The sequence below is a fragment of the Butyrivibrio sp. genome, from assembly GCF_017940685.1.
GTDB lineage: Bacteria > Bacillota > Clostridia > Lachnospirales > Lachnospiraceae > Butyrivibrio.
Genome location: NZ_JAGAYD010000244.1, coordinates 1 through 55191 on the forward strand (window position 1 = coordinate 1; position 55191 = coordinate 55191).

73 protein-coding genes and 1 tRNA gene (1 of these 74 only partly in view) are annotated in these 55191 nt (G+C 40.6%); 6 read left to right on the top strand and 68 right to left on the bottom strand.

Features of this window, described 5'->3' with window-relative positions; genetic code table 11:
* From J6I68_RS14225 to J6I68_RS14470, 50 genes are all read right to left on the bottom strand, one after another.
* On the bottom strand, positions 1–852 hold an 852-nt coding region (locus J6I68_RS14225), incomplete at its 3' end, for a hypothetical protein (protein WP_292221282.1).
* Positions 853–1345: 493 nt separating this feature from the next.
* A complete protein-coding gene (locus J6I68_RS14230) occupies positions 1346–2224 on the bottom strand; it encodes a hypothetical protein (protein WP_292221284.1) in 879 nt (292 codons plus the stop codon).
* 79 nt (positions 2225–2303) lie between these two features.
* Positions 2304–3803 (bottom strand): NERD domain-containing protein, encoded by a 1500-nt coding sequence (locus J6I68_RS14235; RefSeq protein ID WP_292221285.1) that lies wholly within the window; start codon positions 3801–3803, stop codon positions 2304–2306.
* Between the two features lie 332 nt (positions 3804–4135).
* Positions 4136–4312: a hypothetical protein gene (locus J6I68_RS14240; RefSeq protein WP_292221286.1), complete on the bottom strand. Its 177-nt coding sequence runs from the start codon at positions 4310–4312 to the stop codon at positions 4136–4138.
* Entirely contained in the window at positions 4312–4752 is a 441-nt protein-coding gene (locus J6I68_RS14245) for a hypothetical protein (protein WP_292221288.1), read from the bottom strand. Before J6I68_RS14245 ends, J6I68_RS14240 begins: the two co-directional genes overlap by 1 nt.
* Before the next feature lie 82 nt (positions 4753–4834).
* On the bottom strand, positions 4835–5332 hold the full coding sequence (locus J6I68_RS14250; RefSeq protein WP_292221290.1) for a hypothetical protein: 498 nt from the start codon (positions 5330–5332) through the stop codon (positions 4835–4837).
* A 294-nt stretch (positions 5333–5626) separates the two neighbouring features.
* The gene (locus tag J6I68_RS14255; RefSeq protein WP_292221291.1) at positions 5627–7501 is read right to left on the bottom strand and encodes a hypothetical protein; all 1875 of its coding nucleotides are present in this window, start codon (positions 7499–7501) and stop codon (positions 5627–5629) included.
* Complete coding sequence (locus tag J6I68_RS14260) at positions 7473–7997, bottom strand: DUF3850 domain-containing protein (RefSeq protein WP_292221292.1); 525 nt, start codon at positions 7995–7997, stop codon at positions 7473–7475. Before J6I68_RS14260 ends, J6I68_RS14255 begins: the two co-directional genes overlap by 29 nt.
* The gene (locus J6I68_RS14265; protein WP_292221294.1) at positions 7994–8272 is read right to left on the bottom strand and encodes a hypothetical protein; all 279 of its coding nucleotides are present in this window, start codon (positions 8270–8272) and stop codon (positions 7994–7996) included. The genes J6I68_RS14260 and J6I68_RS14265 overlap by 4 nt, the downstream gene beginning before the upstream one ends.
* Complete coding sequence (locus tag J6I68_RS14270; RefSeq protein WP_292221295.1) at positions 8248–8421, bottom strand: hypothetical protein; 174 nt, start codon at positions 8419–8421, stop codon at positions 8248–8250. Before J6I68_RS14270 ends, J6I68_RS14265 begins: the two co-directional genes overlap by 25 nt.
* Entirely contained in the window at positions 8418–8678 is a 261-nt protein-coding gene (locus J6I68_RS14275) for a hypothetical protein (RefSeq protein ID WP_292221296.1), read from the bottom strand. The genes J6I68_RS14270 and J6I68_RS14275 overlap by 4 nt, the downstream gene beginning before the upstream one ends.
* Before the next feature lie 11 nt (positions 8679–8689).
* Complete coding sequence (locus J6I68_RS14280; RefSeq protein ID WP_292221297.1) at positions 8690–9025, bottom strand: hypothetical protein; 336 nt, start codon at positions 9023–9025, stop codon at positions 8690–8692.
* Positions 9012–9254, bottom strand: a complete 243-nt coding sequence (locus tag J6I68_RS14285) for a hypothetical protein (RefSeq protein WP_292221299.1) — start codon at positions 9252–9254, stop codon at positions 9012–9014. The genes J6I68_RS14280 and J6I68_RS14285 overlap by 14 nt, the downstream gene beginning before the upstream one ends.
* 161 nt (positions 9255–9415) lie before the next feature.
* Positions 9416–9595: a hypothetical protein gene (locus tag J6I68_RS14290; protein ID WP_292221301.1), complete on the bottom strand. Its 180-nt coding sequence runs from the start codon at positions 9593–9595 to the stop codon at positions 9416–9418.
* A 265-nt stretch (positions 9596–9860) separates the two neighbouring features.
* A complete protein-coding gene (locus J6I68_RS14295) occupies positions 9861–10220 on the bottom strand; it encodes a hypothetical protein (protein WP_292221302.1) in 360 nt (119 codons plus the stop codon).
* Between the two features lie 121 nt (positions 10221–10341).
* Positions 10342–10758: a hypothetical protein gene (locus J6I68_RS14300; protein WP_292221303.1), complete on the bottom strand. Its 417-nt coding sequence runs from the start codon at positions 10756–10758 to the stop codon at positions 10342–10344.
* Positions 10759–11092: 334 nt separating this feature from the next.
* Positions 11093–11163: transfer RNA gene (locus J6I68_RS14305), tRNA-Ile, on the bottom strand.
* 95 nt (positions 11164–11258) lie between these two features.
* Complete coding sequence (locus J6I68_RS14310; protein ID WP_292221304.1) at positions 11259–11873, bottom strand: hypothetical protein; 615 nt, start codon at positions 11871–11873, stop codon at positions 11259–11261.
* Positions 11874–11880: 7 nt separating this feature from the next.
* On the bottom strand, positions 11881–12207 hold the full coding sequence (locus J6I68_RS14315) for a hypothetical protein (RefSeq protein ID WP_292221305.1): 327 nt from the start codon (positions 12205–12207) through the stop codon (positions 11881–11883).
* A 475-nt stretch (positions 12208–12682) separates the two neighbouring features.
* Positions 12683–12817 (bottom strand): hypothetical protein, encoded by a 135-nt coding sequence (locus tag J6I68_RS14320; RefSeq protein ID WP_292221306.1) that lies wholly within the window; start codon positions 12815–12817, stop codon positions 12683–12685.
* A gap of 12 nt (positions 12818–12829) precedes the next feature.
* Positions 12830–13186 carry a phosphoenolpyruvate carboxykinase gene (locus J6I68_RS14325; RefSeq protein ID WP_292221308.1) on the bottom strand — a complete coding sequence of 119 codons (357 nt, stop codon included), beginning with the start codon at positions 13184–13186 and terminating at the stop codon, positions 12830–12832.
* A 246-nt stretch (positions 13187–13432) separates the two neighbouring features.
* Positions 13433–14170 (bottom strand): hypothetical protein, encoded by a 738-nt coding sequence (locus J6I68_RS14330; protein ID WP_292221309.1) that lies wholly within the window; start codon positions 14168–14170, stop codon positions 13433–13435.
* A gap of 150 nt (positions 14171–14320) precedes the next feature.
* Entirely contained in the window at positions 14321–15685 is a 1365-nt protein-coding gene (locus J6I68_RS14335) for a transposase (RefSeq protein ID WP_292221311.1), read from the bottom strand.
* A 91-nt stretch (positions 15686–15776) separates the two neighbouring features.
* A complete protein-coding gene (locus tag J6I68_RS14340) occupies positions 15777–16154 on the bottom strand; it encodes a hypothetical protein (protein ID WP_292221312.1) in 378 nt (125 codons plus the stop codon).
* Entirely contained in the window at positions 16151–16579 is a 429-nt protein-coding gene (locus J6I68_RS14345) for a hypothetical protein (RefSeq protein WP_292221313.1), read from the bottom strand. Before J6I68_RS14345 ends, J6I68_RS14340 begins: the two co-directional genes overlap by 4 nt.
* Positions 16579–16962 (bottom strand): hypothetical protein, encoded by a 384-nt coding sequence (locus J6I68_RS14350; RefSeq protein ID WP_292221315.1) that lies wholly within the window; start codon positions 16960–16962, stop codon positions 16579–16581. Before J6I68_RS14350 ends, J6I68_RS14345 begins: the two co-directional genes overlap by 1 nt.
* Positions 16959–18167 carry a hypothetical protein gene (locus J6I68_RS14355; RefSeq protein WP_292221316.1) on the bottom strand — a complete coding sequence of 403 codons (1209 nt, stop codon included), beginning with the start codon at positions 18165–18167 and terminating at the stop codon, positions 16959–16961. The genes J6I68_RS14350 and J6I68_RS14355 overlap by 4 nt, the downstream gene beginning before the upstream one ends.
* Before the next feature lie 69 nt (positions 18168–18236).
* A complete protein-coding gene (locus J6I68_RS14360; RefSeq protein ID WP_292221318.1) occupies positions 18237–18584 on the bottom strand; it encodes a hypothetical protein in 348 nt (115 codons plus the stop codon).
* Between the two features lie 10 nt (positions 18585–18594).
* Positions 18595–18924: a hypothetical protein gene (locus J6I68_RS14365; protein ID WP_292221319.1), complete on the bottom strand. Its 330-nt coding sequence runs from the start codon at positions 18922–18924 to the stop codon at positions 18595–18597.
* A gap of 198 nt (positions 18925–19122) precedes the next feature.
* Complete coding sequence (locus J6I68_RS14370; RefSeq protein WP_292221320.1) at positions 19123–20727, bottom strand: DUF4942 domain-containing protein; 1605 nt, start codon at positions 20725–20727, stop codon at positions 19123–19125.
* 71 nt (positions 20728–20798) lie between these two features.
* A complete protein-coding gene (locus J6I68_RS14375) occupies positions 20799–21455 on the bottom strand; it encodes a hypothetical protein (protein WP_292221322.1) in 657 nt (218 codons plus the stop codon).
* 85 nt (positions 21456–21540) lie between these two features.
* A complete protein-coding gene (locus J6I68_RS14380) occupies positions 21541–21909 on the bottom strand; it encodes a hypothetical protein (RefSeq protein WP_292221323.1) in 369 nt (122 codons plus the stop codon).
* Between the two features lies 1 nt (position 21910).
* Entirely contained in the window at positions 21911–22222 is a 312-nt protein-coding gene (locus J6I68_RS14385) for a hypothetical protein (RefSeq protein WP_292221324.1), read from the bottom strand.
* An 11-nt stretch (positions 22223–22233) separates the two neighbouring features.
* Entirely contained in the window at positions 22234–22959 is a 726-nt protein-coding gene (locus J6I68_RS14390; RefSeq protein ID WP_292221325.1) for a hypothetical protein, read from the bottom strand.
* Positions 22960–23156: 197 nt separating this feature from the next.
* Positions 23157–23309 carry a hypothetical protein gene (locus J6I68_RS14395; RefSeq protein WP_292221326.1) on the bottom strand — a complete coding sequence of 51 codons (153 nt, stop codon included), beginning with the start codon at positions 23307–23309 and terminating at the stop codon, positions 23157–23159.
* 13 nt (positions 23310–23322) lie between these two features.
* Positions 23323–24078 carry a hypothetical protein gene (locus J6I68_RS14400; protein WP_292221327.1) on the bottom strand — a complete coding sequence of 252 codons (756 nt, stop codon included), beginning with the start codon at positions 24076–24078 and terminating at the stop codon, positions 23323–23325.
* A 58-nt stretch (positions 24079–24136) separates the two neighbouring features.
* Positions 24137–24493, bottom strand: coding sequence for a hypothetical protein (locus tag J6I68_RS14405; RefSeq protein ID WP_292221328.1), 357 nt, complete (start codon positions 24491–24493; stop codon positions 24137–24139).
* 1 nt (position 24494) lies between these two features.
* Entirely contained in the window at positions 24495–25265 is a 771-nt protein-coding gene (locus tag J6I68_RS14410) for a hypothetical protein (protein WP_292221329.1), read from the bottom strand.
* Positions 25266–25354: 89 nt separating this feature from the next.
* Positions 25355–25522, bottom strand: a complete 168-nt coding sequence (locus tag J6I68_RS14415) for a hypothetical protein (protein WP_292221330.1) — start codon at positions 25520–25522, stop codon at positions 25355–25357.
* A 13-nt stretch (positions 25523–25535) separates the two neighbouring features.
* Positions 25536–25964, bottom strand: a complete 429-nt coding sequence (locus J6I68_RS14420; RefSeq protein ID WP_292221331.1) for a hypothetical protein — start codon at positions 25962–25964, stop codon at positions 25536–25538.
* Between the two features lie 19 nt (positions 25965–25983).
* Positions 25984–26517 (bottom strand): hypothetical protein, encoded by a 534-nt coding sequence (locus J6I68_RS14425; RefSeq protein ID WP_292221333.1) that lies wholly within the window; start codon positions 26515–26517, stop codon positions 25984–25986.
* Between the two features lie 10 nt (positions 26518–26527).
* Entirely contained in the window at positions 26528–26713 is a 186-nt protein-coding gene (locus J6I68_RS14430) for a hypothetical protein (protein ID WP_292221335.1), read from the bottom strand.
* On the bottom strand, positions 26710–26976 hold the full coding sequence (locus tag J6I68_RS14435) for a hypothetical protein (protein WP_292221337.1): 267 nt from the start codon (positions 26974–26976) through the stop codon (positions 26710–26712). Before J6I68_RS14435 ends, J6I68_RS14430 begins: the two co-directional genes overlap by 4 nt.
* Positions 26977–27187: 211 nt before the next feature.
* Complete coding sequence (locus J6I68_RS14440; RefSeq protein WP_292221339.1) at positions 27188–27745, bottom strand: hypothetical protein; 558 nt, start codon at positions 27743–27745, stop codon at positions 27188–27190.
* Positions 27742–28572: a metal ABC transporter permease gene (locus J6I68_RS14445; protein WP_330622520.1), complete on the bottom strand. Its 831-nt coding sequence runs from the start codon at positions 28570–28572 to the stop codon at positions 27742–27744. Before J6I68_RS14445 ends, J6I68_RS14440 begins: the two co-directional genes overlap by 4 nt.
* Positions 28572–29264 carry a metal ABC transporter ATP-binding protein gene (locus tag J6I68_RS14450; RefSeq protein WP_292221340.1) on the bottom strand — a complete coding sequence of 231 codons (693 nt, stop codon included), beginning with the start codon at positions 29262–29264 and terminating at the stop codon, positions 28572–28574. Before J6I68_RS14450 ends, J6I68_RS14445 begins: the two co-directional genes overlap by 1 nt.
* Complete coding sequence (locus J6I68_RS14455) at positions 29261–30232, bottom strand: metal ABC transporter substrate-binding protein (protein WP_292221342.1); 972 nt, start codon at positions 30230–30232, stop codon at positions 29261–29263. The genes J6I68_RS14450 and J6I68_RS14455 overlap by 4 nt, the downstream gene beginning before the upstream one ends.
* 54 nt (positions 30233–30286) lie before the next feature.
* On the bottom strand, positions 30287–30610 hold the full coding sequence (locus tag J6I68_RS14460) for a hypothetical protein (RefSeq protein ID WP_292221344.1): 324 nt from the start codon (positions 30608–30610) through the stop codon (positions 30287–30289).
* 97 nt (positions 30611–30707) lie between these two features.
* Positions 30708–31625 (bottom strand): hypothetical protein, encoded by a 918-nt coding sequence (locus J6I68_RS14465; protein WP_292221345.1) that lies wholly within the window; start codon positions 31623–31625, stop codon positions 30708–30710.
* Positions 31626–32142: 517 nt separating this feature from the next.
* Positions 32143–33441, bottom strand: coding sequence for an IS30 family transposase (locus J6I68_RS14470; protein WP_292221347.1), 1299 nt, complete (start codon positions 33439–33441; stop codon positions 32143–32145).
* 328 nt (positions 33442–33769) lie between these two features.
* Between J6I68_RS14470 and J6I68_RS14475 the strand changes: the two genes are divergently transcribed.
* On the top strand, positions 33770–34402 hold the full coding sequence (locus J6I68_RS14475) for a helix-turn-helix domain-containing protein (protein WP_292221349.1): 633 nt from the start codon (positions 33770–33772) through the stop codon (positions 34400–34402).
* Between the two features lie 65 nt (positions 34403–34467).
* On the opposite strand, the gene J6I68_RS14480 is transcribed toward J6I68_RS14475, so the two are convergent.
* The 4 genes from J6I68_RS14480 to J6I68_RS14495 form a co-directional block, all read right to left on the bottom strand.
* Positions 34468–35280: a PD-(D/E)XK nuclease family transposase gene (locus J6I68_RS14480; protein ID WP_292221350.1), complete on the bottom strand. Its 813-nt coding sequence runs from the start codon at positions 35278–35280 to the stop codon at positions 34468–34470.
* Positions 35281–36241: 961 nt separating this feature from the next.
* Positions 36242–36529: a hypothetical protein gene (locus tag J6I68_RS14485; protein WP_292221352.1), complete on the bottom strand. Its 288-nt coding sequence runs from the start codon at positions 36527–36529 to the stop codon at positions 36242–36244.
* 17 nt (positions 36530–36546) lie between these two features.
* Positions 36547–36726 carry a hypothetical protein gene (locus J6I68_RS14490; RefSeq protein WP_292221354.1) on the bottom strand — a complete coding sequence of 60 codons (180 nt, stop codon included), beginning with the start codon at positions 36724–36726 and terminating at the stop codon, positions 36547–36549.
* A 127-nt stretch (positions 36727–36853) separates the two neighbouring features.
* Positions 36854–37912, bottom strand: a complete 1059-nt coding sequence (locus J6I68_RS14495; RefSeq protein ID WP_292221356.1) for a hypothetical protein — start codon at positions 37910–37912, stop codon at positions 36854–36856.
* Between the two features lie 216 nt (positions 37913–38128).
* Here J6I68_RS14495 and J6I68_RS14500 point away from each other — a divergent pair, with 216 nt between their 5' ends.
* A complete protein-coding gene (locus J6I68_RS14500; protein WP_292221357.1) occupies positions 38129–38455 on the top strand; it encodes a hypothetical protein in 327 nt (108 codons plus the stop codon).
* 17 nt (positions 38456–38472) lie between these two features.
* Positions 38473–38778 carry a hypothetical protein gene (locus J6I68_RS14505; RefSeq protein ID WP_292221358.1) on the top strand — a complete coding sequence of 102 codons (306 nt, stop codon included), beginning with the start codon at positions 38473–38475 and terminating at the stop codon, positions 38776–38778.
* Positions 38779–38827: 49 nt separating this feature from the next.
* Here the strand turns inward: J6I68_RS14505 and J6I68_RS14510 are convergent, their stop codons facing one another.
* Positions 38828–39283: an RNase A-like domain-containing protein gene (locus J6I68_RS14510; RefSeq protein WP_292221360.1), complete on the bottom strand. Its 456-nt coding sequence runs from the start codon at positions 39281–39283 to the stop codon at positions 38828–38830.
* A 535-nt stretch (positions 39284–39818) separates the two neighbouring features.
* Here J6I68_RS14510 and J6I68_RS14515 point away from each other — a divergent pair.
* Positions 39819–40430, top strand: a complete 612-nt coding sequence (locus J6I68_RS14515) for a hypothetical protein (RefSeq protein ID WP_292221361.1) — start codon at positions 39819–39821, stop codon at positions 40428–40430.
* A complete protein-coding gene (locus J6I68_RS17425) occupies positions 40403–40639 on the top strand; it encodes a zinc-ribbon domain-containing protein (protein WP_442861731.1) in 237 nt (78 codons plus the stop codon). The genes J6I68_RS14515 and J6I68_RS17425 overlap by 28 nt, the downstream gene beginning before the upstream one ends.
* A 163-nt stretch (positions 40640–40802) precedes the next feature.
* Here the strand turns inward: J6I68_RS17425 and J6I68_RS14520 are convergent, their stop codons facing one another.
* The 3 genes from J6I68_RS14520 to J6I68_RS14530 all read right to left on the bottom strand — a co-directional run bounded on the left by J6I68_RS14520 (position 40803) and on the right by J6I68_RS14530 (position 44224).
* Positions 40803–41087: an HU family DNA-binding protein gene (locus J6I68_RS14520; RefSeq protein WP_292221362.1), complete on the bottom strand. Its 285-nt coding sequence runs from the start codon at positions 41085–41087 to the stop codon at positions 40803–40805.
* A gap of 142 nt (positions 41088–41229) precedes the next feature.
* A complete protein-coding gene (locus J6I68_RS14525) occupies positions 41230–44028 on the bottom strand; it encodes a DNA methyltransferase (RefSeq protein WP_292221363.1) in 2799 nt (932 codons plus the stop codon).
* On the bottom strand, positions 44015–44224 hold the full coding sequence (locus J6I68_RS14530) for a plasmid mobilization protein (protein ID WP_292221364.1): 210 nt from the start codon (positions 44222–44224) through the stop codon (positions 44015–44017). Before J6I68_RS14530 ends, J6I68_RS14525 begins: the two co-directional genes overlap by 14 nt.
* A gap of 389 nt (positions 44225–44613) precedes the next feature.
* Here J6I68_RS14530 and J6I68_RS14535 point away from each other — a divergent pair, with 389 nt between their 5' ends.
* Positions 44614–44787 (top strand): hypothetical protein, encoded by a 174-nt coding sequence (locus tag J6I68_RS14535; protein ID WP_292221365.1) that lies wholly within the window; start codon positions 44614–44616, stop codon positions 44785–44787.
* A gap of 182 nt (positions 44788–44969) precedes the next feature.
* Here J6I68_RS14535 and J6I68_RS14540 read toward each other — a convergent pair whose 3' ends face one another.
* The 10 genes from J6I68_RS14540 to J6I68_RS14585 form a co-directional block, all read right to left on the bottom strand.
* Positions 44970–45206 (bottom strand): hypothetical protein, encoded by a 237-nt coding sequence (locus J6I68_RS14540; RefSeq protein WP_292221367.1) that lies wholly within the window; start codon positions 45204–45206, stop codon positions 44970–44972.
* A gap of 158 nt (positions 45207–45364) precedes the next feature.
* The gene (locus tag J6I68_RS14545; RefSeq protein WP_292221369.1) at positions 45365–45991 is read right to left on the bottom strand and encodes an HD-GYP domain-containing protein; all 627 of its coding nucleotides are present in this window, start codon (positions 45989–45991) and stop codon (positions 45365–45367) included.
* Between the two features lie 33 nt (positions 45992–46024).
* Positions 46025–47470 carry a hypothetical protein gene (locus J6I68_RS14550; RefSeq protein ID WP_292221370.1) on the bottom strand — a complete coding sequence of 482 codons (1446 nt, stop codon included), beginning with the start codon at positions 47468–47470 and terminating at the stop codon, positions 46025–46027.
* 206 nt (positions 47471–47676) lie between these two features.
* Positions 47677–49698 carry a methyl-accepting chemotaxis protein gene (locus J6I68_RS14555; protein WP_292221371.1) on the bottom strand — a complete coding sequence of 674 codons (2022 nt, stop codon included), beginning with the start codon at positions 49696–49698 and terminating at the stop codon, positions 47677–47679.
* Positions 49699–49725: 27 nt separating this feature from the next.
* Positions 49726–50760 (bottom strand): hypothetical protein, encoded by a 1035-nt coding sequence (locus J6I68_RS14560; RefSeq protein ID WP_292221372.1) that lies wholly within the window; start codon positions 50758–50760, stop codon positions 49726–49728.
* Entirely contained in the window at positions 50761–51309 is a 549-nt protein-coding gene (locus J6I68_RS14565; protein WP_292221373.1) for a hypothetical protein, read from the bottom strand.
* A 12-nt stretch (positions 51310–51321) separates the two neighbouring features.
* Positions 51322–51753: a hypothetical protein gene (locus J6I68_RS14570; RefSeq protein ID WP_292221374.1), complete on the bottom strand. Its 432-nt coding sequence runs from the start codon at positions 51751–51753 to the stop codon at positions 51322–51324.
* Between the two features lie 57 nt (positions 51754–51810).
* Positions 51811–52299 carry a hypothetical protein gene (locus tag J6I68_RS14575; RefSeq protein ID WP_292221375.1) on the bottom strand — a complete coding sequence of 163 codons (489 nt, stop codon included), beginning with the start codon at positions 52297–52299 and terminating at the stop codon, positions 51811–51813.
* Between the two features lie 47 nt (positions 52300–52346).
* A complete protein-coding gene (locus tag J6I68_RS14580) occupies positions 52347–54371 on the bottom strand; it encodes a hypothetical protein (RefSeq protein ID WP_292221376.1) in 2025 nt (674 codons plus the stop codon).
* Positions 54368–55191 carry the 3' portion of a hypothetical protein gene (locus tag J6I68_RS14585; RefSeq protein ID WP_292221377.1) on the bottom strand. It continues 148 nt past the right edge of the window, so the window shows 824 of its 972 coding nt (coding positions 149–972); the start codon falls outside the window, past its right edge; its stop codon occupies positions 54368–54370. Before J6I68_RS14585 ends, J6I68_RS14580 begins: the two co-directional genes overlap by 4 nt.

Below are 55191 nucleotides of genomic sequence, written 5' to 3' on the forward strand. Positions count from 1 at the left end.
AGATGTATTCCATGTATAGTAGTGAGGATCTGTCTTGCCGGTACGCTTGTAAAATCCATCATCAGGGTCTTCAGGGAACTCTGTTGGTTCAACATCCTCTTCTCCGCAAAACAGAATATATCTGTCAAAGTGAGTTCTGATAGACTTAGGAGATGCCCAGCCGTATGCATGAACAAGGTCATCAGGGGATTTTCCTATACCCACATTGTCATAGACGGCGGGTTTGTCATTAGTCGGATTTACAACTTCTACTAAAGAATGGCCGGGCCCATTAAAAGACATACCTGAATACCATCTTCTAACATCTTGAAAGTTGTAGTTTTTTGTGACCATTACGCAATCGACTTTTATATAACATAGTTCACCACTTTCAAGATCCGCAAGCCAGTCTCCGCTATATGCCCCTATCATAGCTTTAATTTCATCGAGGTTAAAGCCGAAATAGGAACGTGATGTACCATCGCCCTGTACAACATTTTGCATGGAATCAATTTTATAATCAAAAGCTATCCAATCCTCCTTTATTGGAGTTTTGGTTCCCAGAGCGCATCTTGTAACTGTTAAACCGATTGTTTCATATGCTATTTTTGAAGTAAGTATTTTATCGTGCGTGTCAAGATTGTCTTGCCCGGTTATATCTTCCGATACATCATCGACGGCCCAAATTTCTCCCGAACTTGATGATAATGTAAGTCCTGAACGTGTTCGAGATGTTACTCCTGTAGATAAACTATCATAGGCTGCTTCCGCCTTAATTGTTGCATCAGGAACAATACTACCTATAGGGGAAAGCAGCGAAGCTATTAGTGATGCTGTTATAGCTAATGAGGGTAATATTTTATGTTTTCTCAAAATTTGAAATCTCCCTTATGTAGATTAAAACAACCTATTACGCATTAAGTATATTACACCTATAGCGAATTTTCAAGACTAAAAAATCTCCCGTAGTCCAATCAAATGTCGCACGGGAGACTTATATGCCATTCTTTTAAAGGTTATTATTGCTTTGGATGTGTAAAAGACTATGTGTTGTAAGAATTATGGGTAAATGATAGTATAAATAATGCCGTGTACCTCCAGCAGAAAGGAGGTGGTAGCCGTATGGAATCATTGATTGCTTTTCTAATCTCTGTGTTAGCAAGTGTAGTCGCCTACTACATTTGCAAATGGCTAGACAGGGACTAACAACACGGTACTAGCCTAAGTCTAACTCGCTTTAAAGAGCAAGAAACCCTCGATGCGCCTACATCGGGGGTTTCGTTTTGCCATATAGAACTATTGATTGCTTTTAATGCGTTTCCGCATATTCATAATACAATATTGCCATATATGTTTCAAGTGTTTTTTAATGCCTACACTTATATACTACCACTCCGACAATTATTCCGATAAGTATTATTGCACCTACTCCTATAAGGATGTAGAGTAATGTGGTATTAGCAGGTATTTCTTCCTGCTGCAAGATCTCACCACATTCAGTACACTTAATTACTCTAAGACCAGGTTTTATAAGAGAGGCATTCTGAGATACTTCCCATTTTCCTTCAGTGTGAGGGAGTTTATCTACCATCATGGTTTCTACGGGCTCTCCACATACAGTACAATACCTTACATTTCTACCTTCTTCGGAGCAAGTGGCTTCTTTCTCTGTCACCCAGTCTCCGGCTTTATGTCCAAGAGCAGGAATGACTGACTCTATTGTATCGCCACAATCAGCACATTCCTTAGTTTCTGTTCCGGTTTCAGTACATGTAGGCTCTTTGGTGACGGTAGATTCGTAATTATGGGATTTCATGGCAATTACTTCTGTATAGCTATCACCGCAGGAGCAGGTGTATGTCATTTCTCCGGCTTCGGTGCATGTTGCGTCTTTTGTGACTGTAGCTGTGTAAGAATGGGTGTGAGTTTCTTTTTTCTGTGAAGCACCTGATGATGAAGTTTCTCCGGTAACATTGTTTACACCTATTTCTTCGGCGTAATCATTGTACTTTTGTTGTAATTCATTGGCGGCAGATTGCGGATCGTTAGGATCGTAATCCACGCCCCATATTTCTTGTAAATACCTTATCTTTTCGTCTTGAGTTACAAAACCGTTTCCGTCATAGTCCATATCTCCATATTGATATGACCAGGTTTTTTTGATTGTAAAAATGGGAATTAGCATGGTAATTACAATGGCTATAACAATAACGCTAAATATAATATTGTATCGTTTTGTTTTCATGATTTATCCTTTCAAAATAATGTTTTACTGATTTATTACGCCTTTAGTATACACCATAAGCGAAATAAATGCAATACATTTATTGTTTGAAATGACTCTTTATTTTGTTATATGTTTCCTTGTAGTTACCGCATCTTAATAGCTCTGTATAGGTACGTTTTGCAATCATTGTATCAGATGATTTTATCCAAAGATCCAATTCTTTGTCATATACTGCATAAAAGGCATCCTGAATTGAAAATTCTGAATCTACGCCGCATAATATTGACAATCCCGTTCTGTTTATTTTGCGGATGTGTTTGTCTATATCTCTGGTGAATATTCCTTTAACCGGGGCGTAGACATATACAAAGTAGTAATTACCTAAAGCCTTAATCAGCTTATTGTCGGCATTCTTTTCTCCGATCAATGTTAATGTTTCTACAAGATTATTCCATGCACCATCCCAAAACTCTTTTTCAGGAAAGATTGCGCTATAGTCCATGACTTCAAATTCTCTTTCACTGTCATTTTGGTTTATCGAAGATATGAAGTCTTTAAGTGCTTCTACTTGCTCTGAGGAAATAACATCATCCAGTGATGAAAGATAATCCTCTACTCCCGTTATGTTCATGACCGGATAGCCGTTACTATTTATCGCCGTCTCAGGGTTATTGATTATTACAGCCTCTTTGACTACTTTTATATCTGCAAGCTCTTGGAATTTTCCGCTCTGTTTCAGCAATTCTCTGATTATAAGTGCATGATACCGGGTCTGCCCTAATGGATCTTGCTCTACAATCTTCCCATCATGTGTTCTGTATTCGGCTCTGCCAGTATCCACTGCGATTGAAGCATAATTGTTGTTCTTTACTTCAAATGTGATAATGCCTTTCTTTGAGATATATACAAGGTCATTCTCGCTCATCCTGTCATCCTGAAATGGATCATCAAATATGACGTTACTATATAAGCCCTCTGAGCCAACAACACTTTCAAGATAGCTTCTAATATGAGATTCACCACGATAGCCTTTGAGCAGCCTTTTTGCATCTTCTTCCAATTTTGTCAACGCCTGGTCTATGTATTCCATGTATAGGACAAATTTACTGATGTTTTTAGCGAGATTAAGGCATGTTTCTTTTGCTTCCGGGTCATTTATTGTATTAAGCCCTGACAAGCTTGCAAGATAGGACCTGTAATCCTCACTATGAATGTTTCCCTCGTTCTTTTGCTCATACATGCACTGCGAAAACAGCGCTTCGCACATGAGAAGAATGTCACTAAGTTTTGCTTTGGAAATACCCTTATACTCTACTGTGCCATCCTTATTAAGGCATCCGCCATAGGCCTTTACGAAGTCACTATTGGAGGCGGTTGTCATGAAACCATCCCAGGGTGTAAGGGAAAGCTTTCTTATAGCCTGTTTATGTGATTCAAGCAACTCTTGTAGCGCAGAATATCGGGAACAGATTTTCTCAGAATACTCCTTGTTTAATTTTATGATCTGATTCTTTGGCATTTCTGATCCGCATTTACTGCAAAAGCTATTTGAGTATTCTATTGCTTCACCACAGTTACTACACTTAGTCTTAGACATAAGATTACCTCCAAAAACATATATCACAGGATAAATTTGAACTTTGGTACACAGATGTGTTTGTGTATATTTCATTATAATTATTATGCGTTGTAGAATGCAACGGATTGGAAGTAATTCTGATAATACTATTGCTTCTAGCTCTTGCACTTGATGTTTAAATACTTTAGGATTTACCAGGGCAGATATGTCAGGCAATTAGCCTATATACTTGATAATAGGAGCGTTATCGAGGAAAAAATCCGCAATAATGGTATCGCTGATGATGGTTTAGATGATTAACATATTAGAAAAGGGATGAGGCAAACTTACATTGCATCATCCCTTATGTTTTATGTAAAACTTTCGATATTCTGTTTCTTTGCCTCCAAGCTTCGAAGCATTGCTGCAAACATTTCCTGCGTGGCCCGATCAGTAGCAACAAGCTTATCCATGCGGTCTAGCTGTTCTCCGAGAGCCTGTGTCAGTGGCCCGTCACAGCCCTCATTCATAAGTCTGTTATAGAGCATTATACCTTCAATGTACGTGCTTTCTCCTTCTTTTCCAAAGGACTGTCTAAAACTATCGGCGGTTCTTGTAGTAACTCTCCTGTTTTCAAACATATCTCTTCATCCTTTCTATTAACGGCACCAGTCATTTTCTGAGCCGCCGGTAAAGTGATCGCATCAGTTACACTCTGATAGTCAGGGTTATCCTGCGGTACAGAATACTCTATATGCCATTCCCAGTTATAATTCTGATTATTCCAAAGGATAATATCGTTTCTTACATCTACAGCCATATCCTTCCTTGAAAAGCTTCCGAGGACAACGAAATCTGACTGTACAGAAGTACGGGCAATAATATTGTAATTACCCAGCAATGTTTTTGATGCGCACACTTCCAGTATGTAGATATGCCTTAGATTGACTGCTATGTTTCTATCCTGCGCAATTATTATGTTTTCCATTGAACCTTAAACCTCTTTTACTTTACTCTCCTAAAATTCTCAAACTTTGACACTTCCTTCTGATACTCTTAGGCATCGTTATTCATCTGTTCTGCCAGATACTTGCCAGTGCGGGTACTTTATATCTGTAAAAGCTGTCTGTTGCATTACTTAGAGAATCTATCCGCTCTCTTAAATATCCGAGACCGCCTAAAGTATCATTCCAGAACTTCATGGCTTTCTCATTCTTATCTATCGTAACAAGTCCGATATTGCCTTTATGCCCTGCTATGAAATCATGGATTACTGTCGTCATAAACCTCTGATCCCTGTACGCTGGCATGATGTACGCCTCTGAGATGAACCATCTGCATCCCGATTCCATCTGCTGCTCTTCATCAAGATCCTGCACCATTAGAAAGCCAATAAGTGCATTTGTGTGGGCATTGCGGATAGGTTTCACTTCCATATCCGGCATCGTCATCATATCTTCGAACCAGCCTTCAAGTTCGTTTTCAAAGTTTTGTCCTGTATATGTCCACAGCTCACGTTTGTAGCTCTGGTACATATGGAACAGTTCTGTTTTTGTCTGTGAGTCCATAGGCCACTCTCCTATAATAAATGTGCCAGATTTGTTTATCAGCTCGTCTACGTTCACTTCCAGTGTATCTGTTTAACAATTCTTAAGCTGACTTTTTCCGCTTCTTTTTATCATTCTTTGGCACAGGAATATCTTTTATCAACTCCTGCACATAATCCCATATTTCCTTTGGAGCTCCACGGTCTGCTTTCGATTGGATCTGAACAACCTTGTATCGGCCTTTCTCCGTTATGAATTCCAAGGTATACCCTTTGCCATTATGCGTTAGATGGTATATAGCGCATCTGTCTTTATTTACATATCTGCATAGCTGGCAACGCAATGCCTCATAAGCTTTCCTTCCAGGATAATGCGTTTTCTAGTCCTGATCTGTTCGAAATCTGGAGGAAGCTGTTGCGCGAGAGCATTAAATTTTGAGTTTTTCGGAATCATTATCTTCGCCGTCTTGCTATTTTGATTGGCAAGTACAGTGTCAATATTCTGCTGCGTCATCTTTGTTATCGAACGCCACCTGAGACTTAGTTTTTCTTTTTCATCCAGTGTGTTTATAACATAGTCTTTGGTCTCTGTATGAATGTCGTTTCGTCTATTGGGATATAAGCATTCTAATTTTTTCGTAAGGTATTCTGTGACCACGGCCTGTGCTACAGCATTTGCTTTTCTTGCGCTTTTACATGTGTATCCTGTTAGAACATGCTGCGTAAATGCGTTATATAAGATGCCTTGTGACAAATCATCAACATATGGCCTTGTCTTCATATAAGCATAGCCGCATGGAATCCCCATCTTATTAAAATCTATATCCTCGGCATTCTTGTACAGAGACTTCATGAGCTGGTTGCGGTTCTTATAACCCATGCATGAGTTCCACAGAATTGACGGGAAAGAGCTGTGAGCATTGATCGTTTCCATGCAGTCTTTCACAAGGTCTTTATAAACATAGCTATCTTTAATGGCGGGAATTTCCAGGATTTTGTCAAGAATCTCCATCCCGTGATATGCATGGAACATCATAACTATATCTCGTACTGTCGCCTGTTGGTATCTGCTATATTTCTTTATATAGATTGAACCGTTTTCATAGACGATGATTTTGCCTGCATTCTTATAACCCTTTGTTATGATGCGTTGACCTTCATTATTTACACATACCTTTAGTAAGTTTGTACATGCAAATTCTATAAATACTGGCTTGTCTTCATATAGCTCTCTAGGTACTGATACGGATATTTTAGTTGAGCGAATATTGAGACTGCCTGTGAGAAGCGTCTTGTCTCTCATGTATTCAACGTTTTTTCTTTCTTGTTCGTCCTGATATTCTGTATATTCTTGTTCTTCACATCCTTTAAACAGCTCATGAAAGTATTCCGTCTTTTCAGGATTAAAAGCGTCTTCTGCTGCTAATATATCCTCCATGACGGTTTTTGCGGCTGTTTCTGCGGAAATACCCTTATTTATATAATCCTGGACATATATTCTTCCATGACACTTTTCTTTAAGAAAATCAATATATTCACTCTCTGTAAGTTCCTGACTGTTAATCCTGTCGTATTGAGCTTGTCTTCTATCGAGTTCCCACTCTGTTCCATAGTCTTCTTCAAGTTTCTGCTTGGCTTTAATCAGAAGCAGTAATGAAAGGTCTGTTTTGTACTGACTCATAAACATAGCCAATAGTGATGAATAGAATTTTGCATAGTAAATCAGAGTGTTCTTATCGAGCTTGTAATCATCGCAATATCTGCGCCTACTAAAACGCTTGTCGCTGATGATGTCTGGAAGGTGGAAATAACTGATACTACAAGTGCCGAATTCATTCTGGAACCACCCGGCGGTTTTGCAAAACGATTCATCAAGATCCTGGAGGTGGCTTCTAAAGCCGCGGATGCTGTTCATGGCGTCGGAGCTATTTTTGAATACATCCGGCAAAGATAGATATTCCTTATATGTTAAGAGCGTTTTTTCTCCAGTCCACAAATTGTATGCTGATCTGCCGAGTCTTACATATTCATATGCCTTGTCGGCGGGAAAGTCATTAATACTTTCAAATACTCTCAGAATTTCAAGAAGTGTATTTAACGAAAGGTCTTCCCTGGAGAGCATTGTATGCTGATCTTTATTAAGTTTTATCTTTTTTGCTCTTTCAAGTAGTTGTATCTGACCTTTTCTCATCTTCACCTCGTTTTTCTGTAGCTACAATCTCACCGCATACCTCAATCCCGATAATGCAATAGCCGTCCATCAAACCATATTCAGGACAATTCCTAAGAACATACGTGACAAGACATCTTACCTTACGGCCTGTATAATCACCATCCCATTCACACAGATCCAGGATGTTTCCAACCTGGATATTATCCTCATCTTTGCGAAGTTCAAATGGTTTTACACCTGTTACTACATCCTCATAGTATTTTGGCAGGATCTTCTTTTTAATATGCTTTGTTGTGGACTGTTCATCGGATAACCGTCTTGCGTATTCAAATGGTATAAACAAAACATCACTTTTGAGAAGTTCATAAATAGTCTTTTTGTCCAGATGAAGTTCTTCCGCTGCGTCCTGTACAGTAATCTTCTCTTTCTTAAGTAGAGAAATTACTGTTTCCAATCTCTTCTCTTCTTGCAGGGTGGCTTTATATTTACTCTCATCAAATTCTGCAAGGTTCATTTTTCCGCCTTTCTGATCCTTTTAATCCCTTCAAGCCCCACCTGGTATATAGCAGCCATCTGCCGCCCTTCGGGTGTCTTAAGGTCACATTTTGCCTGCATGTTTTTATAAAATCCTTCTGCAAGGTCGATTGTGTTCTTTGTGATGATCTGACCATTACAGTAAAGTGTACCGGTATCAGGATCATAACGGGACTCTTCGTATTTTGTCTGTGCATAGTCTCCCGCACCCATTGATGCGGCGAGCTGATTTATAAGGTCTTCTCTTTGTGCCATTGTTTCTCCTTTATTTTTACTGTCGATTTCTGTCCGGTCTGCCTTGCCAGCTCCTGCTTGCTCTTTGAGAGACATTTAAGTCTGTCGTCGCATTCCTGACATACCAGGTAAACAACTTTTTTTCCTGTTTCTGGACATATTCTGCTCATATTTTGTTCTCCTGAAATGGGAATCCACATTCGATCAGTTCTTCCTTAAACTCTTTCAGCACATCATCAATGCACCCTGTATCTGTCTCGAAGTAGTGAGGTCTGTTAAAGTTATACTGCCAGACCCATTTATCATCTTCCTGATATATCATCAGTACGCTGACATGTGACTGCATGGCGTTTGGATTAGATGTTATGCCAAAATCTCTTGTGAAGTGGCATTGTTTACAACAGTCAAAAAACTCATCTCTTGTCATTGGGCCCCTCTCTAAGCACTTCGGAAATATCTTATTGTCGATATGATGGTGGCAATCAGTACAATCGTTACAACACAGAAGATGTAAAATCCGGGAGCCCTTAATTCAATCGCTCCGTGATATACCTTGGCAAAAGGAGCTTCGTCAATCACAAATGCCGCCGCTGATACCAGAAATAAAGTAAGAGGCGGGATAATCTTCATGGACTGCTTTTGCTGTATACGCGTCCTGATCGCTATTGCCAGCATAATGCCAGCAAATACGAAACATATTGCATAAAAAGGAGCTATGTGTATCGATGTCGAGTACAGGTCGATATCTGCGGGAATTGAATCAATCTCCTGCATACGTTACCTCCTCAACTCTGTAATCATAGTAGTCATGGATTCCATAGGTTATCTCGTCTTCATTCTCACAAAACCATCTGTCAGCATCTTCTTCTGAGCTGAATCTCATGCAATCCTCTTTTTCGCAGGCATTGTTTATTTCGCCTTTGTAATATCCCAGATAGCCTTCATAATATTCCCTGTCTTCATGGTCATACCATCTGTTCCAGATGATGTATTGCTTTTCCATATCACTCCTGTGCCTCCCATGGATATCTCATTGGCATACCGCAGTCAGGGCACTTGTCCTTTCCGTAAGATTGTGGCTAATGACGGTGCTAACTCCTCCCTTCTTCGTAGAGGAAGGGGATTGCGCACCTATTTATTGTTCAAACATAAATGATCCTTTTTTTAATCTATATATACAGTGAGCTTCTTATTACAGCACAAGCATTCAACAGTCTGTGCCTCGACAATACCAGTCGGGGTGAACGCGTATGTAAACTGCGCACCGTCGAAAGCCTTGGTTTTGCATTGTTGTGCATGTTCATTAACCCATTTATCAATCCTCTGATCTGTTACAAATTGCATACACGGCCCTCTCTTTCCCCGCGCTTTTTACCAGCTCCATTTATAATTTGGGCAGTTCTCAGGTGTTACATTTGTCGTCGGATCTCTATACTCACAAGGAAGCGTCCTACACGTTGCACAGCGGTAGCCTGTATGGTTTCCATACCTTTTCTTACATTCAAGGGAACAGAATGCCTGTCTGCCCTTTCTTGCTATAAACCGCCGACCGCAGTTTGTACAAAGCCTTGATACGTTAGTGCTCATATATGCTATATATGTAGCCGGTTTACTCTACTGCAACATGAAATTCGCCCTTGTCGCAGCTAGTCTTTACGACAATGCCTGTAAACTGAGGGAATAGAACTTTTATTTTGTCTACATCTGAGGCATGATGAGTGAAAAGCATTTTACGGCCATTTTCGAGTGTCATATTTACATAGTTCTGTGCAGCTTCTCCTGCAACTTCGTCAATAGCTGAATATGCTTCGAGAACGGTATCTGTTTCAGAGATTATTCTGAGCAGTTCCTTATATGTGGTTGTTTTTCCTGAAGCCATCATGCCTATAACGGCAATATTTTTCTGTGCCTTAACCGCTTCCTTGAGCTGCTGTTCCTGTTCGTTTGTAAAAATAGTTGTGTTTGCCATGGTTGTGTTTTCCTTTCTGATTATTCGTGTGATTATCATTCTTCATGCGTGACGAAGAGAAAAAATTATATAAATATACTGTCGCCCAAATGTCACGACAACAGATAATTATATCTATGTGTTATTTGTCTGATGTTACAATATTGAATGTGAGCATGTTGATTTTATCGTCGGAACTACGCATTACTGCGCATACATACATATCAGTAGGTTTGATATAGGTATCGGCAGCAAATTGATCTATTAACGCAGAGTTAAAAGCGTTGTACTCTTTTTTAGATACGCCATTATCTATTACAAAGGTGATTGCGTCATCAGCAGAGCTGTTCTGAAGCAGAGATATTATATTTGAACCACTAACAACACTACCATCCCATGCCGTGTACATTGCTTCTTCTGTCGATACATAACACTGAGTTTTGTTTGTTACCGGTGCTTTCAAATAAAACAGAAAGAATATCAAGATAATAACAAGCATTATAATGGTTATGATAAAATTCTTACGTTTAATTCTCATTTTAAAGCTCTTTCTTTCCATAGTATTGTCCTTAGTTCTCTGTGATGCTGTAACACGCCACAGAGATATCGGCCTCACCCGAGTTGAGTGTGCACCCTCTTCTCAGGAAAGATCCAGTGAATATCGCAGCTTATTTCGCAGAGACAGTTTAGATACTGTTTGCGGGCTGTCCTCTAAGATATTCCTGGCAGAAAATCGTATAGCCAAAGTCGGTTTTCTATGCAAGGTGTCCATCGGCACCTGTGACTCCTCATGCAACACGGCATGTGAGCTATTTTGGATCGTCCACTAAAGCAGGACCTCTCTAAAGGGATTCTGTCATTTCTCGGATGGTGAGAGGACTTTCTCTCCCTAATAGGACAGACAGGAGTTGAACCTGTATTACAACCATATAGCGGCGCGTTCTTCCACATGAACTACTGTCCTAAACACTTGTGCTTTCTCATTTGTCCCGAAGGAACAGCGAGCTTTCACGGGCACTCCGAAGAGCTCCGAGGCATGTTCTATTTCCTAACTCTTTTTTATAAATAACTTGCGAGAAAACCCCTTCCGACAAAATCGGATGTGGGATGAATCGCCTTTACACGAACAACTGTTCGTGGTAAAATAAGTATATCGGAACCTTGAAAACTGTATATATAGGGTTGTGCCATGAATCTAACAAACCAAGAACCTATGGCACGTAAAATATACAAGGTGTTAGTTCCCACGCGCCACAAGCGCATATATATAACACTTAAAGTATGCCGAAGGGTTTGCCCAACGGAGTAGTGGCACCGTGAACGTGCCTTACTATACTGCTTTGGTATTGTAGAAACCATTTCTGATGCTATCAGTGATGGTGGTTCATATGTCTCCATTGTGGTGACAATGGAGTTTTTCTCTCCATAGAAGTTAAGACCATTTCCGCTATATACATCTGCATAGCAGCTCTTTATTTCATAACAAACGAATATTCCTTTTTCTATGTCTGACGCATAGGTGACGCCTGACGGCTTAAACTCCATCACGTCAATCCTCTTTGGATGTGATGTGCCATAGTCTAAAGTCACTTCCTTGGCATAATACTTCCGGTCGGAAAGTCTTGTCTCTATGAGTGTTTTTGTCAGAAATTTGGTTGTCTGTTTTCTATCCATAGCTAATTCAGCCTCTTATTCTTGTAAAAACCTTATCGAGCTGCGTTTCTTTTTCAGTAAGCTTGGCACAAAAAATAGTCAGATCCTCTTCGCTTTCATGGATTGATGGTTGGATTTCATCTTCATCTATATACTCAATAGGGTCTTTATAGCCATCCTTGGCGATCATATGAACACCGGCATGCTCTACTCCTGACAAAAGAAACTGTTCTACAGCCTCTCTCCTTGATTTTGCCGGATAGAAGCCCCAGTCGAAGTGCCCATCGTCGCACTTAAATGTAATGTAAAATGGATATAATTCTGATGCTTCAGGGATTAACTTCTCATTTATCATCTTCTTCTCCTTTAGACCCTTACTCAACATGTAGTTCTATAATAAGTTGCTTTGAATCAATTATGTACTTGCCTGTTCTTGTCGAAATTTTCTTGGTGGTCGTCCAAAAGCTTTTTAATGCTTTTGGTATTAGGGTGGTGAGTCAGGACTGTCGGTGTGTATGTATTTAAGATACTGTCTATGGTAACTTTTACATCTTGTTTTTTGATTGAAGGATTTGTTGCCGAACTTTCCATAATATTATCTCCTTATTGTTGACTTGTTTTTAATATTAGTAATCTTACAGTGGGCAACAAAACGATTACGATATATATAGTTATTGAAATTAGCGCTAAAAATATAGCCATGCTTACAGACGCTGTGGTTTGGATGATTAGTAATTTGATGATTGCAGGAAGAATGTTTACAGTTGTCCACATGCCATAAGAAACAGTGCATACTGCGCTAAGAATTACTAATAGAGTTCTGGTTTTACTCATATTTTTGCTTTGTCTCCTTTGCTTTTTGCTACAACGATTTTGGCAGCATTATTCATGTCTGCAAAAAGTTTCTTAACATCCTTGTTTGATAGCTTGTGCTGAAATACAATTGGAAATGCAATACCAGACATAGGCGCTCCTTCCTACCACCATTTTGAAAAGATGGATATAAACTCTTCTTTAGTTCCATAATGCTCAAGCCAGTATTCCTGACAAAGCCTTTTTATTTTAAGATCAAGCTCTCTATTGAAGTGGATTCCATAATCCGCCATGTCGTGCCAGTCTGCACGGAGCGGGATCAGGAAGTGATACTTCTCAGAATTTGCTTTATTAGCTCCACCAAATACATGATGTACATGAATATCCGCATTATCCTTATTAGAACCGGTTATGTAGCAGGTCCTTAAGTCATCCGTGAAGATACTTGCATAAGGATACGAGGGTTTGTATGCTGCCTGTCTCGGCTTCTTTGCGCTACTATTTTTAGACTTGTTAGTCACAGAAGCGCTTGCTCTTAGCGGTTTATATGTATTTAGCCCTTTTTTTGCTCTTAGTGGAGTCTTGGCTTTTAGTGGTGTTTTTCGCTTTAATGTAGAGTACAATAATCGCCTCTCTTTCTTAATACGCTATCTGTATATTATATTAGCACGACTATACAATTAAAGCAATACAAATATTACACCATTTAAGGCAACAAAAAAGAGCCTTTCCGTGATGGAAAAGCTCTTGATTGACTATTTAAGGTATTAAATATATCCGTGTTCTTCCCAGTATTTCTTGACTGCTTCTGCGGCATCTTCACCACAAGCATCTTCTATCTGCCGTCCGGTAAATCCTGCATCATACAAAAGTGAATAGAAATAATCTTCATCAGGAAGATATTTCTCTAGCCAAGCTGACAGGGCTTTGAGCCTGTCAATCTGGGTTCTCTGAGGAGATATTCCCTGAACATCCTCAAATCCCTCTACAAGCTCACTGTAATCAGCGCCGTAGATTCTTGAAGAATTGTTTTTGGGGTCATCTCCTGCTGCAATCATCTCATCGTCGGACGATGGAATACGGATATCCCTCGTCTCTAAGAAATCCTCAACTACTTCGACCATGTTTGAAGAGGCTGCCATTCTCTGTGAGTTTATCTCCCAGCACGCTGATGTGATAAACTTTATGAACTCGCCACCTCCCTGATCTTCAAGCTTGAGATAGTACTCTACAGAATCAGCGATATCGGACACCTTAATGGTGATGTCTTCTTGGCTGCCATCGAGGTCCTTGAAAATTACAAGAAACTCTGTTACAAGTCTTCTCTCCGGCTCAATCATGGCGTAGATGTCAACATAACCATCGCCTTCTTCCTTACCAAAAACACTTCTTGCCATATCAATAAGAGCATCGCACTCTATCATGACATCACATACAGGCTTAGGCCATCTTTTAGCATCCATCATATATTCTGAAGCAGTGTCAAGTTTAATATCAAATAACATATTTCCTCTTTTCCGACACTGCCCCATAGGGAACAGTGTCTTAGTTGTTCCCATATAGGGGTGTGTATAGTGTGAAGCCTCACACGACTAAAGTCGCGTGCTTCCATACCCCGTTTTCTAGGGCATGAACTCATTGACTACAGGTACAGCTTATACAGCGATACCAAGTTCCGCAGAACCCAGTTCTCCATTTAAGCTAATTAATGTAGCCAACGTGCAGGTGCTTCTCTTCGCACAACCAGGGACTTTTGCCTCGATGCGCTGCCTCTCCCTTGCGGGTAAGGTCTTTAATATCTCCCTGACGAAATATCTTGCACCTATGTTGTAGGACGCTGATAAGTCGCAGTTATAAATTTTACCATTTTGAAATTCACACAAAGAATAATTGTTACTGGTCTTTGTGGATTTATTACCCCTGAGTACGGCCCCGCTTCCATCAAAAGCAAGTTTCGATGTGCCCCATGCATTTATATGACTTACATGCATGCCATTCACATGAGCCTTATGTGTCACCATGGACTGTACGTAACGGGCTTTCCATAATGCAAGACGCTGTTTCCTGAAACCACGTTTCTTTTTGCCGATATCAAGATGTTCGAACACTATACAGTCCACATCATAGAGGATTGCCATATCCATGATGAATTTTGCCGTCTTAACAGCAATACCATCATTGACGCCCTTTGCGTACGCCCAGAGGTTTGACACTTTACGTGAACCGTGACGCTGTGCGCGTTTTATATGGTCTATCTTATGATTCAGAGAGTCGTATTCTTTAGGAAGTTTTAAAAAATGTCTTCCTAAGACCGTGCCATCTGACTTTAAAACAGAACATGTTGCACTTGAATTTATACCAAGATCCACTGAAAGTATCAATTGTTCCATTATGGGTGTTTCCTTAAGTTTAGACTTCTCTTCAAATGGAAAATCCAGATACCACTGTCTGCCACGTTTCATGAGCGTGGGTGCACATTCCTTCATACGTCCGCAGTGATGGATTATGTAGTCTACATCTGACTTACGTAACTGAACTGTTATCCAGTCCCATGTATTGTTACGGAACACTTTTAACTGTGCCGCATAGTCATCCTCACGGATAAACATATTGTCACGGTAGAACGCCGGGTAACAATATCCTGCTTTTGGATATGAAGGTTTTTCTCCACGGGTACGTGGATCGGATTCTTCCCAATTTGTAAGGTTGCTCTTATAGGATGACACTTTACCTATAGCTTCAGCTATGGCTGCACGCCTTAAGTAACAGGGGAATTTGTAAAATCCATGATTTTCCATTCCGAACGGATATTGTACATCAGGATGTTCTTTTGTTGATACAGTTACTGACTCAACCAGTGTTTTTCTTTCTGTTAGTCTGTCCGGTACTGATATCAGCTCCCATTCCTTTAAGCAGACATCTATGAAGAAATCTACAGCGGAACGGTATATACGTATAGAATCTTTAAAGATGTGCCTATATTCTTTTATCTTCACTGAATACGCAGATAAGACTTTCATTCCGCTACTCCTTTCTTTATTGTTCTGCTTTTAGCGGCTAACTCACGACTAAAGTCACGAGCATGCGCCGCCCTTTTTGTCAAAAATAAGATTACTTATATGTCTTCCATTTGCCGTTTTCAAAGACATACACATAGTTGACATCGCACTGAAGCATATCATCTATAGTCTTGAAGAATGCATTGTCTCCCTCGCCGTCAATGACGCCTCCCTGGTATTTGTGAAGCAATAGATAACGACCGTTTGGAAGTGCTTCTGCTCTGTCGCCCTCTTTCATATAGTCGTTTATGCTTCTTGGGCCAAGGATTGTTGAGAAACTTTTTGTCTGGATCAGGCTCTTTACAGAGGCCTCATCTTTAAAATAAGTCCTGAGTTCTTTCCCAAGATGAGAAGGCCCGCCGTCATTCCAGTTCCAACAAGTCTCATACCCGCCTTTTACGGGAAGTGCGATAATAGCTCTTGTGCTCATATATTTTCCTCTCTTTCATTGTATTTTCCTTCTTTAAAAAGCTTTTCTATGGCATCTACAAGCTCTGCATAGGAGTGCTTGCTGGTCTTGTAATCAGCCTGTACTTTTCCGGGCTCATACCATTCAACAACTATGCCTTTTGCATCATATGATGCGCCGTGAAGGGCGTATGAGTTGTCAGGCGTAAACCTGTATCCGCAAAAGCCTCCAATGCCAAATTCATTTTTAAGCTTTTTGATCTTTTCCTGTTTGGAAGCGCCGTTTATGAAGAGTTCTAACACTCTTTCCTTGCTTCCAACATAGCTTCCTAAATGTCCTGCGGCGAATCTGAGAAGAGGATCAAACTCTTCTTCAATACTCTGCGCAAGACTTCCGAGATAGTCGAACAGATTTATCTGCCCGGCTATCTGAATGTCTTTTGTCATTAAACACCTCTTCCTTCGTAGAACTCTGAGAATTCTCTCTCAGAAAGTCCTACGATTTTTGCTGCGATATTGCGAAGGGTGACATAAAATTCTGTCTCCCACTCGCCTCCGGTACGTTCACAACCAAGGTCATCGTCCCACCAGGATGCACCGTAGTTATGTGCTGCCTGTTCGAAAAGCGCAACATAGGACTTTATCTCTTCCTTATCACCCTTTTCAAGAATATTCTCAAAAGAGATATAATCAGCGTATAACCGCTGACTACTGAGAACATCTTCCAATGTGGGTTCTTTGTACCACTTGCTCTTTTTATACTCTTCGCTATATCTGTCCTTTTCCTCCTGAATTAACCGATCTCGGTACTTATGAAGTTCCTGTATCATCCGATATACCTCCAGATGTTACAGTCATCCATTTCCTTGATAAGAGCTCTTGTGCCGTGGTCTTTAGCATACTGAAGACATGCTCTGATATTCTGAGTGATGTCGTCAGTTTCAAGACTGTCACACCTGAAAGCTATCTCATCAAGAAGTTCCTGAGGCACGTTATCGATCTCATCAGCACTGATGTTTTCCCCATCATAGAAGGTAAACTTCTTCCATTCATCAAAGATGATCGGCTTAAGCTCTTCCTTTGAGAGAACTCTCGGTCTTAAGGTAGCCTCGATGTCATCCCCAAGAAGTGTCTCTCTATGAGTAGAATCTTCTGTGGTGGCGTCGCCCCAATTTACAATATTGATATTTTTGCCATCGGACTCAGCCATCGTCACATCAATTTCAACATCGTGCCCCTTTGGCTGAAGCATCACGCAGATGCCGGGATGTTCAGGATCGGTAAGACGATATGCTCTTAAAGTTCCTACTTCAGTATGTACTTTAAGGTCGGCTACACATGAGAGCTGCTTGCCTGTGTATTTTGTGTACAAAGCTTTAAGCTTGTCAGCTTCTTCGTCTACCTGAGTCTCAAAGAGCCATTTCATGTATGCAGCATCCTGATACTCTGCATCGAGGAATTCTTCCTTATCTGCAAAAATCTGACTGCCACCGAAGCCTTCCTGATACAGAAAGATATCTCTTGCCTGCATAGCTGCTCTTTCAAGATCTGATGCATCGAACACATGCCCGTGGCCATACTCACCATCTCCAAAGTCTTCAGGATCAAACATATCCTGCTCGTACTTCAGCATTACCTTGTAAAGATCATCAAGACTATATCCATGTGACATCATCCACTCAAGCTGATAGAGCTTATAGCAGCGGTCTTCAAAGATTGCCTTTTCAGCTTCTTCTCTAACCTTAGCTGTCACATCGTCGTACATGCGCTCAACATCCTGTACCATTTTAGTTATATCGCATGAGATATTGCCGTAAACATAGTGTTTCTTACCTATGTTCCATGAGAATGAAAACCATGAACCGGCCTCGTCCTCATGTTTAAAAACAGATATATCTTCAGATTTTGTGAGATCGAGAGAAAGATTTATCTTTCCTTCCTGCCTTGGCTGAAGGTGAATAAGCTTTCTGAGCTCTGTGCAGATATAGTCTATAGTTCCTTTTCTTACGTCGATTTTCTGTACAATTATTTCCATTATGTTTTCCTCCAAATATAACTGCCCCTCGATATCGAGGAGCAGCCGTTTACTGTTATTATTGTGGGGTCAGTACGCCACCTTTCCTGTTTCCCATATACCTGTTGGAAATCCTTCTCTTGAAAGATCTTCAAATGAATTGATGTTCACATGGTATGACGGGTCAACATTTCCGTTTTTCCACCAGCCCACGGAAAGCTGAACAAGGACTCCATCTCTGGGGCTTCTATGAAGACACTTGAATTCTTCAGAATCCTTTAAAGTGATGTAGTCTATCTTGCCAGCGATAAGCTCTGAAAGAAGTCTTTTCATGATCAGGTCATTCCTGTCGCTAAACTTTTCATAGGGCTTGTACTTTCCAATGCATCTGATGTTGCGACATGCTGCATCATGCAAGTTTTTAAGACGTACTTCCATGGCAGCCTCCTTATGCGGCTAAAGAACAGAAGTCAAGCCTCTTAAACTTCTTCTTGCCCATTATTGCATCTATACAAGCAGCAACAACAATCTTGTCTTTAACATCGTTAAAGAGTGCTTTGGCAACATCCATGGATGAGCACACCTTTTCCTGATCAAGGTTGTATCCCTTTACGATAAGAGTATTCTTCTCATCGATAGCAACATAAACCTCGCCATTTTCTGTGTCCCATGCTGCAAAAGTCTTTAATACTCTCTTCGGCATGGTCACAACTGCCTTGATTGAAAACAGGCTCTCATCAAAGAGCGATAACTGTCCCTCAATGTCATAAAGTTTCATTTTAAATTCCTCCTTATTTGGTTTGGTAGTTTATTGGTGATTTATGTAAACGCCGGAATCGGCGGATTTTTAATAGATAGTCATATAACGCAAAAAAGAGCCACGGCTGAACTGCCATGACTCTTAAATGTTTTACGTATGCTATTTGACGTTACAAACATTATACCAAAAGTGTATTTTATTTGCAACTACTGAAACTCAGGCTGACTTATCTTCGAGAAGTGCTACATTATTGGCATCAAACAGATAATAGCTTGTATTGGCCATTGTCTTATTGTATGATGCTTCGCCCTCGAAGTCGTCGATAACTGCCTTTTCTTCTGCATTCATCTCTGAGTACATCTTCTTTCCATAATCCTGAGGAAGCCATCCCTTCTTCTGAGAGCCGAAGATATTGAATTTCTTTAACAGCTCCTCGTCTCTGAATACGATATGGCATGTCCCCTTCTTATAAAAAGTGATGTCGAAGTACTTCAGACGAATATTTTTTGTCTGTCCGGTGCGCTTTGCATAGCTAAGAGCTGAGAATACGCTTATTCCATCAGTAAGACCACCATCCAGATAGTTAAGGGCCTTCTCGATATCTGAGATTTTCTCAACTACGCTGTAGTTATCGGGCTGATACTCTTTACTGCCCCATCTTGACCATACATCTGCATAGAAAGGTATGATCACCTTCTTGTTTATCTTCCATGCCGAATTGGTCTTCCATCCGTTGTAATAGTGGATGTTGTTTGATGAGTCATACCATGAGTACTGATGAGAAAGCTCATCAAACAGCTCGATGATGCAGTCCTCGATGCCTTTCACAAGATTCTGATTCATCTTTATCTGCATCTGCTTTATGTTATAAACAGAAAACTCATAGTCCTTAAGCTCGTTGACTTTGCTTAAGAAGTCTGTTTGCAGATTGGATGTCATCTGTCCTGTGATCCTCTTATCCTTAAACAGAGCTGACCAGTATTTCATTCTTTCCTGTTCAACAAAACTGTTAATGGAAAGCTCATATTTGTTGCTCTTAAGTTCAAGAATCGGGTGAGAATACTTAGAGTATTCCTCATCCAGGCTATCAAGAAGCCTTGGCGCAAGTGCCCTGTACTCTCTGATGAGTCTTATTCCGGCCTCAACCTCAATCTCGTACCTCTTTACGATAGCTTCAATGAAGTCATTGGGTGCAAGATCTGTGATGTCCTCCTGATAAGTTCCCTCAGAATAATACTTCTTTTTAAGTCCATCAAGGATATCCGATGTATACTCCGGCTTATCGTAGTGTACCTTTACCACAGCAATCTCTACATTAGTCTGCCTTTCTGCTGATGAAAACTCCTGCTGCATGTACTCAATAGAAGCTCCTGCCTTTTCAAGCCTGTCTACAAGCGCTTTTCTAAGGTTTGCATAAGGATTTCTTATTGTCTCAGCATTCAGGATAAAGACTACATCGCCTCCTGACTTTTCCTGCATGTCCAATGCCTTCATAAGGTGCTTGTCGCCTTCTGAGAAGGGCGGATTTGCAATGATAAGGTCGTAGGTCTTATTGGTCTTATAGGTAAGGAAGTTGTCATGAACAACTCTCATATCCTGACCGATAAGTGTCTTCTGAAGTGTTTCATCCAGTTCGATGCAGTCAAAAGTGATACGACTGTTGTAGTGAGGATAGCTTCCTGCCACTTTTTCAATATACTTTACTATATCTCCTTTGCCCGCAGATGGCTCAAGGACTGTTCCGATATAGCGGTAGTCCACCCCATCAAGGATTTTATCAAGAAGTGTTTCAGGTGTCGGGTAAAATTCTAATAATTCCATTTAAAACCTCCTAGTACCCCTGCCATAAGCAGGAGTACATTGAATCAATGTTTCCTGCTTTAGGCAGTTAGTTACCATTCAGTTTTAATTGTATAGCGCTGCCCTCTTTCAAGGATGCAGATTTCTTCAGGATATGCCTCCATCTTGTGACCGTCTTCGAACTCGATATTCCAGGCAGGTAAGCATTCAAGATCCCACTCAGGTGCCTTGCAGCGTCCTGTTACTTTGAAAGGCTTTCCGATATAAGGAATATCTTCTTCGTTATAGCCTGATACATCAGGAAGTACTGGCTCAAAACCAACCTCTTCGTAGATTTTGAAAGCCTTATTTACATAGCCCTTCTCATCCTTTTCAGAAAGCTGGTCCCGACCATCGCCATCCTTAAGATACTTGGCATCGAGCTTTTTGAACTTCTCAGAGCCTAAGTCAATGAGTATCCGTTCGAATGTGGCGATAACATCACGGTCTCTTTCAGATGGCTCATCGACTATCTCATCCTTAAAGTCTTGAAGAGCTTTGTTAGCCTTTCCTCCGGCATAGCCGATATACATTCCTGCGACTGCATCATAATCTGTGCTGTCGTTAAGGAAATGATATGTGGCTTCTTCTCTAGCATTTTCCTCGGTGTAATCTTCGTCATCAGCATTGTTTTTCATTGCCTCATCCATTGCTTTTGCAAAGACGGTCTCGAAATACTTCTGATAATCTTTTGCGTTCTTAAATTCCATGTTGTCCTCCAATCTACAGACTCCCCATAGGAGAGTCTGCATGTAGTGTTAACAGTTACTCTCCCTTAGGAGACTAATAAATTAGTTATTTCTGAGGGTAGTCTCTCAGAAGCTGTTCTTTCTTTGCTTCGATAATCTTATCGGGATCAGTACCAAACCTGTTAAGCGGCCCGGTAAATGGATCTCCACAATACCAGTAAGCTGTTCCGCCATTATTGATATGCTCCATGATGCTTGTAGGAATATCCCTTTTATCAAAGTATTTGTTATCAAGCTGTTCCTGAAGGTTATCCTTAGTTACCTTTGTGAGGGTAAACAGGATCTGTCTGAACTCATCGACTTGATACTTGAGACGGATATACCCACCTTCATCTGAAAGAAAAAATTTTCCATTATCTTTTTCCTCAAACCCTGTATATGTTACAGGGCCGTTCTTTATCTGTGCTATTGCCATTTTAATTCCTTTCTTCGCTAATCCTGATATGTTCTGGTCTTATTTTCATGGTGGTATAGACTTCATAATCGCTTCCTGAGTACTCCAACTGATAATCATCCGGAAGTGTAATTTCAAGGATTACAAGGTCATCGCCATAAAAGGGTTCAAGCCATATCGGAATCATTTCCTCAGCGTCTTCTAGTGTCTGAAATAACCAAATTGCTTTTTCCGACTCGCCCATCTCAGAAGCATATGCTCCTTTTTGAGGTATAAGGCCTTTTTTAAAAATGCCATCAAGATTATGACTAGGGGTTACGTGGTATAACTTCATGGTTCCCTCCATCAGTCTTTCTCATAAAAAACAGCTGTATTTCCGTCAAGTGCAAGGTAATAGTAACCATTGCCACATCCACGGTACTCCTCCCTATAGAACGCATGGTTCTTGTCGGGCTCATAGCTGAATGAGTTATCATAACTTACGATAACTCTTCCCGTGTCATAGGTTCTTTTCTCTGAGAGTGCTCTGGCGATCTCCTTCTTATAAAGTGAATTTGAATAACCAAAGTACATCGACTTGAATGTAGGATCTGAAAGTTCACCGTAGTAGTCTGAATCAACATATCCGTCCTTATCGAAAAGGAAAGGATATTTGACAGCGTAATCGCCAAAGAAAGCCTTTCTTTCTGCTGCTGTCTTTGTCTTATCAAACCACTCATTAGGCCTGCTGTCACAGATCCTGCAAACAGCTTTGTAATCCTCATAAGTCATCTGTGAAAGCCCGGTATAGACCTTGAGAATTTCCGGGCATAATCCCGACTTCTCCAAGATATTCTTTGCTTTGACGATCTTCTTATGCCACTTTTCTGCCTCATTAACAATTTTTACCTGATAAGGAAGCTGCACGAATGCTTCTTCAGAATATCTTCTGCCATATCTCGAACGGCGTGGAGCGAATACGAAGATTGTTCCACCCTTTTCCTTCATACATCTGACATTCTTTTTGTTTTCATCCAATACAACAAACTTCCCATATTCAGGGATAGTGTCGAGATAAATCTTTGATACCATATTTTCTCCAATCTCCGCTTTCATGCGGTAAATCTGTTTAATAGTTATTTATTTAAACGCCCATTAGGACGGAATTTAGGGAAATCTATTTGAAAACGTCAAAAAAGCCGCTTACAGGAATGTAAACGGCTTAATGATTTTAACTATATTTTGTTTGACGTTGCCTATATTATACTATAAGTGTAGTCTGTTTGCAATCAGTCATTTTTCTCGTCAGGCTTAGAGTGAGCAGCAAATTCAAGACCAAGCTTGATGCACCTTTTTACCTCAGTAATAAAGCTCTCTTCACTTGTTCCTGCGTAAGCGCCTGTTGAGCCATCCTTATTTACATATACGATATCGTATGTCATAGTGTTTTCCTCCTTAATCCATTCGTACACCAAATGAGAGATAGTTTTTGTTGAATTCCTTTGTATATACGAAAATCCAGTCTCCGTAGTAGTTTGCAAGGTCATCCTCGGTTTTTCCCTTGAAATGTTCCTGAGCCTCTGAGAGAGTCATGCCCTTTGTTTCCTTGGTAAGCTCCTCGATGGCCTTAGAGTATCTGTCCTTAAACGAATATGCCTCGTCATCGTCATAGGCGATCTTCATGTTGACATCTTCATTATCCAGGCAGTTTACTCCTTCAAGCCTGAAGACTATGCTGCCGATCCTTATGGGCTTCTTTGACTCTTTCTCAATATATCCTGAGATAGGTTCTACAGGAGCTGATATCTCACATTTTGTATAACAGTCTGAATCAGGAACATAAACCTCTGAGGTATTACTGCAATCAAGATATCTGTTCAGCCATGTTACATCACAGTCAGGATATTGCTCGCAATATTCATCATATGCAAACTGCAAAGTGGCTGTGATATCTTTCACGGTATCTTCAAGGCTTTCAAATGCATACATCTGATCATCCCCGAGATTATTTGTGTACTGGTAGCCATAAAGAGGCGTTAAGCTGAAGTGCTTCACGTTCTGCTCTGACAATGCCTTGTCATACACTATAATGTCGTGATAATTCTTAGAATGTGAATCAAGCCTTTTAACAAATCCTTCCATCGGCTGACATCCGGGTGAGAAACCTCTTAAGCGCATTCCGTAAAAATATTTCATTTTAATTATCCTCATAGCATCCCCCTATGCAGGGATGCTTAAATCTATTACCCCGCATAGAGGACGTTGCTATTCAGTTTTCAAGAGCCCATTTACTATGTGGCAGAATATATGCTGCATAGTTGATTACCTCTCTAAGGGAATCCCAGTCGAGCTGCAATAAAGAAGTAATGCGTTCTTTTCTGCTGTCAACTTTCTCCCACCAGTGAGGATAGGTCTCTTTTATTTTGCCTTTGTTCCACTCATTAACAAGCCACCCAAATCTTTCCGGTCCGATATTCATATCCCACCAGTTGTTATCCTCGGTGTCTTTGTTGCCCTGCTTGTCCTCAAACCATGTCTTGATAGTATCCGGGGAACAAACCTTAATACAGAACATCCGCTGATTTGTGGATTCTTCTTTATAAATTCCTTCTTTGATAAGCGCCATTTCAAGCCACCTCCTGCTGTCTCTTATAGTATTCAGCTCTTGCATCCATGTAAGCTATTCTCTGAGTCGTGGTGAATCCAAGCGTATCAAAGCACTTATTGATATCACTCTGAGAATCCTCATAAGATACTGTTCCAAATACCGAAAGAACATCCCAGTCGGCCTGAAGATTTATAGCATACTCGTGATTGTACATCTCATAAAGGAATGCTGATTTCTGATACTCATAGTTATCAGCAACATTTTCCTTCTGAGCGTTGAGCTTATCCAAGAGCGCTATATGCTTATCGACAAAGGATTTAAGGCTTTTATCCATGTAGCAAAAACCTACACGATTGAAGATCATCTCCCCAGCCTTTTCTCTTCTTTCTTCTCTCTCCTCATCACTACCAATGAAAAACATAGACATGTAGTCATGCTGCTTTGCATAGTAGTTATGAAGAAAATAACTCTTCTGCTGATAATCGTCATAGCTCTTAAGTGGCCCTGCAATCTCTTCTTCTGTAAAGAGCTTGGTGTTCAGTGTGTCGATATACCACTGCCTTAAGCCTGCAAGGCCTCTTTCCTTGAGGATATAGCTGTGAAGATGTCCGAAATCATCGGTAATCTGATTCTCATTCTTGAATACAAGATAGCTGTATCCGCGAAGAGGACCGAAATCGATGAAATATACATCGTAGCCTTTTACCTCCATAGTCTCAATGGCGATGCTTGCTGCATCTGCCTGTGAAAGAGCTCTGATCTCGTCATATGTTAAGTTATTTTTATCCATTTTTCTCCATTTAGCCCCTGTAAAAGGGCAAGGTCTCTTGATGTTATCTCCAACCTGATGCCCTTTTTGTAAGGGTAAATGTCGTATTTTTAATCAAGTTCAAGGTAGTCGTTAATACGATCCGCCAGCTCGTCGCACAGGCTTAAAATTGTGTTAAGAGCTTTGTCGCCCTCTGCTACACAATCTGAAGCCTCATTACATCTGTTAGCGATGTATTGCAAAAGCTGACGGTTGTCGTCTGACAATCTTCTTGCCATGATAAGTTCCTCCTTATGCTACTATTTCAACTTTAGTTGCATATTCAATTCCGGCATCTGTTTTCATCTTGTTTCCAAGATAGAAGGCCTTGGCTTTCTGTGAACACAGCCTGATCTCTGTGGAAATAATCTCTCCATCAGAGAAAAATACCCGGATTTTTCTGATGGGTTCCTGGGTTGTGATTGCCTTAGGCTTAAGCGGATATATACGATCAAGGTAAGATTTCTTTACGCTTGTCGTGTCTGCGTAAACTTCGAAGTTCTCATTCTTTACAGAAACTGTTTCCAGCCTGTAATAGTCGCCGCATCCGAAGATGTCAGCATAGAATCCCTGAAGATCGTGGATATAATCAGTCTGAGTCTCTTTGCAGAATGCCAAAAGATGCTCTGTGATTGTCCTCTTGGTGAATTTGAACTCTGTAAGATACAAATATCTATCCATTTTATTTTCCTCTCTTTCTTTACGCGGCTCTTGATACAAGGGATATTCCAAGGATTGTAGTCGTAATTTCTGAAGCATCAGAAAACGCTGAAACCCTTGCACCCCTCCAAGATCTGTGAGTGTCGTTGATGCCGTTAAGAAGCTTTATAGGGATAAGACCCTTTATCTGTGCAAGTTCTACGAGATTATTTGTGTAATCGTCCAAGAACACATCACCGGGTCTTACTGTTACTCCTGCCTCTTCTATGGCTTTCTTCTTGCTCTGGCCATAAGGAACAAAAATCATGTTCTCCTTAGGAATGTCGATTCCCATTTCCTTGAGCCAGTACTTTTTGTCTTCAACAGCAAAGTCCATTGATACTACTGCCGAGCAGATGTACACATTGATCTTTTCGCCGTTGATTGTTTTTTCTTTAAGGAGCTGCTTACAGGCTCCTACAACGTTATTTAGTTTTTCTAATGTCCGTGCATAACCAGGGGCTGACCACACATCCGGGCCAGCCTCTTTATTAAACACAGACAATGTTCCGTCCATGTCGAAAAATATGTTCATGTTTTTCTCCTTATTTGCCTATGAACAAACTGCCGATGCCGCCAAAAATCTGAATACCAGCTGCGGCCTTACCTAAAACAGTGCCCCTTACAATCGCTGCACACAAAGGGGCGTTTACGATACCAAAAACAAGAAGCGTAATTGCTTCAACTACAAGAAGTGTGATCCACATCTTGATATAAGTCTCTTTTCTCATAAAGTAGCCTCCTTTCTGTGGCTTTTGAAAGAAATGTCGAGCCTGTCTGCGATAAGCTCATAGGTTTGTCTTGTTATTATTACGTCTTCTCCTGCAATTCTTATTGTTGCGGTCTCCTTGTTCCGCCTGATGTAAGGGCGGCCCTTAGGGGAAGCGTCAACAGTAAGTCTTGCATGCTCGCCTCTTGCAAGAGCCTTTAAAAGTGTCTCTACAGAGCGGCAATGTTTTACGGGCGCCTGATACATAAATGAATAAGCTACCATACGTAATTCCTCCTTTACGCAAAAAAGACCCACCGGGCCTTCCTTTCTAAGATTTTTATAGTTATTTATTTAATCGCCCATGGGGCGTTATTTTAATGGGATTTGATAACAGAAAAAGAGCTGCTATCAAGATAGCAACTCTTATGGTTTGACGTTTAGTATTTAACTTTGAAATTATTATACTATGGGCGTAGTATAAATGCAAGCATTTTTACTCCAAGGAGGCATCGGAAAGTACCAGATAATATGCGCCGTTTTCCTCATACGAGCTGAATGTTCCTGTCACAGTTATCTCTTTTCCATCCTCAGGATATCCATCAAGGCTTCCTACTCCTGTAAGCTCATATTCTATGCCGTTGGCACAACAGGCTGTCGCATCCTGGATCACGCATGAATAATATGCAAGGTTCGTGGTCTCATCGATGAAAATAGAATTATTTCCTCTCATCTTTATGGTCTTGCCGAAGTACTGGTCCGGCGATGTCATCATGTTATAAACCTCTGAATATACGAGCGTACTTGATAGCTCTGTAAGGTCTATATCAACATCGGATGTCTTTTCTGATGACTCTATTGCCCGTTCTGCTTCGTTGACCGCAACAGCCTCAAGGCCCGGCATTGTTTCCTCAGAATCTGCTGTCTGTTCTTCAAGCACATCTTCTACAGTCTTTGTACCGTTATCTATCCGTGATGCCTGGTTGTTTTCACTCCCGCACCCTGAAAGCATTACTGCTACTGCTGTCAAGGCAAGTATCTTTCTTATTCTCATCTTTTCACCATTCCTATTCCGTGGCATATAGCAAACGCCACTACATCTACTGCTACTATTGTTGACCCTACAGGAGTCCCCATAAGGATAGATACTATTATCCCTGTCAGTGCCGCAAGTACGGATATGATAGCAGAGCAGATGGTCACTGCCTTGAAACTCTTAAACATCTTCATTGCTGAAAGTGCCGGGAAAATGATAAGGGCTGATATCAAAAGTGAGCCCACAAGATTCATGGCAAGCACTATTATCACCGCTATAACTGTGGCTACTACAAAGTTATATTTTTCTGTTTTTACTCCTGTTGCCTTTGCAAAATTTTCATCAAAGGTGAGGGCGAATATCTTGTTATAAAAGAATATAAACAGCACCACTACTGCTATTGATAAGATAACACAGAGATATACATCGGTTTCAGCCAAAGTAAGGATTGAAGTCGAACCAAAAAGTGTTGTGCATACATCTCCTGATACATTAGATGAAGTGCTAAATACGTTCATTACAAGATACCCGAAAGCAAGTGCTCCCACTGAAATCATGGCTACAGCTGCATCGCCTTTTACCTTGCTGTTTTCATTGTTTTTAAGGAGCAGTATCGCACTTATTATCGTCACAGGAAGGGTCAGCAGCATCTTATTGGAAAGGCCTGTAACCGCTGCTACTGCCATAGCTCCGAACGCTACGTGCGAAAGTCCATCTCCTATAAAAGAAAACCTCTTAAGCACAAGCGTTACTCCAAGAAGTGAAGAACAAAGCGCTATAAGGACTCCTACAATAAGAGCATATCTGACGAAGGGATATTGCATATACATAATGAGTTTATCCATTATATAAGCCCTCCCTTCTTTTCTGAGTGTTCAAGATATTCCCTCTTTGTTCCAAAGAACACACTTTTGCCTATATGCAGGATATGACTTGCATACTTTTCTACTTCAGATAGATCATGGGAGATCATGATTATCGTCGTGCCACTTTTATTAAGTGATTCAATCAGCTCATACATATCTTTCATGGCATTAAAATCAAGACCTGCCACGGGTTCATCCAGTAAAAGGATCTTATCTGTTGCACATAAAGCTCTTGCAAGAAGGACTCTCTGTTGCTGTCCTCCTGACAGTTCCCTAAAGCATTTATCCTTGAGGTCCGATATACCCATCTTTATTATGTTCTGTATTGCGTTTTCCTTTTCTTTTTTGGTATAAAACGGCCTTAGACCACATTTATTTTGAAATCCTGATAACACGATCTCATATACTGATGCTGGAAAGTCTTTTTGAACCGGTGTCTGTTGTGGTAGATATCCTATGTCTGTACGTTTTACGCCATCAGAAAATGTAATGTCTCCGTCAAGTTCCGGGATAAGTCCAAGGAGTGTTTTCATCAGAGTGGATTTCCCGGAACCATTCTCCCCTATTATGCACAGATAATCACCTTTACTTACTGAAAAGGTAATGTCCTGTAATATGGGCTTTCTGTCATACCCTAAAGTTACCCTGTCAAAGGTTATCTGTTTTTTCATTTCAGAGCCTCCTTTAACACTTCAAGGTTAGACGCCATTATCCCAAGGTATGTAGTTCCGTTTTTTACATCCTGACCTGTTACCCCCTGCATTGAGTTAAGAGAGAGAACTTTTGCGGTCTTTGACTCTGAATTAAAGATAATGGTATCTGCTATCTTGTGATTAGTGCCTTCAATAGTCATGACACTATTCAGTGACAGTTCATCAAGCTTATTTGCAAGGAACGTGATCGTCTCAAAGCTTGCTTCAGTTTCGGCAGAACATCCTTTGAAAGCTGCATAATAATCAAGTCCATAATCTTCTGTCATGTATCTGAATGGGAATCTGTCTCCGAAAAGAAGCGTCCTAACTCCCGAGAATGAAACTGCTTCACGATACTTGGAGTCCAGTAGTTCAAGTTTTTTACTATAGGCTGCTGCATTGTCTTTATAGCGTTTATTGTTGACCTCATCAATTTCAGACAGCTTTTCTGCAATATAATCTGTATAAATTTTTGCATTCTTGAGGGAAAGCCACACATGTTCGTCCATCTCAGGACCTTCTTCCTCTTCGTGATCTTCCTCTTTTTCCATGCCTTCTTTTTCTTCCTCTTCCAGGGCATTTTCTCCAAGGACTTCAAGAAGATTTATCGTTACAAGGTTTTCATTGGTGTTTTCTTTTAAGATGTTCTCCACCCATTCATCCGACTCGCCGCCAACATATATAAACATGTCGCAGTTTGAAACTGTAAGCACATCTTCAGCCGTGGGCTGATAGTTATGAAGATCCACTCCGCTATCGAGAAGTAGGGTTAATTCCATATTAGCCGGATTGCCTCCGAGAACATTTTTTGTCCAGTCATATATTGGGAAAATGGTTGTAACTACTGATAATCTTTTAGTAGGAGCTGTTTGATTTGTATTTCCGCATGCAGAAAGTAAACCGGTCAGCATAAATCCGGCAAGTAGTAATGATATGAATTTGCGCATAGTATTGTCCTTTCTCAACTAAAGTTTGTAGTTATCTGCAAAGAGAGATGGGGCTCAACGATCTATGCGTACTTTCTGGGTTACGAGTGTAGAATTGATGAATATTTCTGAGAATATGGCTACTGCCTTTACAGCGGCGACCACATTAAGAAATGCTACAAGAGTAAAAACCTTAGCTGATGTCCTCTGCATAATGCTCTGGCACTCTTCTATCTGGGTGCATATAGGACATCCGGATTCTGCTCTTTGGTGTGTGCAGCAGATATGTCTCATGTTCCCGGCGAGGAAATAAGCTGAAAATAGCATGGTAAATACAACGGCTATAATGCCGATACATCCAACAAGGCTATTTACTTTCCTATTAGAACTACCTGCCATATCTGCTCCTTATCAATTATTGCAATCTTATTATTACACCATTAGTGTATTTCTGTCAAGAAAAAGCCCACAGGCTTGCATCCTGTAGGCTATCTGTTTAGCGGTTTTCGATTGCTTTTATCGACTCTCCAAGGAATCTTTCTTCTTTCTCAAGGATTACTTTTGGGGCTTCCATCAATAGCAGTCTCTCAAATCGCTTAAGTCTTCCCTCTAAAAGCGCATATACTTCCGGCATACCCATATCCTCTTCAAAAGACTTATTAAGGTATTTAAGAGCTTTGTAATATGTCTGCTTAGATAATCCCCTTTCTTTTATTAAGTATGGCACAAGTTCATCAGGGATATATTCCGGTCTTTCCTCCCACGGATCTGAAACATGTCTTTGTGAGAATACTTGGACCGACGCTTTGATTCCTGTCAAAACCTGAAAGTTATCCGATGGGATATGTACTTGGTAAAGCGTGCTTCCATTTGCAATCGAGATATCTCCGTTAGAGATTATGAAGTTCTCCCTATATGTCCTATACCCTGTGAGAGTCAGAACCCTCTTATCATGGATGCTGTAAGCTGAGACTACATCATTTTCGTATACTCCTGTAATGATCAGTGGTCTCTTATTGTTCTTATGCGCTTCATCGCATGCCTGTGCAAACTCATCCATAAGCATCTTTTGAAGGTCAGGCTTATCGCGAGTGAGCCACACATCGGGTCTGAATGGGACGAATTCTGATACGTACAGGAATTCTGACGGGTCAATTTCATACCTTTCAGGCAGTATAGCAGCATAGTATTCTGCATCCTTGTAGTTGTAGAATCCTGTCACCGAATACTCTGTATCGGGAATAACGTCCACGTTGAGCCCGAGGTCACAAGCTGCCAGGATGTGATTTCCCTTTTCATCAAGTTCTCCCACATAGTGCGCCATGATCTTGTGAGCCATATCTCCCTCAAATATGAGTGGTGTCTCGTCTGTAGCTTTTGTTAATAGTGACTGTAATGTTGTGATTTTACTCATAATGATTTCCTCCTTGTTATGAGTCTGTGACGCTTCTTGCGCCCGTTTAATTGTTTTCATAATAAATATGGAATATTGGTTCTCTGATAATAGCTAATTCTTATCAGTTGTTAAGATTATGTGTAAAAGAATGAGTAATAAAATTAGAACATAGAAAAAGAGCCCGGTATTCGGACTCTTAGAGGGAACATATTATATTTATTTTTTAGCATAATATAACATAATGGGTATTTTTGCTGTACAGAAAATTTTTCTGTACAGGAAATTATAAAATTCAGCGAGAAAACCCCTTCTGATGAAGTCTGATGAAGTCGGTTGTGGGTAAATTTTTAAGGTAAATGCAACATCTTTATAAAACAGATAACGGAGCGGATTTTGGCGTAGTTTGCGCTTAAATTCACTCCGTTTTTCTATGGGAAATTTATGGTTTTTGCCGCATTTTGCCCGATTTTGTACATAGCAAGCAGGCCCATTTCTGAGCCTGTCAGAGTAAATAGTACATATTAGAGCGTTGCAGTTAATCTGAAGAAATAGTCTTTTTTAAGAGCTTTGGACTAAGAACTATATCCTTGGGAGAGATGTCTTCAAGACCTAACAAGGTAAAGAAATCTTCTGGGTACATTGCTCTTGCTACAGCGTAAGGAGATTTGCCGTGAAGCTCTTTTCTTGTATAGCTGTTGATGTGATCCATCATCCTGCTGATATCAACCTGAGAAAACGGCTCAAGGGAAGTACCTTTTGGTATGACATACCTGATAAATTCGTGATTTTTCTCGCAGCCGCCTTTCTGCTCGGGATGATTGGGTTCACAGAAGTATATGAACGTGCGCTCATCACCGTTTATAGAGCGCTGCATTCCGTCGATGTCAGCAAACTCATGCCCGTTGTCAGTCAAGATATACGGAAACATCTCTTTGAACAGCTCAGTTCCTAGGGCTTCTTCGATCATATCGAGACAAGCAACCACATTCTCAGATGTCTGGGACTCCAAGATAAATGCGAGTTGTACTCTGGAGACAGGAAAGAACAGTGTTAGCAATACTGCATCTGAATCCTTGGACCCTTCAACGCAATCCATCTGAGGTATCTCGATAGGATTATCTTTAACAAGTTCCAAGTAATTGTCGTATTTATGCCCGTCTTTTACGACCAACATCGTCTTATAATCTTTTGGGCGTTTCTTTCTCTGACGGCGCTTTACAGCGTTTCTCAGATCAATGTCCCGTGCTTCAAGCTCACAGCTCTTTATCATCCTGCGGAGCGTAGATTCGCTAACAGGAAGGTCGTTTGTCTGAACTATGTGATAAACAGACTGTCCGTTCATTATCAATGGAGAGACTGTTTCATCGAGATTTATAAGTTCTTCCGCTGTCAGGTCATACCCGTTCCGGCTTTCTACAAGTGTGTTGCGATACTCAATATCTGCCTTGGATGCCTTGTAAAAGAACTTTCCATAATGACAGTTGTAAGTCCTGGGGCAGCCATTACAGAGCTTTAGCTTGCGGCCAATCAGTCTTTCACAGTAAGCCTTGGAATAGTCCGTACAGTACTTCCTTGCCTTGGAACATGAGCGACATTCTTTCTTGCAGCTTTTGCTGCCACATACATTCCTGGCTTTACAATCGTAAAAATAGATGCAGTCACAGGGCCTTGTTTTGTTCTCTGTTACATGAGTTTTTATCTCGCGGGAAATGGTTGATGGAGATTTGTCGAGACGGGCCGCTATGTATCTCAGAGACTTCTGTTCATTGAGAAGTGCTTCGATCCTGATGCGATCATCCTCTGTGAGATGTTTTTTAGATACTGGTTTTTGCATAAGTCATCCTTTCCACCACATAAAAGACACTCTCAGTGAATGCTCTAAAGGGTGACTTTAACCAGACCATCAGATTTTCCTTGCTTTTTGGATACAATAGTGGTACTGTATACCTACAAACAAATGAAAAACATGGTGGTTATCACCAAGGGTAAGGGCATCAACTCAAACAGACGGCGAAATCTATGGGAGTTGGTGTCTTTTTATGTGGTTATACAAGGTTATGATACAACAGAATAGATTGTATGCGATTAATCAATTCAGACAACTGGTTTCGGCCAAATCGAAACTAATTGTAGTTTTTGGTGATTGACGGAGGATCGCATTTATGGATGATAATCAGAAAAAGCTTATTGAAGAAACTTTTAGAAAGAATACAGGAAAACTTATAAAAGACGCCCGGAAAAAGAAAGGCTGGAAGCAGGCATACCTTGCTGATAAGGTCGGTGTAAGCCCCAGTGTTATGTCGGATATTGAAAACGGGAAGATGGACATGCCACTGTCACGGCTTGCCGTAATAAGTAACATCCTTGAAATGGACTCGTATCTGTTTAAGGATGACCTGCTCATAAGCGAGGTGCTTAAAGCCCTCGCTGAGTATGGGTATAAGGCAGAGACCCATAAGCATGATTATGCAGAAGATATTTTTATTCCTGAATACTACACTATGAGAATATTTGCGGTTAGAAAAACACAGGACGGACCACATACAGAAACCTTAAAACCGACAGAACAAGAAGATGCTATATTCAACAAACTGATAGATCAGGCGCAATATATTTGTCAGAAGGAAGCCCTACTAAGAGCATATACGCTTATAAATTTCTGTGGTTGGTACATAGATACAGATTTACAGACAGTTGCCAGAGCAGTTTGCAGATATGCCATCAATGTTTCAAATTCTGATGATAGGGCATGGATGAAGAATTACTTAAATAAGTGTAGGCATGGCATTGAATAAAAAGAAAATCCCCAGATGCGATTGCATCTGGGGATATCTTTTTGAAAGCCATAGTTTCATTTAACTCAAACGATCATTTCATTTTCAGAAAGGAGCTTCTTAGCGTCCTTATATGCTCTCTGAGAGACCCCAACAAGCTTGCAAGTGTCTTTTAATGACATTTCGCCATTACGCATTGCATTGTCAATAAGCTCAACTATATCGAGAGCTCTCTGAAAATCAGCTTTCTCTTGTGCATAATCTTCAACTATCTGACACATACGACTTACTCCCTTCTTGTTTTCTTTGTAATACTTCACTTCCTTTGTAAGGTTAGGGAACTTGGTATTATCTACCTTCTCTTTCTCGAAGCACTCCATGAGTTCTGAAAGAGTTGTTCCGTCCTTCACAGCAGTATTCACATAGACTTCAGATAAACCATTGTTTACCATTTCATAGCCCATGCCTTCATCTGTTATCACTGAATGTACATGATAGATATTCCTGTTCTTTTTAAATATATCGAACCGGGATATGAATACCATTAGCAGTGTCGGTACAGATGAAAAATCACTACCTTTTGGAGTTTTATTGGCTGTAATAAGAGATGCATTGTACCTAACACGCTTGACGTGATCATCGTTATCCGACTTTTGCACTTCTATATTACAGATCTCTCCATTTCCCAGGATGCACAGCGCATCCAACCTTACTGATCTGCCGAATAGATTTTGTATGCCCCTTTGTGCCACCACGGTTTTTACAATCAGCTTGTCATCATTTAATATTACTCTTAATATTTCCTGACAGACTTTCTTGTTTTCCATAAGTCGCTCAAAGAACACATCATCTATCGGCCTGAGTCTTTGGACTTTTTCAAGAGTTTCCTTGTTACTCATCATATTTCTCCTTTTACTGAGTCTTGTTTATAGTTGCATATATAATCAGAGACTCAGCCATAGGCGGTCCCTGGAATAAAGTGTTAATAGAGACCTAATCCCTATGGTAAAGGAGATGCTCCTTTATATTGTGTTTCCGGCTTTCAATTTCTCCGTTTCCATTCTAGTTTCGCTATTAATATAGCATATTGAAACAAGAATAAAACGATAGCCTCCTTTTCGTATATAACAAGGAGCTCTTATATGCACCCTGTTCTTCAATACCTTTTGATATTGGCCTGCTTTTAAAGCATTCCTTTATACAATAATTGCCTCTCGCAAGGACTGTGCAGACTGTTCAATCGAACAGAAAGCTTCAAACGTGGTTGAGAATCCAACGCACAAAATAAGCATAAATATTATACTTATATTATAGCAAATCCCTCAGAATACGCAATTTTCTAAAAATCGTATAAATATAGCTCCGAGAATAATTCTCCGAGCCTGTTTTATAAATCTTTATATGACGTGCTGAACTATTTAACTTTTGATTCGATAACTTATAGCTACATGTTAAAACAAAATGCTTAACATGTCAAATTATGCTTATGCAAATCAGACTAAATGCAACACATATTACTTATCAAAGTAAATCGAACAGCTTGTTGCACTTACCTTGAAAAATTACTTGAAGTCGGTTGTGGGATGAATCGCCTTTACACGAACAGTTGTTCGTGATAGAATAAGTCTATCGGAACCTTGAAAACTGTATATAGGTGGTTGTGCCATGAATCTAACAAACCAAGAACCTATGGCACGTAAAATATACAAGGTGTTTAGTTCCCAAGCGCCACAAGCGCATATATATAACACTTAAAGTATGCCGAAGGGATTTCCCGACGGAGTAGCGGCACTGTGAACGTGTCTTACTATACCGCATGGTATTGTAGAAACCATTTCCGATATTGTCGGTGATGGTAGTTCATGCGCTTATTTTAGTTGTACCACGGATGACTGTAGGAATACTTGTCACATCCACTGCTTCGACAATGATGCTATTGATTGAGTTTTCCTCGCCATCTTTACCTTTTAGATATGTCTCCCATGCTCTTTTAAGGGTATTCATGGCCTCATCTTCATTCTTTGCATATCCGGGCATTACCATGGATGCGGTTCCGTTATCAAAGTTGATCCTGACCTGTACAGAAATGTTTTTGCCGGTATACAGCTCATCTACTACTCTCTTACTCCAAGCTTCATCAAAATTCATATATAGTTCGTATTCTCCTATCGTTTAGTATCAGGTAATTGTTTTCCTACAATTTTACTTGCGGGCCAAGCCACTGTCAAATTGCCATCCTTATCCAGCTCGCTGCACATGGTATCATAGCCCTCATGCATAAGCTCAACAAGAAGCGATCTTGCCTGCTCTGCGGGCAATGTTTTGGATTTCTGCCAATCGTTCATATTATTTTCCTATCCTTTGCATCTAAAAAGGCCTGCGGGATATACCTCACAAGCCCTTCCAGAAATAGGAGGTTTATATGCTATATGGCAAACTGCGCATCGGGGTAATACGCAGTTAAAAGCAAATTTACTCTCTTGTCTTTCTTAGCTCGTACTCATAATTGGCCATAATAAGGTCTTTCTCGTCGATCCCGAGCTTTTCTGCAATCTCTTCTGCATCGCCACCATTTACCTTGAGTGCTGTGACCATAGTGGCCATATAAAGCATCTCTGCGGCTCTTGGAGCATTCTCAATAAGAGTGGCAAATACTTTCTGCATTTCCTCTGAGGAAACATCCTGATGCTTTGCGATCTGTCTGCAAAGTGCTGATTCCTTTTTAAGATCAATCTCTGCAAGAGACTGTTCCGGGCTTCCATTTACTTCTGTCAGTGCATAAAAAGCGTTTGGTTCGCCTTTTTCATTCTCAAGTGTTGTTAGTTCTACTTCGTTTGGCATTTCCTTATCATCCTCCTTGTAGTATTCATTAAGATCCTCAATAGTTTGAACCATTGTCTCTTTGGGCTGAGGAGTTTCAGCCTCAGGCTCGGAAGTGACCTCTTCTGCTTCTGAAGGTGCTTTTTCCAGCTCATCGGGAATTTCTTCAAGTTCCGGTTCTGGTTCTGGTTCAACATCTACTGCCTTGGGCGGAACATAAACAGGATCTTTTTTCTCAGAATCATTCTTAGTATCTTCATGGACAGTAGGAGCAGCTTCCTTAGGTGTATCTTTCACAGGCTCCTTCACATCCAGCTCTTCTTCGATCATCTTCTCAAGATTATTCTTCTTTTCCGGCTCCTTATAATCGGGTCTCTTCTTAATGAAACTGCCTACCTTGTAAGGATGGAAATTGGGCTTTTCTGTATCCAGGTCTTTTCCCTGTAATGTAGCTGCAATATCAAGAGCTTCAATAACCCTGTCGATCACAACATCAAGCTGAAGAGGGGTTGTCATCTTGGGAAGCCGTACTGAATTGTCTCTTCTTCCATTAAACTCAACAAATACATAGCACTTCTTAAACTTCCTGACGATTCCTACAACACCCTGATCTCCGTTGTAGACTCCAAACTGTGACTCCGCATAACCGTCTTTGATGGGCTTCATGAGCGCCGTGGCGATAATCTTCGCCTGTTCCTCTGTAATCTGCATAAAATCCTCCTCTGATTGATACGCAAATGGTGTATTATTGATATGTCTAATATACACCGTGTGTGGAATAATTGCAATACTATTTTTATGCGCATCGCATTTTATCGCATTTCTTCAAATAATAAATGTATTGCAAAAATTATCCTTTGGCTGTATAATATGACTATAAAATAAATAATTGCTTTTACGGGCATTGTCCCAGGAAGGATCATATAGATGGAGGCTAAGAAAATTAAGATATATATGAGTGAAAATATGAGGGCTGAACTCGCCCAGGAAGTTGATAAGATTGATGTCCCGGAGGTGAGGGACTTCTGCATAAATCTTATTGAGAGATTCGATGGGAACCTTGAAAAGAATAAGGATAAATATAATAGCCTTCTTAAAGATACTGAAACCGGTTTTGAGCATCAGGAAGTTGATGAGAATGCTGAATATATGTTTATCATTGATTGTCCGGTGGCCGTGAAGGAATATATCCAAAGAGAAGAGGAAACTTTTATTCCCTTCTCTCTTGAACAGCAGATAAAAATACGTTTATGAGAAAGGATAAAATGAATATGAATTATAGAGATAGCTTTGGTGAAGTAAAGAAAATAAGACTTTCTTCTGAGGATTATGCGGAGCTTAAAAAGGTTCCTGAACAGGTCGCTGATCCCGGTCTTAAAAGTCTCGTAGAGGCTATGATAACTGAATATGACTTAAAGAAAGCTAAGTATATTAAGAGATGTGAGGACTCTGGAAAAGAGGTTCTTGATAATTTTGGAACCGGATTTGAGATATATGTCCCTGAATATCTTAATAATAGCATCAGTAAGATTTCTGAACTTGCTCCTTCTCTTAATGACTTCGTAGAGCAGTTTTAAGAAAAAATAAAGACATCCTTGGGAATAGCCCCTTGGATGTCTTTTCTTTTTACTCTACGACTGTTGCAGTAACAAAATCAAAAGGAAGTCCCGTGATTTTATTTCTGTAATCTGAATCGTGCTTCTGAAGAACGAACTCATAAGCTGATACATTCTTAATAGCTCCATTCTTCTTTATCATGCGTCCGAGGTTTTCATCAACAAAATCTTCTGATGTAAGTCTTGGTGATGCGGCAGGATCTAAAACCCATTTTGCCAGCCTCTTAGCCTCATACTGTGATGAAAACATGTTATCAAGAGCAATGTTGAACTCATTTTTGCTGGCAAATGTCGAACAGATTTTGTGCTCTCTTTTTGCTCTTCTAACTAGCTCTTCATCTGTGAGGCCGATGTGATACATTGACATGTGGCCGCCTGCTGCCAGGTCAATAAGCTCATAATTTACGAGCTCACCTTTACGCATGATTTCTTTTGCGAGTGCTTCAATTCTTTCTTCTTTAGTCATAATTTATTCTCCTTTGACTGTAAAAAGAACCCACGCCCCCTGTAAGGCGTAAGGTTTAACAAACGCCTTTGGCGTGAACACTCATTTTGGCAGGAAGTGTTCTGTAACTAACGTAAAAAGAAGCCATGAGAGGTTAATCGTCATGACTTCTTTGGCTTTTACTATGCTATTTTTACGTTAATATAATATTACTACGCCTGTAGCATATTTGCAAATGAAACTTAAAGTTTCCGTACACTATTCATGACACTTATCTAAAGCAGATAGATACTGGGTTAGAGGGATAATGTACGCTTTTTCTAAATCGTACATTAAGGTAAAACATACAAATGGATTCTGATACAGAACGTACATTAAAATGGCAGGGTGCCGAGTCGGTTTTAATGTATGTTTTTCTATGGAAATATTATAACACTATTCTGTCATGGCTGGCGGTTTTTAAAAGCCAGTTTCATTCAAGATACACTTTGGGGAAGAATATTGAGGTAAGATGCTTTATAATATAAAATCAGAAAACAGATGGAGGTTATCACGAATGTTATCACTTGATGAAAAGATAGATGCAATAAACGAAATACTCGGCTTAAAAAGCGATATCACAGACAGTAATATATCAAAACTTCATGAGGATGAAAAAGAGTCATGGTTTAAGGGATGTGTAATTTCGTTATTTGCTAAAACCATAATGCATGATAGAGCTAAAGAACAGATTGAAAGTCTGAATCTTTCGATTGAACCAAAAAGACAAGAGGCTTTTATTGATAAGGTCTGCTCAGAGTCACTCCTGCATTATGAGGATAAGATTTGGGATAAGGCACTGAACAGCATTATAAAGAATATTGCTAAGAATGAATGGGCAAAAATAGAAGCCGGACCTGAAAGGAAAATATCGTCACCGCAGCAGTTCAAGGCCTACTATAATGTCAAAGGAGACTATAAATGGCTTTCGTGGAATCAGGAAGGCGAAAACAAGATGGATTTTGACTATATAAGAGAAATAACACCAAAGTCAGTGAGGTACTCCTTTGCTGGAAAAGATAATGCAGAAAGAACATTTAAGCTTGATTTTCCTTTTACCACAGAGGAATACGATGATTTCATGGTAAAAGTAAGGCTTGAATGGATAAAATACTGCGCGAAATATTAAAAGAATGGGATTATCTCAATAACTGTGCTCTATGTAAGCCTACTGAAGTATCTGATAAGGCAGAAAGAACCGTGTGGTGGATATGCCCCAATGACACATCTCATCATTACCCTATGTTTATATCTCAGAGGGTAGAAATGGCGTATCGTGGCAGAGAAGCATGCCCGTATTGCAGAGGCCATCGCATTAAAAAGAGGCATTTTTGCTAAACTAAAAGGACTATCACTTTATGCATCGGTGATAGTCCCTTATTGTTTTCAAGAAATAATGTTCATTTTTGCCCCGAGAGTTTTAAACCATACTTTTAACTTTTTTTATTAAATAATGTTCATAAATGGCTCAACCATGCGGGGTGCCAGATTTTTTTTTATATTATTTCTTGCTGCCGTTTACAAGATCCTTAAGCGCCTTACCTGGCTTAAATTTAGGTGCTGTAGAAGCAGGAATCTTAAGTGTTGCGCCAGTCTGAGGATTCTTACCAGTTCTTGCTGCTCTCTTAACTGTCTCGAATGTTCCAAAGCCAACGAGCTGAACCTTATCCTTTTTCTTAAGGGCCTTTGATACTGTGTCTACAAAAGCGTCAACAGCCTTACCAGCATCCTTCTTTGTAAGTCCCGTTTCCTTTGCAATTGCTTCGATGAGTTCTGTCTTATTCATTCTCGATCTCCCTTTTAATACTTAGATTTCTTGGTTAATAGTTACGTGTAATCGCTTTACTGTTGGGTTCTATCACTCAACTAATAGTATTTTACCACGATTAGTGTACTTTGGAACACTAAAATGTATAAAAATAGCGGATTTATGATGATTTTTCATCAGTCAATTCTTTATACATCTGCATCAGCTTTGCCACACAGTCAGCTTCAGTTGTAGTTTTGATATCAAACCCATAGGCCTGCATTACTGCCCGGTCATTCGCCGTATGAGCTTTCTGAAGTTCTATTGGCATCGTCAGAGGATCATATAGATCTGCGAGGCTGCTATCAGGGTATAATGCTCTTGCATCTAATATCCCCTGTGCGGTTTCTTCGATCTTTCTTTTCTGTTCATCTGTCGGCGAGGGCCATGGGAAGTTGTTGTAGACAAGAGTATTCGAATAGCTATAATCGCTCTTTAATCTTCCGCATATTGCTCTTGTCCATGCCATGTGTATATTTGATGTTATAACTCCGAAATGGTATATACCAGCATCTTGCATAGCGAATATTTTATCTCCTGGAATAATATCTTTTGAGAGGTAATCTATTGGAATATACCGTCTATTCTGAGAAGAAACCTTTGGAATTGCAATATAGTCACTTTGGGGTTCCAACATAGTTCCGAAAAGTGTCGGAGCAGCGGCAGCTTTTAAGGTGTTATCTCTTTTACTGTTCTGCCTAAATTCTTTAACATTCTCAACCCTTTTAAGGATTAAGGGGCATTTCTTTATAAGACTTGGATCTGCTTTATTTAACCAAATGCAATACCTGGGCTTTCTATCTATAAAGTCCTTTCCCATCATATAGGGTTTTATTAAGCTTGCAGCTTGTGGTTCGGAGCGTAGCAATTCTGTTTTTTCTTCAGCTGTAAGAATGTAGTTTCCATCGTCCAATGCCTGCCCGCCAAGATTTATTACCGGTACGTCCGATATGGGTTTTGTTCTTTTGTCTATGAATATATTGTCAGCATCTAACAAATATCCATTTATATTATGAGCTATTATTTTATTATTGCCCTCATAAATGTGTTTTTCACAAGATGAAACAGTTTTGCTAAATCCTACAATGACGCAATGAACATGTGCTTTGGTTGATGCCTCACTATCCCATATGAATGTGCGATATGCAAAGTCTATATGCAGTCCTTCATCAAATAATGGCCTCCAAAGGTTTGAAACACTAACGCCTTGGGTTATAGAATTTGTTGAAACCAAAGCAGCTTTTATATTGGTTCCCGTCATGTAATCAGCTGCTTTTTTATACCAACAACTGACATAATCAAGATCCCCAACACTTTTCCATTTACTTCCAAATATTGACAAAACGTCTGCTTTTTGTGCAGGATTCATCCATCTTGCTCCTACGAAGGGAGGATTGCCTATAATATAGCTTAATTCTGTGGGTGGAATTATTTCATTCCAGTCTATTTTTAGAGCATTGCCTTCATGGATATTAGCATTGGTCTTAAGTGGAAGAAAATCAAGACTCATAGATATGATATCTTCTGTTTCCTTCATCATCTGAGATTCAGCAATCCAAAGTGCAGTTTTTCCCACAGTAACAGCAAAATCATTTATCTCAATGCCATAAAATTGCGATATGCTGACTTTAATAGGATTGATGGCAGCTCCAAATATAATCTGACCATCTATTTGTTTCCTATCACAATCAAGGATATCCCTTATTACAAGATTTTCTAATCTTCTTAGGCTTATATAGGTTTCCGTAAGGAAGTTGCCGCTGCCGCAAGCCGGATCAAAGAACGTCAGCTTTGATAGTTTATCCTGGAATGCTTCCAGTTTTGCTTTTCGGGTCTTTTCAATCTTTATTTCACTTATCTGAGCATATTCATCCTTAAGGGCATTAAGGAATAATTCGTCAGTTATTTTATGCAGGTTTTCGATGGATGTATAGTGCATACCACCGGATCGCCTTGTTTCTGGATTGAGTGATGATTCAAAACAAGCTCCAAAAATTGTTGGTGATATGGTAGACCAGTCAAAACCTTCACTTGCCTTATTGAGCAGAATGTCCCTTATCTCGTCTGTAAAGTTTGGAATTTCAATGTCTTCCTTGGCAAATAAGCCTCCATTGACATAGGGGAACTTAGATACCTCAGAATTATCATATGGATCTCTGTCTTCTATCTTTGTATCAAGCACTTTAAACAGCTCTATAAGAGCTTTTCTCATATCCTTTGCTTCAAACTGCTCCATATAATCGTGGAACATGTGACCGTTAGAGCCAAATATATGTGCATCTTCCGCATAAAGGCAGAATACAAGGCGGACACAGAGCATGTTGAGGCTCTTTAATGATTCTTCGCTGTCAGGATTGATATATTCCTTATGGAGAGCGTCATACATAAGGCCTACGAATTCCCCGGCTTTTACTGATATCTCCATCTCTGTGTTGTGGATGATTTGTTGCTTTTTATTAACCAGGAACTCAAAGCTGCTGTACTTATTCGGAACTTCTGACAACAAGAACTTTACAGGTTCAGGTTTCTTTGAATCCATGTCATAAACCCATATTTCGCCAAAGTTTGAAAGAACTATCCATTTAGCTTTTTCAGATACCGGAAGTGAATTGTCATACATCTTGGCCTGCTCATAGGGAGTCATCCCGTCATGTCCCTGTTGTGGTTTTGAAAGGTCTATCTTTAAGCTCTTTTGCTCGATTAAAACCCTTGTCTCGGGGATATAGGCATCAATGCGCTTGGTGTTTCCATCCGGTCCTATTACCTTTTTCTGAAACTCTATCCTATCGGTAACATTATCCACTTCTAGGATATTCTGCAAGAATTCGATCCAGTATGATCTGTCGTCTTCATCTTCTTTTCCTCTATTGTTCCACTTATTAAAAAACTGTCTCGCAGCTTCTCTCCTATCTGATTCCATCGCCATTCTCCTTTATCGGGGTGTCTTTATACCCAAGTTTGTTTCTTATATAGCTACTAAGGCTCTTGCCTTCTGCTTTAGCTTTTCCTTTGACTTCTTCCTTTTCTTCAGGTGTCAGCCATACATCCGTGCGCGAAAGCTTTTCCATGTATCTCTTATTACTTTTTTTTCGTTTTTCTGTGTACTTATTCGACATAAAATACCTCTTAATAGGTCTGCATTAACACATATACTATACCACTTATGAGCGCATAGGGATATGCGCCATTATATACAATCTAAAAAGCAGTAAATTGTGCATTCTGATATGGTTATCAAGTTGCTCTTTCCTGCCGATATATGTAGTGAAAGGAGAGATTGCTTATGATTCTTTCAAACAGCTAAGATAACGTCACTGTGGCAAAGTTCCCGGTGGCGGTATTTTATTGCCAAAAAGGCCTGTACAGAAACTGCGCTACAAAATCAGATATCCCAAATTATAGGTAAAGGCTTAAGTGTTATTATGCCTCCAATATCCCATATTATAAGTGCAAACAAAAACCTGATGCTATAAGCATCCAATCACCCTACAAGGAGGGCTCTAAAATGATTAAAAAATTCAATGAAACTGTTGACAGAATTGAAGGAAAGCCGATTTCACGGGATATGGCAAAGTTAATAACTATCGTTCCGATAGTGATTGCCATTGTATTGCCTACGATAATACTAATGGCCATGGCCGCTTATGAGGTTGGCCGTATAAGCATGATGGTGGGCTAAAAACTGCAAGAGCTCCTGGGGATATCCTGGGAGCTTTTTTGCCATAAAAAAGACCAACAGCTTGTGTGCCATTGGCCTTTATAATCTAAAGAAACTATAAATTATTTTGTGAATTTCATGCAGCTTTTTCGCTGCTCTCTAAAAAGTTTTATAATCTTTTTACTTTTTAGATCTGCTAGTGTTTACCGTATGAAGGCTAACACCTTTTTATGGTCTTCTGCTTCTGTTTTTGTGATATAGGAGACAGAGCTCACAGGGTACTCTGACTCTTCAAAATCAGGTCCAAGTCCTGCCTGAAGATAGCCGTAGGATATGCCGCTTTCTTTGGCAAGAACAGCTTCCTCGCTCATGAGCTGCATGCTCTGCCTGTTGTTCTTTGACTTAATTTTCTCAAGTTCACTACTATAGCTTCGTCTCATGATTTCCTTTCCTGTTGGCTTCACCATATCTCTATGGAAAAGAGCCGCCTTCCGGGGGTGGTGGAAGGATGGCTGAAAACCGTTAGCCAATACGATTTTCTGTGTTCGTGTGGTATAGGGAACGGATAGTTTTAAGGCATACCGCATCGGCCAATTACTTAGCTTACTGCCATGAGATTGTCTATGATAGACTCTAAAAATTCTCCATAAGCTTCAGGGATATGACCTTCTTCTATCTCAGAATAAATAATGTCTATTCCGGTCTTTACATCTTCCCTGTCCTTATAGGACCTCTTTTCAGTAATGGCACTGAAGATATCCGCTGCCGATACAAGAAGAGCTCCTTCTGATGGGAAATTACCATTATAGGGATATCCTGAACCATCCATTTTCTTGTGATGGTTTTCAATCATCTCACAGATAACTTCCGGTATGAGATAGATCCTTGCCATGTCAGCTCCAAGTTTGGGGTGCTGTTGTATTACCCTGAACTCTTCTTCTGTCAGTCCTGATTTCTTATGGAGTATTGAGTGAGGGACAAACATCTTTCCGATATCGTGAAGAAGAGCAGCTGCAACGACGTACTTTTTATTTGTCTTTTTCACATCAAAGTAGCCTTCATCAACTGCGGCATCATACATATGCATTGCTATATAGGCTACCCTTATAGAGTGTTCATAGGTCTCTTCGTCGTAAAAATAAAGCATTTCGAGAAGCTGTTTAATCCTCTCACTCGTCATGAGCCTTCTCATAAAAAGCTCGTCTTTTCTTGTGTTTTCAAACATCTTAATCCAATTCCTTTTCCTTTTTACTGCTGTTTATGGGTCTGTTGGTTCTTCTGCACCGCATCTTATACATGTGCCATTGACATATGTGTGTCCAAGCGCGGGGAGCACAGTTGTAGTTCTTGATATTTCGGTGCCACAAATCGTGCAACGGATGATTGTGTCATGTGAACCTTCTGTTGTACATGTAGCTGACACAGTTTCTTCTGTTGTTTCTTCGTCATGTCCGAACATGGGAAGAACTTCATTTTGAACGATTCCGCAACGCTCGCAGTTTCTTGTGCGATAGCCATCCGCCGTACATGTTGCTGCCTGGGTGATCCAGTTACTCCAATCATGGCCAAGGGCTTCAATCTCTTCTCCTGCTTCCTTGTTACATACTTTACAGAAATGATGTCTGTATCCGGCCTCTTCACACGTTGCCGGATCATCAATTATCCACCCATCCCATGTATGGCTGACCATTTCAAGAACTACGTTTTCTGTAGTTCCGCAGACTGTACATGTGTGTGTTCCAGAACCTTCTGAATAGCATGTTGGCTCTACAAGAACGTCAACATCACCCCATGTGTGGTCGATCTTGGCAATGGAGGCAGTCTGCTTTTCCTTGCATACAGAACATGTCCTTGTCTTTACACCTTCTTTAGTACATGTAGCTGCGGTTGTGACTTCGTACTCACCCCATGTATGAGCGAGCTTGTCGGTCTCTCTTGTCTCTTCCTCATTACATACAGAGCATGTCCTCTTTTCTTTACCCTTTGCAGCGCATGTGGCTTCCTTAGAAGTCGTCCATTTGCTCCAGGTATGTCCGAGCTTTGGAATCTCCTCTGTATAGGTTGCTCCGCAGGAACACCTGAAGGTATACTGCCCTGCCGTAGTACATGTAGCTTTTTTCGTAGTCTCCTTTGAATAGCTGTGGGTATGTGAAGCTGTGCTATTCGTAGAAGAACCTGAGCTTGTAGATGTTGTCTGCCTTGTCGTAGTTGGTGTCGTGGATGCTGTTGTAGATGCTGTCGAAGTAGATGAGCTTGAACTACTCTTACTTGAAGATGATGAAGATGAGCTCTTTGAAGAGGTATCTACGGTAGTACCACTTCCCTGCTTCTGGGCGCTTGGCATATAATCAGGTATCTCCGTTCCTGATGACGCAGTAGTTTTAGTTGTAGAGATGTAAGCGGGAGCTGTGTACTCAGGCTTTACAAGCTCTACAATCTTAACGTTCCCTGCGCCTGCCCTTTTTGCCGTTTTTGTTACCGTTTCTGTCTGTACCTCGCCCTGCAAGACATATTCTGACTGGTCAAAAGAGGCTTCTCCTGACGCCAGGTTAGTCTGCTTACTGGATGGGATGCTCTTTGCCAGGGCAAAAGCTATTCCCATGACAACAAGTATGCCTGCTGCCATTCCAATAATGAGCTTTGTAGTGCCGGACAGAGTGGTGAAAAACAGTGGGAGTTTGATCTTTTTAAGGAATTTTTTCATAACTCACTCTCCTTATGCTGCAATGATTTTTTCTATACACTTAATATACCATTAGCGTATTTTTCAATCAAGAAAATATTTCTAGGGCGGTCTGGAGTCCAAATTTAGGTTTGTTTTTTGACACAGTAATATTGTATATATAAACAGAAACCTGCCGGCCGCCGAAACAGCCTCCTGCTCATACCAAGTTAGAGGTTGAAAACGTCTCAATCTTTAAAAAATTCCATTTCTTTATTAAGCTTGTTGGCAACTTCTTTAAGATCATTTGCTGATCCGGCAAGAGTAGTAACTGTTGCAGAAAGTTCCTGCATTGAAGCTCCGGTTTCCTCGGAACTTGCAGCATTTTCCTCAGAGATAGCAGAAAGAGCACTCATTACATCTACAACAGCATTCCTTGATGTATCACACTGCTGTGCTCCATCTGAAATTGTCTTGACGCCGCCTACGGTCTCGTTGATATCATCTATCATTCCGCCGATTGCTTCTATAGTCTCGCCAAGGGATGACTGCTGCTCAAGGTTTGCATCTTTTACGAGCTTCGCTGCATCAACGGCAGCCCTGCTCTGCTCAAGAAGTTTTTCCATCTCAGCCTTTATATCGTCTGCCATCTTTTTGGAATCTTCTGCGAGCTTTCCTATCTCTTCGGCTACTACGTTAAAGCCTCTTCCGGCTTCCCCTGCTCTGGCTGCCTCAATAGATGCGTTAAGTGATAACAGATTTGTCTGTGTGGCAATAGCTGTAATACCCTCTACTTTTTCAGATATCACATTTACTGCATCCTGTGTTGCAGATATGGTATTTGAAATGTCATCTATCTTATCTGTCATGTCAGCGCTGGATGATTGAAGCTCTGAAAGGGATTTTGATGAAATCTCCGAGGCTTCTTTCATCTTTCCGGCAAGGCTTTCAAGGCTTCCTGCTGAGGTCTGAACTCCTGAAACTGCATCTCCTATATAACCCACATTGGTTGAGGCATTTTGTATCTCGTCTGCTTGCTGGGTTGCGCCAGATGCTATCTCCTGTACTGCATTGGAAACATCTTCTGCTGTCTGTGATATCTGACCTGCCATGTCTGATAGTTCTTCTGATGAACTGCCAACCTGGGATGCAGATGACTTTATATTGCCTACAATCTCGGAAAGCGTATCAATAACAGAGTTTGTATCTTTCGATATATCTCCCAGTTCGTCTTTTCTTTTATCGTGCTTATCAACCTTTACAAAACGCCCATCTGAGAGTGCCTTTAAAGATTTGCTTATATCAAGGATTGGAGCTGTGACTCCTTTTGCAAGGCCGAATGCAAGTACCGCTGCAATAACAGCCATGATGATGCCCATTATCACAATGATGGTTGCTGATCTTGTAGCCTCTGCCAGTACCTCTTTTGATTTTGCTGCTACTGCTATGGAATAGCCTGTGTTTGGTTCTTTTACATAGGCTACGTATGCTGCATAACCTTTCCCGGTATTATTATTGACATAAAAGCCTTCTTCCTTGCCTTCTGTCATAATAAGTGATTTAGAGCGGTCTTCTTCATCGTGGTCCTTTCCAATGATGTACTGTGAATGAGCCGCAACTGCTCCTGTTCTGTCAAGAACAAAGGCATCATCAAACTCCGCTGCAAGAATGTCGTGGAGATCTTCCATGTCGTAGTTTCTCTGCACACATCCAAGGATTTCTCCTGTCTCATTATCAAATACAGGAACAACTATTGTTATGATACGTGAGCCTGTAGACTTTGATACCTGGACATCCGAAACATAGATAGGAGTACCGGACATGGCCTGTTTGTAATACTCTCTGTCGGATATATCAACGCAATCACCTACTGTTCGTAGAAGCTGCATACCTTCTGTTCCGCTTAAGATGGTGCCGTTCCCGTCTGCAAGGGAGTCATCAATCTTTTTAAGTGAGTCAAACATTACCTCGTCAGGAATACTTGTGCCAGGTGACTGAAGGTAATTGATCGTGGCCGGTGATGTGGCGAGTGTCTGCATGGCGATAACGTTTTTATCTATCATCTTGGAAAACAGATCTTCCATATACCACGCCTGCCACTCAAGTGAGTCCTGTGCATCTGCCTTGGCTTTATCTGTGGATGTGACATAGCTCACTATCACAGCAAGCGTCAGCGGAATAATAGCAATAGCCAGGATTATTGCAATAAGTTTTGTTTTAATACTGTTTCTGAAACTGATTGCAGACTGTGTTCTTTCTTTCCCTCTCATAAGAATAAACCACCCCTTTTCTAAAAATTACGGTTTGCAGTATGGACACGGCCATGCCCCTCTTTTTGCACATTCTTTCTTGGATGCATATTTACCTACTATCTGAAGGGAATTGACCCTTGTACATTCTTTCTGATGATAGGTGTATGAGCCGTCTGTTTCCTTCATGATCACATATTCTATTCCTTCCTCAAGCTCATACCCTGAAAATGAGTAGATATTTAGCTCTTCAAAATTAGAGTAGTCAGATACCTGAGGTCCCTGCAAGAATCCAAGAACAGACGGCTTATCCATGAGGTTTGCCCAATTAGCTCTGTCAACGGTAGGGAGCGTGAAATCATAATGAAGCGCCTTCTCAGAATCTCCGCTCTTTCCATTTGCCACATAGTTATACTGATCTATATAAATATCCATTACTTCTGTCGTATCATTCATTACAAGGTCAAGGCGGGCATCCATATACTTTGTTTTTGACGAGAGCATTTCAAGACTTGCTGGTGATCCAAAATACTTATAAGCCTGTTCATATGTGCCGGTATATGATTTTCCGGTTGTCCTGTCGGTTACTGTCACGTTACAGTCGGGTCCAAGATAATATTGGATAATGTATGTTTCATCCGCATCGGCAGATACATCTGTCCAGGTATTTATGTTTGTTGTAACAAAATGTCCACTCCTGCCTTCTTCTGCTGAGTTATATCCAATGTAATAGCCATCATAGTCCATAAGGCAGAGCATAGGAATACGGTACTGCATCTCTGACTGTCCTACGGAATCATACTGAAGGTTAAGAGACTGGTATAGAGTTGTGAAGAATGCGTTTGTGGCATCATTTCTTGCTCTTTCCGTACCAAAAAGACGCATTACAACGTCGTTGTTACCTTCGGTGGCATTCCTTTTGGCAGCTTCAAGGGCTGCATTGGTAGCGCTTCGAAGGTCTGCAACATATCTTGTTGTCTGCGTCTTATATTGAGTTTTTATATCTACCCTGTAACCAAAGAAGAATATCATTACAGAGAGCATTCCAAGGAAGAAAATCCCTAAGATATTTCTTAAATTCATTCAGTTTACCTTCTCGTTTACTCTTGATACGAATGCTGAATACTTGGCAATAATCTTGTTGTCCTCACCTGAAAGGCTAAGAAGTGTGAGCATCCTTGAGCCAAGTGTAGGAGTCTTGTTTATAGCTGTGCAGTAGAATGAATCACCATAGCTCATGTAGTATGGTCTGTCCTCTGAGCCTGTATTGTAGATGGTGTAAAGGATCTCATCTGTTCCTGTTGCATAGTAGTATGATACAAAACCGTCTTCATAGCTGCTTGCAACTGCTGAACCTGAGGAATCAACTGTAGGCTCATATACAAGGTGTTCATGGGTAAACTCTACATCATAGGCTACTCCTGTCGCATCAAGCTTTGATATGAATTCCATATAGCTTGCCTGGTCAATCTGTCCTGTAGTTGCTGCCTTAGTGACAAACTCCTCAACTACTTCCTGTGCATTTGACTGTATAATCTGGTCAGACTTTACTCCGACAAGAAGGATCGGTACAAATATTGCAAGGATAAGGCCAATCATCCATTCAAGTATTTTTCCTATAGCTCCATACATAAAAAATTCCTCTTAGTTCATAGTATATTCAACGGTAGAAAGGTTTCCCTCGGAATCATAAGCGTATGTCTTTGTGTATTTCCTTGATACGTTTATGCGGGCAAGCACGGGAGTTGTATCTCCCTTGTTTCTCATAGCTTTTCTTTCATCTTCTGAAAGAGTGTTTGAAAGCCCTGATGCATTATTTATTATTACGGTCACATCATCAGAAGTATTAAGGACATCGCTTACTATGCTTGAACCATCAATAAGTATCTCCCTGTTGGTATATCCGTATGTTCCAAGGTCTGATACGTCCTGATAAACATGGGTCTTATTGTTGGTTTCTGATGTCATGGTGTCCGCAATAGCGTTGCCTTCCATAAATAAAGACCTCATAAAGAGGACTACTATGATAAAAGCAACAGCTGTAAGTGGCCAGTAGATCATTTCGCTTATATGCATATAAAACCTCACATGCCCCGAGGGAAGAATCCCCCGGGGACTTATCTTAAGTTAAGGTCAAGGTGTTGCGTTTGAGATAAGTGTGAACTTGATACCAACAATGGTGTTGGTCTTATCATCCCTTACAACCACTCCTGAGAAGTTAGCTGAAGGATTGATGTAAGTAGACATATCAGACTTATCGTTGTAAATCTTCATGTTGGTAGATGAATTGGTAGAGTCAATCTTTGTCTTTAAGTCTGACTGATAGCAGTAATTGGTCTCTCCTGAACCGTTATTTACTACTACGTTGATCTGTGTGTCCTGTGACTCGAAGTTTCTGATAGCATTGATTACCTGGCTGCCTTTTACCTGCACACCGTCATAGATGGTAAACTGTGATTCAAGGAGCGCATTGTTCATCTGTGCTACCTGAGCAAGAGCAGCGTCACCGGCTTCTTTCTCTTCTCTTACTGAGTTGTAGATCCAAAGTGCAAGGATGGCTGCAACTACTACTCCGACTACGATGATGATCGCGGTTGATACTGTGTCTTTGTTGTCTTTCATGTGGATTTCCTCCTGTTAAATAAATTTAGACTCGTTTTTCCTTTTATCTATCCTGCAAATGATTGGTTGAGCTGGCGGAGCATGTCCGTACTCATTGCCATCATAGGATATACGAGATATCCGCCAATCTCTATTGCAAGTGGTACGAGGGCTATAAGCTTTGCCCTGTCGGCCTTTTTCTCGGCACGCATCTGGTTATCTATCTTTCTCTCTTCGTTGGAGTTTGCCTTTTCTGAGGCTATATCTTCAAAGGCTGCTACAACGCCCTGAGAGTTTACGTTGAGCATGTTGTTAACGAATCTTCTGAATGGTTCGAAAGGCTCAAGACGAAGCTCTTTGAGCGCTCCCTCTTCATCAAGTGGAAGCTCCATGATACATTTTGATATGGGCTCCTTGAAACAGTAAGCAAATCTCTCCATCCATTCAAGGATTGTTGCAACAGACATGTTATCTACATTCATCAGAATGATTACTATAGTCTGGAACTGGTTAACCTCATCTTCCATTCCTTTTCTCATCTCAGATGCCCTGTATAAAAGGAATGCGTATGGGAGCATATATCCTGCGATTCCGGCAATGAATACGATAAAGAGATAAAACCATTTGTAGTAATTGACTGACAGCTCATGAGATCTTGTTAAAAGCTCTGCTGCTATCATCTGTGCCTGGTCTCTTCTAACGATTCCCTGCTCTTCCTGTACCTTGTCGGTCAGTTCGTCGATGTCGAGGTTTTCGATACCGGCTTCTTTTCTCTCGGCAAGATAGCTCTTGGTGACATATTCCATGGCCTCAACATCTGCATCAGTGAACTGATAGGATGTATTAAAGGCATTAGAGAAGTCATTCATAAGCCTCTTGGTCTGTTCCATCTGTGCCCCGATTATAAGTATCTGAGCTGCTGCCATAAGGACTGCTGCCCAAATGATCCTCTTTAACAGGAACTGCTTATAACCGATCCTCTCACCGTTAAGCTTAAGCTTTTCAGTAGTCCTCTCTGCCTTTGAGAAATTCTTATTGGCAAGGTTTGTAAGAAATACTGATATAAAGCCCCAGTTTGATATCTTGGTAAGAATTGGCTGTTCCTCGGGCTCTTTTCTCATGATGTCCTTAGAACCCATGATGAGGTTGTAGCATATAAGGGATGCTGCAAACACGATAACCATCATGATCGTTCCAAATGAGCCTGTATAGTAATCTGAAAGCTCTGTGATACCTCTTGTTCCAAAGAGCTGAATGGGTTTTAAGAAGAAGATAGGTCCTATTGCTACCCATACGAGGTTGGCAAAGAGGTACATGTTACGCTTTATCCTCTGAAGCTCTATGTCAACTTCGTTCTTAAGCTCATTCATGGAGTGGATGAAGTTTGATGTTGTTGTGCCTTCCACTCCTGCAATCTCCTTATCACCGTACTGCCATGTGGTTGTTGCTATGGCAAGGAATGTGGTGAAGTAGGAGTTTGGTGAGATATCATTGTACTTGGCAGCCTCAAGCTCCATGTCATCACTGTTTAGGATGTCGTAGAACTTCTGTGCGTGAAGACTCATCTCATAAGGAGATTCATCTACTGTCATGTATATGGCTGTATCAAGCTGACGGTTTGCTGAGTAGTAGTTACTCTTTACATCTGACAGAAATACCTTGAACTGCTGTAAAAGCTTTACGTATAGGTTTTCATATCTTGTATTGATGATGTGAGTATAAGTAACGTAGGTTGCCACAAGGCCCATTCCAATGTAGAATATCGAGCCGCCACTTGATAGGATCACGAAAATCGCAGCGGCAAGTGCTATTCCAAGGCCAAGGGTCATGTCCTTTGTGACTTTGTTATTTACTACTGTCACATCAGCCGGATATAAAAGTGATGTTCGTGAATACTGCTTTTTAAATATCCTTCTTAGAGGCGGGATCTTCTGATAGAGCAGGTAGAACGTATACAGGTAGTTCTTTCTGTTCCTGGTCTTTACGATTACTCTCTCAAGCTTCATGCGTCTGTTTCTTGCGTAGTTGAAAGCAAGAAGAGCTGTAACGAGCATCAGACCGCCTATGGTTATTATTAAAAGCTGCTGGTTCATAGAAGTTTTCCCTTTCCTGCAACCTTAAGGATTGCGTTCATATCCTGTACGAAGAGCTTTTCTTCGTCAGCGGGTATGTTTGCGAGAATTCTCTTAATGAATTCATCCGAGAACATTGATACGAACTCGTAAGTCTTTGTCTTTCTGTCAAACTCACAAAGATTGTGGTAGGCAAATGTTGATCTGTCAGTTACTCTCTTGTAGTATTCCTGCTCATTTACAAGTGCTGCCTTTTCAGGTGCTACAGGAGAACCTTCAAATTTTGCCTGTGTAATGTCAGGGAATGGATAAAGCTCCTGCTTGATAGCACTTATTTCAGTGATTCTTTCGCAGAATCTGTCTCCCCTGTCTCTTGTCATGTGGATATCAACGTCGATCGCATCTGCAACCATGACTTCTACTGATTTCTCATTGTTATATCCATCTGTACTCATCATGTTCATAGCAAATGCTGTGATAAGGTCGGGTACTGTCTTTGCGTGGTGTGTACCGGCACCGGCCCTTGATGCAACTTTACATGTCTGTACATACCATGAAGCAGCCTGGGCTGTTGCAATCTCTCCGATGATATTGACCGTACCTGATGTTTTCTTCTGAAAATCAAGTCCGTCCTGCACTGATACAGAACCTGTTTCGGCAAATGCAAGAATGTTGCGGTTAGGATAAGCAAATCTTAGGTTTAATTCCGGCTGAAGCTCCGAAACTCTAAGTGCTGCTGATGGTGGGTAAAACCTTGCGATTGACTTCATGTATGTGGTCTTTCCACTACCCTGATCTCCTGTTACAAGGAATGAGAGATATCCGTATACCGTCCACTTTG

Coding starts and splice junctions, on each gene's coding strand:
- J6I68_RS14440 (WP_292221339.1), bottom strand. CDS start 27,745: ATGAGAATAAGAAAGATACTTGCCTTGACAGCAGTAGCAGTAATGCTT.
- J6I68_RS14550 (WP_292221370.1), bottom strand. CDS start 47,470: ATGAAAAAATTCCTTAAAAAGATCAAACTCCCACTGTTTTTCACCACT.
- J6I68_RS14450 (WP_292221340.1), bottom strand. CDS start 29,264: ATGAAAAAACAGATAACCTTTGACAGGGTAACTTTAGGGTATGACAGA.
- J6I68_RS14320 (WP_292221306.1), bottom strand. CDS start 12,817: ATGTCTGGTATTGCATTTCCAATTGTATTTCAGCACAAGCTATCAAAC.
- J6I68_RS14435 (WP_292221337.1), bottom strand. CDS start 26,976: ATGGTAGCTTATTCATTTATGTATCAGGCGCCCGTAAAACATTGCCGC.
- J6I68_RS14475 (WP_292221349.1), top strand. CDS start 33,770: ATGGATGATAATCAGAAAAAGCTTATTGAAGAAACTTTTAGAAAGAAT.
- J6I68_RS14560 (WP_292221372.1), bottom strand. CDS start 50,760: ATGAATTTAAGAAATATCTTAGGGATTTTCTTCCTTGGAATGCTCTCT.
- J6I68_RS14335 (WP_292221311.1), bottom strand. CDS start 15,685: ATGAAAGTCTTATCTGCGTATTCAGTGAAGATAAAAGAATATAGGCAC.
- J6I68_RS14265 (WP_292221294.1), bottom strand. CDS start 8,272: ATGGCACAAAGAGAAGACCTTATAAATCAGCTCGCCGCATCAATGGGT.
- J6I68_RS14250 (WP_292221290.1), bottom strand. CDS start 5,332: ATGGACTCACAGACAAAAACAGAACTGTTCCATATGTACCAGAGCTAC.
- J6I68_RS14445 (WP_330622520.1), bottom strand. CDS start 28,572: ATGGATAAACTCATTATGTATATGCAATATCCCTTCGTCAGATATGCT.
- J6I68_RS14500 (WP_292221357.1), top strand. CDS start 38,129: ATGGAGGCTAAGAAAATTAAGATATATATGAGTGAAAATATGAGGGCT.
- J6I68_RS14300 (WP_292221303.1), bottom strand. CDS start 10,758: ATGGAAAGAAAGAGCTTTAAAATGAGAATTAAACGTAAGAATTTTATC.
- J6I68_RS14580 (WP_292221376.1), bottom strand. CDS start 54,371: ATGAACCAGCAGCTTTTAATAATAACCATAGGCGGTCTGATGCTCGTT.
- J6I68_RS14315 (WP_292221305.1), bottom strand. CDS start 12,207: ATGATAAATGAGAAGTTAATCCCTGAAGCATCAGAATTATATCCATTT.
- J6I68_RS14350 (WP_292221315.1), bottom strand. CDS start 16,962: ATGATACAGGAACTTCATAAGTACCGAGATCGGTTAATTCAGGAGGAA.
- J6I68_RS14395 (WP_292221326.1), bottom strand. CDS start 23,309: ATGACATACGATATCGTATATGTAAATAAGGATGGCTCAACAGGCGCT.
- J6I68_RS14570 (WP_292221374.1), bottom strand. CDS start 51,753: ATGCATATAAGCGAAATGATCTACTGGCCACTTACAGCTGTTGCTTTT.
- J6I68_RS14425 (WP_292221333.1), bottom strand. CDS start 26,517: ATGAACATATTTTTCGACATGGACGGAACATTGTCTGTGTTTAATAAA.
- J6I68_RS14370 (WP_292221320.1), bottom strand. CDS start 20,727: ATGGAATTATTAGAATTTTACCCGACACCTGAAACACTTCTTGATAAA.
- J6I68_RS14240 (WP_292221286.1), bottom strand. CDS start 4,312: ATGCTCTATAACAGACTTATGAATGAGGGCTGTGACGGGCCACTGACA.
- J6I68_RS14515 (WP_292221361.1), top strand. CDS start 39,819: ATGTTATCACTTGATGAAAAGATAGATGCAATAAACGAAATACTCGGC.
- J6I68_RS14405 (WP_292221328.1), bottom strand. CDS start 24,493: ATGGCGCTTATCAAAGAAGGAATTTATAAAGAAGAATCCACAAATCAG.
- J6I68_RS14525 (WP_292221363.1), bottom strand. CDS start 44,028: ATGGAATCAGATAGGAGAGAAGCTGCGAGACAGTTTTTTAATAAGTGG.
- J6I68_RS14520 (WP_292221362.1), bottom strand. CDS start 41,087: ATGAATAAGACAGAACTCATCGAAGCAATTGCAAAGGAAACGGGACTT.
- J6I68_RS14415 (WP_292221330.1), bottom strand. CDS start 25,522: ATGGCAAGAAGATTGTCAGACGACAACCGTCAGCTTTTGCAATACATC.
- J6I68_RS14275 (WP_292221296.1), bottom strand. CDS start 8,678: ATGACAAGAGATGAGTTTTTTGACTGTTGTAAACAATGCCACTTCACA.
- J6I68_RS14540 (WP_292221367.1), bottom strand. CDS start 45,206: ATGAGACGAAGCTATAGTAGTGAACTTGAGAAAATTAAGTCAAAGAAC.
- J6I68_RS14295 (WP_292221302.1), bottom strand. CDS start 10,220: ATGGCAAACACAACTATTTTTACAAACGAACAGGAACAGCAGCTCAAG.
- J6I68_RS14460 (WP_292221344.1), bottom strand. CDS start 30,610: ATGGCAGGTAGTTCTAATAGGAAAGTAAATAGCCTTGTTGGATGTATC.
- J6I68_RS14235 (WP_292221285.1), bottom strand. CDS start 3,803: ATGTCTAAGACTAAGTGTAGTAACTGTGGTGAAGCAATAGAATACTCA.
- J6I68_RS14430 (WP_292221335.1), bottom strand. CDS start 26,713: ATGAGAAAAGAGACTTATATCAAGATGTGGATCACACTTCTTGTAGTT.
- J6I68_RS14545 (WP_292221369.1), bottom strand. CDS start 45,991: ATGTTTGAAAACACAAGAAAAGACGAGCTTTTTATGAGAAGGCTCATG.
- J6I68_RS14470 (WP_292221347.1), bottom strand. CDS start 33,441: ATGCAAAAACCAGTATCTAAAAAACATCTCACAGAGGATGATCGCATC.
- J6I68_RS14355 (WP_292221316.1), bottom strand. CDS start 18,167: ATGGAAATAATTGTACAGAAAATCGACGTAAGAAAAGGAACTATAGAC.
- J6I68_RS14260 (WP_292221292.1), bottom strand. CDS start 7,997: ATGAACCTTGCAGAATTTGATGAGAGTAAATATAAAGCCACCCTGCAA.
- J6I68_RS14535 (WP_292221365.1), top strand. CDS start 44,614: ATGATTAAAAAATTCAATGAAACTGTTGACAGAATTGAAGGAAAGCCG.
- J6I68_RS14340 (WP_292221312.1), bottom strand. CDS start 16,154: ATGAGCACAAGAGCTATTATCGCACTTCCCGTAAAAGGCGGGTATGAG.
- J6I68_RS14465 (WP_292221345.1), bottom strand. CDS start 31,625: ATGAGTAAAATCACAACATTACAGTCACTATTAACAAAAGCTACAGAC.
- J6I68_RS14385 (WP_292221324.1), bottom strand. CDS start 22,222: ATGAAGTTATACCACGTAACCCCTAGTCATAATCTTGATGGCATTTTT.
- J6I68_RS14290 (WP_292221301.1), bottom strand. CDS start 9,595: ATGCAATTTGTAACAGATCAGAGGATTGATAAATGGGTTAATGAACAT.
- J6I68_RS14390 (WP_292221325.1), bottom strand. CDS start 22,959: ATGGTATCAAAGATTTATCTCGACACTATCCCTGAATATGGGAAGTTT.
- J6I68_RS14480 (WP_292221350.1), bottom strand. CDS start 35,280: ATGAGTAACAAGGAAACTCTTGAAAAAGTCCAAAGACTCAGGCCGATA.
- J6I68_RS14280 (WP_292221297.1), bottom strand. CDS start 9,025: ATGCAGGAGATTGATTCAATTCCCGCAGATATCGACCTGTACTCGACA.
- J6I68_RS14380 (WP_292221323.1), bottom strand. CDS start 21,909: ATGGCAATAGCACAGATAAAGAACGGCCCTGTAACATATACAGGGTTT.
- J6I68_RS14330 (WP_292221309.1), bottom strand. CDS start 14,170: ATGTTATTTGATATTAAACTTGACACTGCTTCAGAATATATGATGGAT.
- J6I68_RS14285 (WP_292221299.1), bottom strand. CDS start 9,254: ATGGAAAAGCAATACATCATCTGGAACAGATGGTATGACCATGAAGAC.
- J6I68_RS14510 (WP_292221360.1), bottom strand. CDS start 39,283: ATGACTAAAGAAGAAAGAATTGAAGCACTCGCAAAAGAAATCATGCGT.
- J6I68_RS14345 (WP_292221313.1), bottom strand. CDS start 16,579: ATGACAAAAGACATTCAGATAGCCGGGCAGATAAATCTGTTCGACTAT.
- J6I68_RS14490 (WP_292221354.1), bottom strand. CDS start 36,726: ATGAACGATTGGCAGAAATCCAAAACATTGCCCGCAGAGCAGGCAAGA.
- J6I68_RS14505 (WP_292221358.1), top strand. CDS start 38,473: ATGAATTATAGAGATAGCTTTGGTGAAGTAAAGAAAATAAGACTTTCT.
- J6I68_RS14495 (WP_292221356.1), bottom strand. CDS start 37,912: ATGCAGATTACAGAGGAACAGGCGAAGATTATCGCCACGGCGCTCATG.
- J6I68_RS14255 (WP_292221291.1), bottom strand. CDS start 7,501: ATGAGAAAAGGTCAGATACAACTACTTGAAAGAGCAAAAAAGATAAAA.
- J6I68_RS14485 (WP_292221352.1), bottom strand. CDS start 36,529: ATGAATTTTGATGAAGCTTGGAGTAAGAGAGTAGTAGATGAGCTGTAT.
- J6I68_RS14530 (WP_292221364.1), bottom strand. CDS start 44,224: ATGTCGAATAAGTACACAGAAAAACGAAAAAAAAGTAATAAGAGATAC.
- J6I68_RS14365 (WP_292221319.1), bottom strand. CDS start 18,924: ATGAAACTTTATGACATTGAGGGACAGTTATCGCTCTTTGATGAGAGC.
- J6I68_RS14575 (WP_292221375.1), bottom strand. CDS start 52,299: ATGAAAGACAACAAAGACACAGTATCAACCGCGATCATCATCGTAGTC.
- J6I68_RS14555 (WP_292221371.1), bottom strand. CDS start 49,698: ATGAGAGGGAAAGAAAGAACACAGTCTGCAATCAGTTTCAGAAACAGT.
- J6I68_RS14565 (WP_292221373.1), bottom strand. CDS start 51,309: ATGTATGGAGCTATAGGAAAAATACTTGAATGGATGATTGGCCTTATC.
- J6I68_RS14375 (WP_292221322.1), bottom strand. CDS start 21,455: ATGGAATTTAAGAACGCAAAAGATTATCAGAAGTATTTCGAGACCGTC.
- J6I68_RS14410 (WP_292221329.1), bottom strand. CDS start 25,265: ATGGATAAAAATAACTTAACATATGACGAGATCAGAGCTCTTTCACAG.
- J6I68_RS14420 (WP_292221331.1), bottom strand. CDS start 25,964: ATGGATAGATATTTGTATCTTACAGAGTTCAAATTCACCAAGAGGACA.
- J6I68_RS14400 (WP_292221327.1), bottom strand. CDS start 24,078: ATGAGGATAATTAAAATGAAATATTTTTACGGAATGCGCTTAAGAGGT.
- J6I68_RS14360 (WP_292221318.1), bottom strand. CDS start 18,584: ATGGAAGTACGTCTTAAAAACTTGCATGATGCAGCATGTCGCAACATC.
- J6I68_RS14455 (WP_292221342.1), bottom strand. CDS start 30,232: ATGCGCAAATTCATATCATTACTACTTGCCGGATTTATGCTGACCGGT.
- J6I68_RS17425 (WP_442861731.1), top strand. CDS start 40,403: ATGGATAAAATACTGCGCGAAATATTAAAAGAATGGGATTATCTCAAT.
- J6I68_RS14230 (WP_292221284.1), bottom strand. CDS start 2,224: ATGAAAACAAAACGATACAATATTATATTTAGCGTTATTGTTATAGCC.
- J6I68_RS14245 (WP_292221288.1), bottom strand. CDS start 4,752: ATGGAAAACATAATAATTGCGCAGGATAGAAACATAGCAGTCAATCTA.
- J6I68_RS14310 (WP_292221304.1), bottom strand. CDS start 11,873: ATGGATAGAAAACAGACAACCAAATTTCTGACAAAAACACTCATAGAG.
- J6I68_RS14270 (WP_292221295.1), bottom strand. CDS start 8,421: ATGAGCAGAATATGTCCAGAAACAGGAAAAAAAGTTGTTTACCTGGTA.